Below are 42,372 nucleotides of genomic sequence, written 5' to 3'. Positions count from 1 at the left end.
GGCCCCCGCCCCCGGCTACGGGCGGTGTGCATGTCTCCCTCCGCCGGGGACGGTCGCCCCAGCCCTGACCTCGGTCCCGGTCGCGGGCCCCAGGCGGCGGGCCGCCCGCCGGTCGCGGGCCCCAGGCGGCGGGCCGCCCGCCGGTCGCGGACTCCATGCGGCAGGCCGTCCGCCGGTCGCGGGCCCCGGCGGCGGGCCGCCCGCCGGTCGCGGGGCTTAGTTGCGGGCCGCCCGCCGGTCGCGGGCCTTAGTTGCGGGCCGTCCGCCGGTCGCCCTCTTCCTTGGGTACGGGCGTCAGCCCTCGACCACCGACGTCCCGGGGAGGCCCATCCAGGTCGACCCACCCGAGCCACCCAGCCCCGGTAAGGCCCAGCCCAGGTCGACCCACCCCAGCCCGACGCGACCCGCCCGCCCGCGCCCGCCCAGGCCCCGCCCGACCCACCTCGCCACGGCCAGCGGAGCTACCGGCGCCCCTGCAGCGCGCCGCCGCGTTTCGCCCCCCTTGTCATGAATTGGCGCACCTCTGCTTCGTCAATGGGCTCGCCCTCTGCGTGATCCACTCGGGTTTCAGGAAGTCGGCCTGTCGGACGCCCTCGGATACCGCGACTTTAAGAAACGCGAGTGGATCACGCGGGCGTCGCTCTACAGATGCCCACACACCAGCGCAGCAAAGCGGGCAAGGTGGGCAAGGTGGGCAGATCGCCGTTCGGCGCGAGGGCACACGTTTCGAGTTCGACGCGAGGGCTCACGGTTCGAGTCGGCGCGAGGGCACACGGTTCGAGTTCGACGCGAGGGCTCACGGTTCGAGTCGGCGCGAGGGCACACGGTCCGACGGGCCAAGCGCGCGGACACGGGCCGCCCACAGGGCTGGGGGCGACCGTTCCCGGCGGAGGGATCAAGCCTGACCGCCCGGAGCCGGGGACGGTCGCCCCCAGCCCGCACCGCAACCACCGCCGAGCCAGACGAGCCAGACAAGCCAGACAGGCCGGACAAGTCAGCGGGACGAGCCCACGGGGACAGGGACGACAGGAGCGCGACCCGCGGTCGGTTCAAGTGCCCGAGCCCGGGTAGCAGTCATCCCAGACGGCAGTGAGAAGGGATGACGGACATGAAGGCGCTCACTTGGCAGGGCAAGCGGGACGTACGGGTCGAGGAGGTCCCGGATCCTCGGATCGAGGAGCCGACCGATGCGATCGTGAAGATCACCTCGACGGCGATCTGCGGGTCGGACCTGCACCTGTACGAGGTGCTCGGGCCGTACCTGAAGCCCGGTGACGTGCTGGGTCACGAGCCGATGGGCATCGTCGAGGAGGTCGGGTCGGAGGTGACCGGGCTCCAGCCGGGCGACCGGGTCGTGGTGCCGTTCAACATCGCCTGCGGCAGTTGCTGGATGTGCTCCCGGCAGCTCTACGCCCAGTGCGAGACCACCCAGGTCACCAGCGAGGGCAAGGGCGCGGCCCTGTTCGGCTACACGTCGCTCTACGGTTCGGTGCCGGGCGGGCAGGCCGAGTACCTGCGGGTTCCGCAGGCCCACTTCGGGCCGATCAAGATCCCGGAGACCGGCGCCGACGAGCGCTACCTCTACCTCTCCGACATTTTGCCGACGGCGTGGCAGGCGGTGAGGTACGCGGACACCCCGTCGGGCGGGACCCTGGCCGTCTTCGGCCTCGGCCCCGTGGGGCAGTTCTGCGCACGGATCGGACGTCACCTCGGCGCGGGCCGGGTGATCGGGCTGGACCTGGTGCCCGAGCGGTTGGAACTGGCCCGCCGGCACGGCATCGAGGTGCTCGACGTCAGCGAGTTGTCCGACGTGCCCGGGGCGCTGATCGACCTGGTCGACGGGCGCGGCCCGGACGCGGTGATCGACGCGGTCGGGATGGAGGCGCACGGCTCGCCGGTGGGGAAGCTCGCGCACGCCGCCGTGGGGTTGCTGCCGGACAAGCTGGCCCAGACGATGACCGACCGCGCCGGCATGGACCGGCTGTCCGTGCTGCACGCCGCGGTCAAGGGGGTCCGCCGTGGTGGCACCGTGTCGATCTCCGGGGTGTACGGCGGCGAGGCCGACCCGATGCCGCTGATGGAGATGTTCGACCGGGGCGTCCAGCTGCGGATGGGCCAGTGTCACGTGCGCCGGTGGACCGACGAGATCCTGCCGCTGCTCTCCGGCGACGACGACCCGTTGGGCGTGGAGGACCTGCGTACCCACCGGGTGCCGTTGGCTCGGGCGCCGCAGGCGTACGAGATGTTCCAGAAGAAGGAGGACGGCTGCATCAAGGTCGTGCTCGAACCATGAGTGCGAGGGGTGAGCCGTGAGCCGGGTGGTCGTGATCGTCGGCGCGAGCAGCGGGATCGGCCGGGCGACGGCCCGGGCGTTCGCCGAGCGTGGCGACCGCTTGGTCCTCGCCGCTCGCGCCACCACGACCCTGGCCGAGGTACGCGCGGAGTGCGCCGGGGTCGACGTGCTGACCGTGCCGACCGACGTCACCGAGCCGAACGCGCTGGAAGCGCTCGCGAGCGCGGCGGTCGACCGTTTCGGCGGCATCGACGTGTGGGTGCACACGGCGGCGGTGATGGCCTACGGGCGGTTCGACGAGTTACCGGAACAGGTCTTCGACCAGGTGGTACGCACCGATCTGCTCGGGACCGCCGGCTCGGTGCGGGTGGCGCTGCGGCATTTCCGGGTCGCCGGGGCCGGCACGGTCGTCCTCACCGGCTCGGTCCTCGGGCACATCACCGCGCCGTACATGAGCGCGTACGTGACCAGCAAGTGGGGGTTGCAGGGGCTGGTCCGCACGGTGCAGCAGGAGCTGCGCGACAGCCCGGAGATCCGACTGTGTCTGGTCAACCCGGGCAGCGTGGACACTCCGGTTTACCAGCAGGCGGCCAACTACCTGGGCCGGATCGGGCGACCCCCACCGCCGGTCACCAGCCCGCAGCGGGTGGCCCGGGCCATCGTGGACTGTGTGGATCGGCCGCGCCGGGAGGTCTCGGTGGGCCGGCTCAACGTGCTGCTGCGTGCCGGCTTCACCGTCGTGCCGACGGTCTACGACGGTCTGGTCGGGCCGTTGATGCGGGCGCTCGGCCTCAGTGGACGGTCGGTTGCCCCCCACGATGGCTCGGTGTTCGCGCCGAACCCGGCCGGTGAGGCGGTACGCGGCGGTCACCTTCCCGACCTGCGGCAACTCGTGACCGGACCGGTCGGCGCGGTGGGCGCCGCGCTGCGCCGACGGCTCGGCTGACCCTGTTCGGAACTGTTCGGGACACTTTTGGGGGCATCGTGCGTCGATCAACTCGCCTAGGGTGGTGGGCCAGCAAGCGCTCTGGCACACCACGATCGGGGAGACGATTGACCATCCGACTGAACCGCAGAACGGCACTGGGCCTGGGCACGATGGCCACCGCGGGCACGGTGCTGGGCGCCGCCGCCCCGGCGAGCGCCGCCGAGGCCACCGAGGAGTCGCCGACGACACCCGCCCGGGCCGCCCGTCGGGTCGCCGCCGTTTTCAGCAAGCACAGCGCCGAGGCCGGCGGCAACTGGCAGGCGTACGTCAGCGTCGCCGACCCGGCCGGTACGCCGGTGGTCGCGGTGGAGGCCGACGCGGACCGGCGGATCGAGGCGTACAGCGTCAACAAGATCGCCGTCGCCACGGCGGTTCTCGACAAGGTCGACCGGGGGCTGCTCACGCTGGACCAGCAGGTCGAAGTGAGCGCGGCGATCGTCGTGCCGGGCGGTGACGGGATCTTCAGCCTGGACGGCGCGTACCCGAGCATGGTGACCATCGGGCACGTGCTGGCCAACCTGCTGACCGTCTCGGACGACACGGCGGTGCGGTTGTGCGGGCTGGTCGCCCCGGCCGCCGAGATCAACTCGATCCTGGTCGCGAAGGGTTTCCCGAACACGCAGGTCCAGCCGGTGGCCAACCCGAACCGGTTCTTCCTCGGCACCAGCACCCCCCGGGAGACGCACGACCTGCTGCGCGCCCTGGTCGCCGGGACGCTGCTGTCGCCCGCCTCGACGACGTACCTGTTGGGCATCCTGCGCTCCCCGGTGGCGTTCACCGACGGAATCCGGCGCACGATGTCCTCCGACGAGCGGGCCCGGATCGCCACCAAGGCCGGCTGGTTCGCCGACGCCCGGCACGAGGCCGGCGTGATCTTCGACCGCTCCGGCGCGGCGGTGCTCACCTACGCGCTCTTCGCCGACGGGCAGGCCAACCCGGAGGACTTCGGCGCCACCCACCCGGCGGTGCAGGCGCGGGCCGCCATGGGCCCCAGGTTCCTGGCCGCGGTGGACCGGATCGCGGGCGTGGGCAAGACGTTCCGGATCACCGCCCGACGCCCCAGCAACGGCGGCTAGGGCACCCGCTGAGCTGTCCCGGGTCGGTCGCCGCTGCCGGCGACCGACCCGGCGTGGCGACCACCGAGGCACGGGTCGGTTTGGGTGACTACCGTGTAAGGCGGACACGTCGGAGGGACGGCAATGGCACGAGCGCAGAACACGGACGTCGAACGGTCGCTCGGGCGGCGGATGCGGGGCGCGGCTGGCCTGGCCGCGCTGGCCGGCCTCGCCTGGGTCGCGCGGGATGTGCCGGCGGCGCTGGGCGGTCGGCTCAGTGGGGCGCGGGCGGCACGGGCGGCCCGCTCGCCGCAGTTCCGGGAGGGCACCTTCCACAATCGGGCCGACACCCGCACGATGGTCGCCGAGCCGGGGCGCAACCTGGTCCGCGAGCTGATCTTCGGTAAGCAGAAGCGGCGTCCCACCGCTGCGGTGCCGCTGCTGCGCCCCAGCGCCGGGCCCGCCGGCGCACTGGAGGTCGCCGACGAGCTCAACATCGTCTGGTACGGCCACGCGTCCACGCTGATCGAGATCGAGGGCCGGCGGGTGCTGCTCGACCCGGTGTGGAGCGAGCGGTGTTCCCCCTCGGGGCTGGTCGGCCCCCGCCGGTTGCACGAGCCACCGGTGCGCATCGACGAGCTGCCGCAGCTGGACGCCATCCTGATCTCGCACGACCACTACGACCACCTCGACATGGCGACCGTGCGGGCGCTGCTCGCCGGGCAGTCCGCGCCGTTCCTGGTGCCGCTCGGAGTGGGCGCGCACCTGGACCGTTGGGGCGTACCCGCCGAGCGGATCATCGAGCTGGACTGGTCCGAGTCGTACCGGGTCGCCGGGCTGGAGATCACCGCGACCGCCGCCCAGCACTTCTCCGGTCGGGGGCTGCGCCGCGACGGCACGCTCTGGAGTTCGTGGGTGGTGGCCGGGTCGCGCCGCAAGGTCTTCTACACGGGCGACTCCGGCTACTTCGACGGGTACGCGGAGATCGGCGCCGAGCACGGGCCGTTCGACGTGACGTTGATGCAGATCGGCGCGTACGACCGGGCCTGGCCGACGATCCACATGTTCCCCGAGGAGGCGGTCACCGCCCACCTCGACCTGCGTGGCGGGCTGTTCGTGCCGGTGCACTGGGCCACGTTCAACCTGGCCCTGCACGACTGGTCCGAGCCGGTCGACCGGCTGTGGGCCGAGGCGAAGGCGCGCGACGTGCGGCTCGCCGTGCCCCGCCCCGGCGAGCGGGTGGTGGTCGACGAGCCGCCCGCCGTCGACGGCTGGTGGCAGGCCGTCGCCTGACGTCAGGCAGAAGCAGGCATCGCCTGAGCCAGGTCAGAGGACGAACGCGTCGGTCCAGAGCGCGCCGGACCGGCCGGAGAGCGCGTCCAGCATGGCCACCGCCTGACCGTCGGTGAGCTGCGCGACGAAATCCACGATGGCCCGCCCCCGGGCGCGACCGATCCGGTCCGGGGTACGCGGGTGCAGCTCCGCCTCGGCCAGCTCGACCAGGTCGTGCAGCCGGCGGGGCAGCCGGGACTCCTCCTCCGGGTCGAGCAGCCACTCCCAGAGCGCCTCGACCAGGGTGCCCAGCAGCCGGGCCTGACCACGCTGGTGCAGGGCCAGATCCGGCCGGGCCAGCACGAACCGGTGGTGGACGAACTTGAGCACCTGCACCTCGTGCCACTGCGCGCAGCCCAGCAGCACGTGCCCGGAACGCACCGACGGCTGGTCGGTGACCGTGATCGCCTCGACGAAGCGGGTGGACCAGCGCGCGGAGAACCGGGCCACGTACTGCTCGGCCTCGATCGAGCCGTCGAACGGCATCGCGAGCAGCCCGTCGACCAACTCCTCGCGGACGTGCTCGACGGCGGCGGCGAACGCGTCGTCGTCGGCGATCCAGGCGTCCTTGCGGTGCAACTGCCGACGCAGCCGCTCGATCGCCGCACCGGGTCGCCGGGCCGAGGTGGCCAGCGCCGCGTCGGTGATCGCCCGGAGGTGCCCGCTCTCACGCTGCCAGGCCATCAACTCCGCGGAGACCGAACCCTGCTGGAGCACGCCGACCCGGTAGAAGTCCTCCACGTCGTGGATGGCGTACGCGATGTCGTCGGCGGTGTCCATCACGGACGCCTCCACGGTCTGCTGCCACTCCGCGATGCGGCCGGCGAACGGCTCCCGGGCCTGCCGCAGGTCGTCCAACTCGGTCCGGTACGCGCCGAACTTCGACGAGCCGCTGTCCGGGTCGTCCGGCGGCGGGGTGGCTCCGCGCGGCGGCGGATCCATCGTGCGGGGGTGCGGGTCGGGGTGGTCCAGGCGGGTCCACGGGTACTTCAACATCGCCGCGCGGACCGCCGCGGTCAGGTCCAACCCGGTGGTGGCCGCGCCGCGGATCTCGGTGCTGGTGACGATCCGGTACGACTGCGCGTTGCCCTCGAAACCGTCGGAGAGGCCGAGGCGTTGACGGGCCAGCCGGTCCAGCACCCGCTCCCCCAGATGCCCGAACGGCGGGTGCCCGAGGTCGTGGGCGAGCGCCGCCGCCTCCACCACGTCGGGGTCGCAGCCGCCGAGCTTGTCCAGCAGGTCACGCCACTGCTCGTCGGCGCCCAACCGCTCGGCGACCGCCCGCGCCACCTGGGCGACCTTGAGGCTGTGGGTGAGCCGGTTGTGCACCAGCAGCCCGGAGCCGACCGGGCTGATCACCTGGGTGACACCGCCGAGGCGGGCGAAGAACGGCGAGCCGACGATCCGGTCCCGGTCGGCGCGGAACGGGTTGGCCGTGAGGTCGCCGAGGGCTCGGGCGCTGCCGCCGAAGAGCCGCCGGGCGCGCGGCTCCGCAGCAGATTCCATGATCGCCACGCTAGCGCAGGCCCGGCGGGATCGCCGCCGGTCACCCCGGCCGGGCACGGCGGTTCGGTCCCCGTCCCGGCCGGGCGCGGCGACAGCGCCCGGGCCGGCCCGGCAGAATGCAGGCGTACCCGCTCTTGAAGGCGGATCGAGTCGAAGGCGGATCGAGATCGTGACCCAGTCTGTTCATCAGCGGATCGCCGACGAGCTCGGCGTGGCCGAGCGTCAGGTGCGGGCGGCCGTGGAGCTGCTCGACGGCGGCGCCACCGTGCCGTTCATCGCCCGCTACCGCAAGGAGGCCACCGGCCTGCTCGACGACACGCAGCTGCGCACCCTGGAGGAGCGGCTGCGCTACCTGCGCGAGTTGGACGAGCGGCGGGCCGCGGTGCTGGAGTCGATCCGCGGCCAGGGCAAGCTGGACGAGGCGCTGGAAGCGCAGATCATGGCCGCCGACTCGAAGTCCCGGCTGGAGGACATCTACCTCCCGTACAAGCCGAAGCGGCGGACCCGGGCGCAGATCGCCCGCGAGGCCGGGTTGGCGCCACTGGCCGAGACGCTGCTCGCCGACCCGAATCAGGATCCGCGCGCCACCGCCGCCGCGTTCGTCGATGAGGAGAAGGGGGTCGCCGACGCCGCCGCCGCGCTGGAGGGCGCGCGGGCGATCCTCATCGAGACCTTCGCCGAGGACGCCGACCTGATCGGCACGTTGCGCGAGCAGATGTGGTCGCGGGGTCGGCTGGTTTCCCGGGTACGCGACGGTCAGGAGGCGGCCGGCGCCAAGTTCGCCGACTACTTCGACTTCTCCGAGCCGTACCCGAAGCTGCCCTCGCACCGGATCCTGGCGATGTTCCGGGGCGAGAAGGAGGGCGTGCTCGACCTGACGATGGAGTCGGAGGAGGCGGGCGAGGCGGACGCCGTACCGACCGGCCCCACCCGGTACGAGGCGGCCATCGCCGGCCGGTTCGGGGTGTCCGACGCGGGGCGTCCGGCCGACCGCTGGCTGACCGACACGGTCCGTTGGGCGTGGCGCACCCGGATCCTCATCCACCTCGGTGCCGACCTGCGGATGCGGTTGTGGCAGGCGGCCGAGGAGGAGGCCGTACGGGTCTTCGCCACCAATTTGCGGGACCTGCTGCTCGCCGCGCCGGCCGGCACCCGGCCCACCATGGGCCTGGACCCGGGCCTGCGGACCGGCGTGAAGGTGGCCGTGGTGGACGCCACCGGCAAGGTGGTCGCCACCGACACCATCTACCCGCACGAGCCGCGCCGGCAGTGGGACGCCTCGGTGGAGACCCTGGCCCGGCTTGCCGGCGCGCACGGGGTGGAGCTGATCGCGATCGGCAACGGCACCGCCTCCCGGGAGACCGACAAGCTCGCCGGTGAGCTGATCGCCCGGCACCCGCAGCTCAACCTGACCAAGGTGATGGTCTCCGAGGCCGGCGCGTCGGTCTACTCCGCCTCCGCGTACGCCTCGCAGGAGCTGCCCGGGATGGACGTGTCGCTGCGTGGCGCGGTCTCCATCGCCCGCCGCCTCCAGGACCCGCTCGCGGAGCTGGTCAAGATCGATCCGCGTTCCATCGGGGTTGGCCAGTACCAGCACGACCTGTCCGAGGTGAAGCTGTCCCGGTCGCTGGACGCGGTCGTGGAGGACTGCGTCAACGCGGTCGGGGTGGACGTCAACACCGCCTCCGCGCCGCTGCTGACCCGGGTCTCCGGGATCGGCGCCGGCCTGGCCGAGAACATCGTGCTGCACCGCGACGCCAACGGCCCGTTCCGCTCGCGTACGGAGCTGAAGAAGGTGGCCCGGCTCGGGCCGAAGGCGTTCGAGCAGTGCGCCGGCTTCCTGCGCATCCCGGACGGGGACGACCCGTTGGACTCCTCCAGCGTGCACCCCGAGGCGTACCCGGTGGTGCGTCGCATCCTCTCCAGCACCGGGCAGGACCTGCGCTCGGTGATCGGTAAGAGCGGCATCCTGCGCGGGCTGCGGGCCACCGACTTCGTCGACGACCGGTTCGGCCTGCCCACCGTCACCGACATCCTCGCCGAGTTGGAGAAGCCGGGCCGCGACCCGCGCCCCGAATTCCGCACCGCCACCTTCGTCGAGGGGGTGGAGAAGATCAGCGACCTGACGCCGGGAATGGTGCTGGAGGGCGTGGTCACCAACGTGGCCGCGTTCGGCGCGTTCGTCGACGTCGGGGTGCACCAGGACGGTCTCGTGCACGTCTCGGCGATGTCCCGGACCTTCGTGAAGGACCCCCGCGAGGTGGTGAAGTCCGGCGACGTGGTCAAGGTCCGGGTGCTCGACGTGGACGTACCCCGCAAGCGCATCTCGCTGACCCTGCGCCTCGACGACGAGCCCGCCGCCGGTGGTGGTGGTCGGACGAGCCAGGAGGGGCGGGGTGGCCCGGCGCAGCGCGCGCCGCAGGGCGGTCGTGGCAGCGGCCAGGGCGGCCGCGAAGGCCAAACCGGTCGCGGCGGGCAGGACAGTCGCGGCGGTCGCGGCGGCGGGCAGGGTGGTCGCGGCGGGCAGCGGCAGGGCGCACCGGCGCCGGCCAACGACGCGATGGCGGAAGCCCTGCGCCGCGCCGGCCTGGCCTGACCCCGCTCAGCACGTCAAGCCCGCGTGACCCCGTCGATCATGGAGTTGTGGTGGGTGACAAATCACCCGCATAACGCCAAGCCAGGCACCACAACCCCTTGATCGACGAGGCCGAGCTGCCCCCGCGGTGGATCTGATGCCGGCGTGGACCTGCTCGACGCGGGTTCCCGCCCGGCACACACTGCGGCGGGGCGTCCTCGGCTGAGCGGACTCGCGTACCGTCGGCGTCGTGGGTGAGCGGGATGGCCGGGAGTGGCGGGATCAGCAGCGGCACGCGGTACGGGCGCACGCCGACGCGGAGGCGCGGCGGAAGGCCGCGGAGCAGGCGGAGGCGGCGGAGCTGGTGGCCTGGTTCGTGGCCGAGGCGACCCGGCGAGGGCTGCCCACGACTCGCCTGGTCGCCCGGGGCTACGACGGCCGTCGACACTACCGGACCGGGCTGACCGGCTGGTACGTCGACCGGGCCGAGACCCGGGCGGTGGACGTGGCCGGCCGGTTTCACCTGCTGACCGTGCGCGGTGGCCTGCGGGCCTGGCTGTTCGGCGTCGACCCGGAACCCAGCCCGGCACCGCTGGTCGTGGGGGCGGGTGGCCGCGACGGCGAGTCGATCCCGTTGCGGACGCTGCTCAGCCGGTTGCTGAACGGGACCGGCGAGCCAGACCCCACCACCAGACCTGCTGCACCACGAGGGTGAGCAGTCCGGCCAGGACGATCGCACCCAGGTTGATCACCAGTTGGAGTGCCGAGCCGCCCGCTTCGTCCCACACTCCGTAGGCGGTGGCCACCGCCACGTTCGCCGCGGCCGGGACCGTGGTCACCGAGATCAGCACCCCGACCAGGCTGCCGGACTTCTTCGACGTCAACGAGAGCATCCCGGCCACGCCGGCGAGTAGACCGACCACCCAGGACAGCGCGTCCGGCCGCCAGATGAAGTCGGTGAGCGGGCGTTCGGCGAGCAGCATCTCCCGACTGACCAGGCCGGCTGCGGTCAGCGCCCAGGTGCTCAGCACTGTCGCCACCACGGCCGCCAGGAAGCCGACCACCAGGGCCTGCACCGAGCGGCCGATCACCCCGAGCCGGCGGCGCAGCAACGCCACGCACAGCGCGGCGAGGGGGCCGAACTCCGGACCGACGACCATCGCCCCGACGATGAGAATCGGCTGGTCCAGCAGCACCCCGATGCCGGCGATCATGGTGGCCACCACGATCAGTACGAGGTACGTGCCGGACAGTTCCGTCTGCTCGCCGGTCTTCGCGGCGATCTCGTCCCAGACCACCGCGTCCGCGCCACTGCCCGGCGCCCGGTCCGCCGCCCGGTCGGCCGCCGCGGAGATGGTCAGCTCGATGTCTTCGGCTGCGATGCCGCCGCTGGTGTCCACGCCCATCCGCCGCAACTCCCGCAGCACGCGGTCGGCGCTCTCCCGCACCACGTCGCAGAGGATGAGGTCACCCTGCGGTTGCCGGGCGGCACCAGGCAGCACGGCGAGGTGAGTCACCCCGGCCTCTGCGGAGAGCAGGTCGACGACCTCCGTCGACCTGCTCTCCGGGGCGATCACCCTCAAGTGCAGCACGCGCCATCCCCCTCGCAGGTCCGGCCGTTTCTTCCCTCGCCCGACCGGCCGCCGCGACTCTACAGCTCGCCCTGTCGGGGCCAGGAGCAGCACCAGGCCGAGGCCACAACGTGCGCCTCGGCCTGGTCGGAGACCGCCATCGACTCACCCCGCGGGCGCTGGCCGCGCGCCACCAGTCTGGACGAGCTGCCCACGCTCGGGAACGTGCTGCATCGGGCTCACCGCCGTCGGTGACTCTCCACCGCCTCGCGCAGCGCCCGCTCGACCCGCTCGGCGCCGGCCGCGACGGAGAAGACCCGGTCGTAGTGCACCCGCCCGGCCTGACCGAGCAGTTCCAGCTTCTCCCGGCCCAGGTCGCAGAGTTCCCGCAGGGCATCGGCGATCGAGTCCGGGTCGCCCGGCCGAGCAGTGATACCCGCGCCGCTGTCCCGGGCGACAGCTGCGGCGTCGCCTTCCGCAGCGACCAGGAGGGCCCGCCCGGCGGCGAGGGTGGCCTGCACCTTGCTCGGCATCGTGTACGCCGACATGCCGCCGGGTCGCAGGCTGACGTAGTGCGCGTCGCCGGTGGCCATCAACGCGGGCATCCGCTCCCGGGGCAGCCGCCCGAGGAAGCGCACGTGTGTCGCGTTCGCCTCCTCGGCCCGGCGGCGCAGCCGGTCCTCGGTGGTACCGGAGCCGGCGATCAGGCAGACCAGCCGTGGGTCGCGGATCCGCGCGCAGGCGTCGATGAGCGAGTCGAGCCCCTGCGCCTCCCCGAGCGTGCCGGCGTACACCAGCACCACCTGGTCGGCGCGGAGCCCGAGCTCCGCGCGCAGGTCCGTGCCGCCGATACGCGGCGTCTCGTCCGCCCACACCGGAATGTGGACGAGCTTCTCCCGGGGCACGCCCCGGCTGGCGAGCAGGTCGGCGGCGCCCGGCGAGACGTACGCGACCCGGCCGGCGCTGCGGTACATCCCACCGCACCAGCCGGCCATGCCCCGCTCGATCATCCGCGACAGCCGATCGGTGCCGAGGAAACCGCTGGCCAGCGCGCTGTCCGGCCACAGGTCCAGCACGTGCAGCAGCACCGGCACCCGCTGGACGTACCGGGTGAACCACATGGGCAGGGCGACGCTGATCGGTGAGTTCCCGACCCAGAGGGCGTCCAGGCCGCGCAGCGCCGACGTGCCGGAAACCAGCGCCGAGGTGGCGAAGGACCCGTAGTTCGCCATCCGGCGCAGCGCGGAGCGGTCGTGGCTGGGGTAGAGGGCCACCCGCCGGATCCGGGTCGTCCCGTCGACCTCGTCGAGCCGACGGGTTACCCGGTAGCCGGGCGCCAACTCGCCGGTCGGGTAGTTCGGGAAGCCGGTGAGGACCTGGACCTCGTGCCCTCGGACCGCGAGGGCCCTGGCGAGCATTCCGGGGAGCGCGGCGGCGCCCGGCTCGGGGTCGAACCACTGGGTGAGCAGGCCGATCCGCATGGGCCTCACCTCGCCGCCGAGCCGGCGACGGGGCGGACGGACCGTTCGCCGTCGGCCTGCCAGAGCGTGGTCAGCGACTCCCCGAGGTCGTACCCGGGAGCCCAGCCGAGCACCCGGTTGGCGCGTTCGATGTCGGCGCACATCCAGGGCACCGCTGCGGAGCGGCTGGCATCCGGCGCGAAACTGCCGTCCCGGATCCGACCGGTGAAGCCGGACACCTCGGACAGCAGCTGTACGGCGTCCCGCGTCGCCACCGCCTTTCCGCTGCCCACGTTGAAGACCCGCTCGGGCCCCGGTCGGCAGCGCGCCGCCGCGAGGACGGCCGTGGCGACGTCCCGCACGTCGACGAAGTCCCGGTACGTGTCGTGCAGGCCCACGGCGATCTCCCTCGATCCGGCGGCGACCGCCGAGCGCACCATCGCGGTCACCCGGGCGAGCACGTTGCCCGGTGGCATGCCCGGCCCGACCGGGTTGAAGATCCGCAACACCATCGTGTCGAGCCGACCGGCCGCGGCCGCCAGCTCCGCCAACCGGGTGGCCGCCAGGTGGCTGAGCCCGTACTCGCCCACGGGTGCGCCCGGGTACTCCTCGCTGACCGCGAGGCCGTGCGGCACGGCACCGTACTCGGCGGCCGAGCCGATCCGGATCAGGCGGGCGCCGGGAGCGGCGGCGGCCACCGCCTCGATCAGTTTCGCGGTCGCCACGACGTGCGCCTGCACGAAGTCGTACCCGGACCCGACGATCCGCCCCGCGGCCGTCACCACCACGTCCGGTCGCTCCCGGGCGACCAGCGCGGTGAGGTCACGCAGCTCGACCCGGACCAGGTCACACTCGGTGCGGCTGACCGACCGGACGGTGGTGTGGGCGGCCAGCGCCGTGCGGATGTGTCGGCCGAGGAACCCGCCGGCGCCCAGGAGCAGGACCCGGTTCATCGCCGGTGGGCGGAGTCGTGGTCGGCGGTCGCCTGCGCGGGCGGGTTGCCGGTGAACTCGTGCCAGGTGGCCGCGCCCGGCGCGGAGATGCCCTGGCGGCTGAGCACCACCCAGATGGTGGCCAGGACGATCCGCAGGTCCAACAGGAAGGACCGCCGGTCGACGTACTCGACGTCGTAGGCGAACTTCGCGTCCCAGCCCAGCGCGTTGCGGCCACGCACCTGAGCCAGCCCGGTGATGCCCGGTCGTACGTCGTGCCGGCGGGCCTGTTCGGAGTTGTAGAGGCTGAGGTAGCGGACGAGGTGCGGGCGGGGACCGACCACGCTCATCTCGCCACGCAGCACGTTCCAGAACTCCGGCAACTCGTCGAGGCTGCTGGCCCGCAGCCAGCTGCCCACCCGGGTCAGCCGATCCGCGTCGCTCACCAACCCCCGGGCCGGGTCGGGGTGGCGCATGGTCCGGAACTTGACCACCTCGAACAGCTTGCCGTGCAGCCCGGGGCGGGTGTGCCGGAACAGCACCGGCCGGCCGTGCGCCACCAGCACGACCAGAGCCACCACGGCCATCAGGGGAGCGCCGAGCAGGAGGACGAGAAGAGCGCCGAGCACATCGAGGAGCCGCTTCCAGCGATCGTACGGTCGCCGGGTCGTAGTGCCGTCCCGAGGTGTTTCCGGACCGGTCGCCAGGCCGGAAGCACCGGCGCGCGCGTGCGCCGCGTGGAGAGCAACTTTTGGCATGGAGTACGCATACCACCTTTCTCAAGCGCCAACTCCCACTTTCGCGCTAACGCGTTTCCGCGCGTCGACAATGGAGCCGAACGGCCACTTCGAGGGCGCCGAGAGAGGTTCGCATATTTGTCGGCGGGGCGGCGGCGAACAGCGAACGCGATCCGAATTCCTTTTAGCGGAAGCGGGCACGGCGTCTCTTGTGCAACTGTAGGGTCGCTTCGACGAGAATCCGATTCCCGAGGACAGCGCCCCGGGAAACAGGCAGGAGAAGATGTGGTTTCCTCGCTTTCGGACCGGCGATTTCTGATCACCGGTGGCACCGGATCCTTCGGTCAGACGATGGTCTCCCGACTGCTCGACGCCGGCGCCGCCGAGGTGCGCGTACTCAGCCGCGACGAGTCGAAGCAGGACGCGATGCGGCACCGTCTCGGTGACGACCGGGTGCGCTACTACGTCGGTGACGTCCGGGACTACGACAGCGTGCTCAAGGCCGCCCGGGGAATGGAATTCGTCTTTCACGCCGCCGCCCTCAAGCAGGTTCCCTCCTGTGAGTTCTTCCCCCTCGAGGCCGTCCGCACCAATGTGCTCGGCAGCGCGAACGTGGTGGACGCCTGCGAGCGTGTCGGCGTCGAGGCGCTGGTGTTGCTCAGCACCGACAAGGCCGTCTATCCGGTCAACGCGATGGGCATGACCAAGGCCCTCATGGAGAAGGTCGCCCAGGCGCACTCCCGCAACAACCCCGAAGCCCGGACCCGGGTCTGCTGCGTGCGCTACGGCAACGTCATGTACTCGCGTGGATCGGTGATCCCGCTGTTCATCGACCAGATCCTCCGGGGTGGGCTGCCGACGGTCACCGAGCCGTCGATGACCCGCTTCCTGATGTCCCTGCCGCAGTCGGTCGACCTGGTCGAGCACGCCTTCCGGTACGGCCAGCCGGGTGACGTCTTCATCCGCAAGGCCGACGCCTGCACCATCGGCGATCTGGCCACCGCGCTGTGCAACCTGTTCGGGGTGCCGGCGAAGTTCAACGTGCTGGGCATCCGGCACGGGGAGAAGCTGTACGAGACCCTGGCCAGCCGCGAGGAACTCGCCCACGTCGAGGACCTCGGTGAGTTCCTCCGGGTGCCGGTGGACAGCCGTGACCTCAACTACTCCCTCTACTTCGAGGAGGGCGACGTCGAGAGCGGCAACATGGCCGACTTCCACTCGCACAACGCCCGGCGGCTCTCCGTACCCGAGATCGAGTCGCTGCTGATGACGCTGCCCGAGGTACGCGCGCAGGTCGAGGCCGCGGCGGCGGCGGTCGTAACGGCATGAGCACCGGTACCGGCGACCGGCGACCGGAGCTGGTCCCCCGTCGACGCAGCGGCCCCGGCGAGGACGAGCCGCGCTCGGCGCGACGGGTCCTCGTCGTCGGCGTCACCGGCATGCTCGGCCACGCGGTCGTGCGCGAACTCAGCGACGACCCGGACCTCGACGTGTACGGCGTGGCCCGCAGCATCGAGGACCGCGCGGGGTGGTACCCGCAGCGCCTGCTCAGCCGGATCACCCCGGCCGTCGACGCGACCCGGTTCGGCCAGGTCCGGCAACTCGTCGACGAGCTGCGGCCGGACGTCGTGGTCAACTGCGTGGGCGTGATCAAGCAACGGCCGGACGTGCAGGACGCGGTGCAGACCGTCACGCTCAACGCGCTCTTTCCCCATCTGCTCGCGGACGCCTGCGGGCACCTGGGCAGCCGCCTGATCCACGTCAGCACCGACTGTGTCTTCTCCGGCCGGCGCGGCGGCTATGTCGAGGACGACCTGCCCGATCCGCCCGACCTCTACGGACGGTCCAAGCTGCTGGGCGAGGCGACCGGGGTCCGCGCGCTCACCCTCCGTACGTCCATCATCGGACACGAGCTGGTCACGAACCGTTCGCTGGTGGACTGGTTCCTCTCCCAGCGGGGGCAGGTGCGCGGCTTCACCCGGGCCATCTACAGCGGCGTGACGACGGTCGAGTTCGCCCGACTGCTCCGTACGGTGATCCTGCCCCGGGAGGATCTGACCGGGCTCTACCACGTGGCCGCCGACCCGATCTCGAAGTACGACCTGCTCCGCCTGATCGCCGAGGTGTACGGGTGGCCCGGTGACATCGTGCCGGACGACGTGTTCGCCTGCGACCGGTCGATGAACGCGGACGCCCTCGCCGAGGCTACCGGCTACCGGCCGCCGGACTGGCCGGACATGATCCGGGCGATGCACGCCGCCAGGGCCCGCTGGGCTGTCGACCGGGCCGAGGCGGGCCTACAGGACGTGCCTCGCTGAAGGCGGACCACCCGACGACCGCCAGCAACGCCTGCGGCCGGATTTCAAAGGACATCACGTGGGAAACCGGATGGGCCAACTGGGCCTGCTCGTCGGCGCGACGTGTCTCGTGGTGGTCACCACCATCGCCGCCATCAACGTGCCGTTGGTAGCGACCGGGGTGGTGGCGCTGGTGCTCCTGCTCGCCCTCAGCCGGCGGGTGGACGGCTGGCGGTGGATGTTGGCCCTGACCATGGGGCTTCTGGTCTGCGCCTCGTCCAACGTGCCGGCCCTGGTCGAGGCCAGCTTCTACCCCCGGTACGCGGCGGTCGCCGGCCTGGTCCTCTGGGGGCTCTGCCTACCGGGGCGGACACCAACGCACACCGACCCGTGGAGCCGGGTGTTCGTCGCCGCGCTGTGGGTGATGGCCGGTCTCGCCACGCTGAGCTTCGCCTGGTCGGTGGTTCCGATGGAGACCCTCCAGCGGGGCGTCGCGCTGCTGTTGCTGGCTGCCCTGGTGCACGTACTCATTCGGCGTCGCTGGCCCGATCGCAGTGTCATGATGGCCGACCTGCGCGTGGTGTACCTGGTCCTCAGCGCGTCCATCGTGATCAGCCTCGGCATCGGGTTCGCCGACGGCACGCTCGTCGCCGCGACCTCCAGCGTCACGCGCTTCCAGGGCCTCTACAACAACCCGAACATGCTGGGCATCGTCTGCGCCCTGACCATCCCGTTGGGCTGGGCGGTCTACCGGCAGTCCCGGCGGCACGCCGCACTGCTCGGCATGGTGCCGGCCGCCGCCAGCCTCCTGCTGTCCCAGTCCCGCACCGCGCTGATCGCCGTGCTCGTCGGCGCGCTCTGGCTCGTGCTGCGCTACGGGCTCGGCCGGATGGTCCGGCTGGCCGCGGGGGTGGCCGCCCTGCTGCTGGTGGCGCAGCTGCTCAACCTGCTGCCCGCCATCTTCGCGGCGCCCTGGATGCGACAGTTCGTCCTGCGCTTCACCGACCCCACCGGCGGCGACCTGTCCAACGGCCGGACCCAGATGTGGCAGGCGACCATCGACCTGTGGTGGCAGAACCGCCCGACGCTGGGCTTCGGGTACGCGTCGCGTAACCACCTGTTCGAGTTGGCCAGCGCCGACGACTTCTTCGGCACCACCGGTGTCAGCGTGGTGCACAACAGCTACCTGCAGTTGCTGCTGGAGTTGGGCCTCGCCGCCGTCCTGCCGTTGCTCGTGCTGCTGATGGCCGCCGGGCGGGTCGCGCTGCGGGCCCCGGTGCGCCGGGCCGACGCGGGTCTCGTCTGGCTCGTCGTCACCGGCCTGCTGATCCAGGTCACCGAGTCGGCGATGTTCGGCACCGGCCAGACCTACCCGTACGTGTTCTGGACGGTGGTCGCCGCCGCGCTGCTGCACCTGCCGAGGAAGCGGGACCGCGCCGGTCGGGACGCCGCCCGCGCCGACCGGCCGCACGCGGAGCCGCGTCAGCAGCGGGCCGGCGTGGTCGAGAACGGCGCGCCGCGCCGGCCCGCCACGCTGTCGCGCTGAACGGCTCAGTCGCCCCGGCCCGCCGTCACGAAGGCGCTCACCCGCTCCCGCCAGGCGCGGTGGTCGAAGGATTCCCGGGCCCGCGACCGGGCCGCCCGGCTCATCGCCGTCCACTCCTCGTCCCGTAGCCGCAACGCCCGCTCGATCGCCAACCGGACGTCGTCCGGCCTGTTTCCGTCGAGCACCAACCCCTCGACCCCGTCGTGTACGTAGGCGGCCAGGTCGCTGGTGTGGTTGAGCAGCACCGGGCAGCCGGCGGCGAGGCTCTCCGGCACCTTGGACGGAAAGCCGTTGGCCGCGTACCCGCCGGTGGGGCGGACCAGCATCGAGAAGTGCGACTGCGCCAGCAGGGCCAGCACGGCCTCGCGCGGAACGCGGCCGAGGAACCGCACGTCGGCCGAGACCGCGTCGAGCACCGCGACGTCCAGGTCCGAGTGGGCGGTGGCGGCCTCCCGGCTGACGCCGGCGATGGTGAGGCTGACCCGCCGCTGGTGCTCCGGGGCGAGCTGGCTGATCCCGCGCAGGATCACGTCGAGCATGTCCTTGCGCCCGGGGGTGCCCGCGTAGAGCAGCCGCAGGCCGTCGCTGATCGGGGGCGGTTGCGGCGCCCGGAACTCGTCGCAGTCCACCTGCGGCGGCACCACCAGCACCTCCATGCCGTGTCCGGCCAGGTACTCGGCAAGCGTGGTGGAGACCGCCGTGGCCCGGTCGACGAGTCGGGTCGCCAGGAACGTGGACCAACGATGCCGGACGAAGTACGGGGTGAGCCAGCCCCGCCGGAACTGCCGCCGGTCGTGGCGCTCGCTGGCGTCCACCACCACCGGGCACCGCAGGGTGAGGCGCAGGGTCGCCCAGTTGCCGAGGGTCATCAGCGCCATCGGCAGCAGCACGACGCTCACCTGACCGCGCTGCACGCCGGCGCGACGGACGGCCCGCAGCACCCGCAGCGGTCGGGCCAGCCGGGCCGACATGCGGGTGAGGTGGTGCCGACCCCGGATCCGCATGGTGATCAGGTCGATGCCGGCCGGGCCGGGCTGCCCGGCCGGGAAGGCCACCTCGCAGGGCCAGTCGTTGACGACGAGCGTGCGCCCGCCGTCGGGCGCGGCGCTGCGGGCGAGTTGCAGCAGGCGGTTGGAGGTGGCGTCCCCGTGCGGGAAGGCGTACGCGCCCACGAGCAGCGGACGCGGCTGGTCAGCCCGCCCGGTCGACTCCGCGTCCGGCCGTGGTCGCCGGGTGAGCACCGTTGTCTGGTCGTCCATCTCTCTCCCCGTTTCGAGCAGCCTCGCGGCCAGCTCCGGATCCTGGTGGCCCCGGGTGGTACGGGTGGGCCGACGCCCGCCGGTAGATCGTCAGGTGGGTGGTGGCCGCCGTGTCGATCGCGAAGACGCTGCGCGCGAACCGCTCGGCCGCCGTCGAGGCCGAGGTCTGCCCGGTGTACGACGCCGCCGCGCACACCGCGCTGGCCCACGCCTGCGGCGCGGCATCGGTGTCGACGATGGACACCCCGGGCAGGTGCTCGGCGATGAACCGCACTCCCGGCAGGTCGGCGGCCACCGTGCCGACACCCAACGCGACCGGCTCCAGCACGCCCCCGGGCAGCCCTTCCAGGCAGGAGGGGTGGACCACCACGTCGGCCTGGCTCAGCAGCCCACCCACGTCGTCGCGCGGACCCAACAGGTGCACCCGCTCGGCGAGACCCGCGGCGGCAGCCGCCACCCGGACACGTTCGTCGTCCGTGTCGTCGCCCGGTCCGATGAGGACGGCGTGGGCCTGCACTCCCCGGGCGCGCAGGGCGGCGAGGATCGGCGGCAGGAGCCACCGCCGCTTCTCCGGCGACGCCCGACCGACGCTCACGCAGACCAGCTCACCCGGGCGGGCGCCGATCAACTCCCGCAGGTCGTCCTGGGCGGGGCGGCGCAGCCGGTCCAGGTCGAGCCCGTTGAGGACCACCTGGCAGCGGGGGTCGTCGCGCCAGCGCGGGTCGTAGGCGAAGGTGAGCGAGCTGGGCGAGACGCCGAGGATGTCGGTGGCGGTGGCCCGCAGCAGCCGCTTGCAGATCCACCGGTAGACCCGTCGGCGCAGGTTGCGGTGCTGGTTGTCGTCCCCCCGGAAGTGCGCGACCCGCCCGCGTACGCCGCACAGGGCGGCGAGGGCGAGCAGTACCCCGGAGAAGTTGGCGCAGTCGACGTGCACCACGTCCGGCCGCAGCCGCCGCAGCAGCCGCAGGAAGCGGGTGACGAAGCGCAGGTCGAGCGGTATCGGGTGGATCGAACCGCCGTGTCGGGCGACCACGCCGGCCAGCGGGCCGGGACCGACCCGGTCGTCGAGCGTCACCAGATGCACCCGTACGCCGGCGGCGGACAACCGGGGCAGCAACTCGGCCGTGCGCATCTCGGTGCCGCCGAAGTTCAACTCACCGACCACCCGCAGCACCCGGCACTCGCCGCTCACGTCGGCTCTGCCCGGGTGATCGCCCGCCGGTAGCCGACCAGCACGGCCGGCCACATGGTGAGCAGGTACGCGACGCAGGCCGCCGCCGGTAGGCCGGCGAGCCCGAACCGCCGCAGCGCCCAGACCTTGAGCGCGGTCGCCAGCAGCAGGAACGTGGCCCAGCCGACGAACTGCGGGCGGAGCAGCCCGATGCTGTTCTGCACCAGGATCAGCGGGGAGGCGACCGCGATCAGCAGGGACCAGATCGCCAACCCGATCAGGACCGTGACCGGGATCTCCGTCCGGTCGATGCCACCGACCCAGAGGTCGATCAGCCGGTGGCCGTAGCCGACCAGGACGGCCCCGACCGTCCCCACGATCAACCCGTAGAGCAGCACCATGCGCCGGGTGTTGCGACGCACCCAGGCCACCTCGCCCCGGGCCAGGGCGGCCCCGTTGATCGGCCAGACCGTCATGCCGACCAGCCCGACGAAGATCGAGAGGACGCCGAACAACTTCCCCACGACCGCGTAGTGCGCCGCCGTGGTGGCCCCGAGGACGTTCGCGACCAGCGGGCTGTCCACGTTCAGCGCGACCGCCGACATCGCGGTGAGCACGAAGAACCGCAGGCCCAGCCGGAGCAGACCGACGGCGGTGGCCCGGTGCACGAGTTTCGGGCCCGGCCGCCGCCCGCGGTCCTGCAACCAGAAGTAGGTGACGCAGTTGAGCAGGTTGGTCGCCGGCACGGCCAGCACCGCGCAGGCGACGACCGTCAGTGGTCTCCACCCGGCGGCGATGGCGCCCAGCACGGCCGCCATCGCCGCCAGCGCCCCGGCCGACTGCCAGATGTTGCTCTGCACCACCTGGCCACGGGCGTACTGGATCCGTTGGATCAACGAGAGTGGAATGTTGACCAGGAAGGCACCGAAGCAGAGCAGGACCAGCGCGGACGCCTCCGCGGCGACACCCGGGTCGGTGACGTTGAACAACGCGGCCCAGGGCAGCACGGGGACGACCAGCACGAGACCCACCAGCAGCGCCGCCGCGACCACCCCGAGGGTGGCGAACGCGCTGGACACCTCCCGGGCCTGTTGCCGGGCGTCGTCGGTCAGGTGACTCAGTCGGGTGAGCAAACCGTTGCCCAGCCCCAGATCCGCGAACCACGCCATCCCGGTGAGGGCGGTGACCGCCATCCACAGGCCGTACCGTTGGTCGCCGAGGTACCGGAAGCAGGCCGGGGTGATGACCAGGGGCGCGGCCAGGCCGATCCCCTTCGCCACCATCGCGGCGGCGATGCCCACCGTGACGGTGCGGTCCCGATCCTTCGACGCCGCCGGGACAGGCGGGGCGGGCGCGACCGTGGTGCCGGCGGGCGGCCCGGCGGCCGGCACCGCCGCCACCGAGGCCGCCGGCTCGGGTACGGCCCGACTCGCTGCCCGGGTCACCGCAGCGCGGCGGCTACGGCAGGCTCGGCGTCCAACCGCCCGGCCATCCACTCGACGGTCGCGCGCAGCCCCTCCGCGCGGGGCACCGGTGCGACGTCCGGGAACAGGTGCCGCAGGGTGGCGTTGTCGGCCAGGGAGTGCGCGACGTCGCCGGTGCGTGGCGGCGCGTACGCACGGGCGATCGGCCGCCCGCACAACCACTCCAGCTCGTCGAGGACCCGCAACAGGCTGGCCCGGGCCCCGAAGGCGAGGTTGACCGGCTGGGGATGGTGGACCCGGCGACGTAGCGCGTCGAGGATGACATCGCAGACCGTGCCGACGTAGGTGAAGTCGCGCGACTGCGTCCCGTCGCCGTGCACCACGACGGGTTCGTCGCGCAGCGCGGCGTGCACGAAACGGGGAATGACGGCGGCGTACGCGTGGTCGTGCCGCTGCCCCGGGCCGAACACGTTGAAGAAACGGAAGGCCAACGTCGGCAGCCCGAACGACGCCTGGTGGGCCAGGGCGTACGCCTCGGTGGCGAGCTTGCTGGCCGCGTACGGGCTCATCGGGCGGGTCCAGGTCAGTTCGGTCTTGGGCAGCGCCGGGTTCATGCCGTACACCGACGAGGAGGACGCGACCAGGACGTGCCCGACGTCGTGGCGGCGGGCCGCCTCCAGCACCATGAGCGTGCCGGTCGCGTTGGCGTGGTGGGAGGCCACCGGGTCACTCAGCGAGCGGGGGACGCTGGGCAACGCGGCCAGGTGGACCACCGCCTCGCGGCCCGCCATCGCCGCGTCCAGTGCGGCCGGTTCCAGGATCGAGCCCTCGATCAGCTCGACGTCCAGACCGTCGAGGTTGGCCCGCAGCCCGACCGAGAGGTCGTCGAGGACGGTGACCTCCCCGACGGTGGGCTCGGCCACCGCGGCGCGGGCCAGGTTGGACCCGATGAAACCGGCTCCGCCGGTGATCAGAACGCGCATGAAACCCCCCGTTTACGCCAGAACACCTGTTCATCGACTGAGCGCGGGCGGCGTGACGGCGACGACGGCAAATTCACCCTGTCCGGGTGGTGACCGAGAGCGGCCAGCCTCGCCCCGACGGGGGACAGTGGGGTCGTCGTGCGTGCGCTCGCGGTGGGAGGTGCGACCGTGCCCGAGCTGATCGTCTACCGGTCCAACGCCCTGATGTCCGTCAGGTCGCGCTTCGACGGCACCCGTGACCTGGTCATGCCCGCCAACCTCGCGTACGCCGAGGCGATGGTCGGCATGTGGCACTCGGGTCTTCCCCAGGTCACCCTGGTGCCCTCGACCGCGACCGACGCCCAGGTGTGGCCGGTCATGTCCGCCGTCGGCACGAAGATCCACGACACCTCCGACGACAACTGCCCGATCAACACCGGCTGGTCGTACGTCGGCGGCAACCACGGCTACAACGTCGGCAACCAGATCGTCGTCACCAACCACGGCAAGACGACGGCCGACGTGGGCTCGCAGTGGACCGACGGAACGCGCACCTTCACCCTGCTGGCCATCACCAACGCGGACAGCCTGCTGTTCGGCAACCCGTACACGATCGTGGACGGCATCGCGCAGGGCGACCGGGTGAAGCCGGCCGCGCCGCTCACCCACCTCTCGGGGGCCATCCACACGGCCACCGTGCCGATCACCGGTCTGACGCCCGACGTGCAGATCCGCCCGGCCACCCACTCCCACACGGTGACGGTCGAGCTGGACGGACGACCGGTGCCGGACGGCCGGTCCACCGGCCAGGAACTGACGATCCGGGAGTCCTACCTGATCCCGTCCTACCAGGGGATGATCGACACCGCCCGCGCCAACGTCGGCACGCCCATCGCCACGATCATGTCGCGGATCCCGTCCCTGTGCCGCGTCTCGAACGTGTACCGCTGGTCGCAGGGCGGCCTGCTGGTCGGGCAGACGGTGGCCGCGCTGGAGCGCTTCACCCTGAACGCCGGGGTCACCCAGTGCCATCCGCTGACCCCGGTGGCCGGCGGCACCCGCCGGCAGTTCATGCCGAACGTGGGTACGGCCGGCGGCCTGAACTGGTCGGTGTGGGCGAACATCGACACGCTGGCGGCCCTCACCGACATCACCCCGGCGACGCTCACGAACCCGCTGTTGCCGGCGAGCAGCATGACGCAGTGGGTGGTCGACAGCGGCCAGGTCCAGCAGTGGGGCATCGCCGTCGGATTGCTGCCGGTCGCCGACGGTATGCCCGAGATCCGGGCTCGGCGCACCACGGCCAAGGGGTGGTTCATCAGCGCCAGCCTGAAGAAGAACTACCCGCAGCTGGTGTGGGGCCGCACCCTCGAGGCCGGCGAATCGGTGACCGGCACCGCCTACCGGCGCTACCTCGCCCCGCCCTCGGCCGCCACCGAGATCGTCGTGTCGGACTCCACCCACGACTTCGTGCTGATCGAGCGGGTCGACGCGGTCGCCCAGACCCAGATGGCCGCGCCGCAGCTGTTCCACCGGCTGCTGGTCCCGGCGGGCCCGACGAACCTCACCGTGCCGGACCGGGTCGCCGTCGCGGGGATCTCGTACGGCATGACGGTCCCCACCGGGTACGGGATGTGGCGCGCGGTGCCCGGTCCGTCCCGGGTGGGGCCGCTGCCCGGGGCGACCAGCCCTCGTGGCAGTTACTTCCTCCCGCTCGCCGGCCGGACGCAGAGCGTCAGCTACGCCGGCACCTACCAGTCACTCCTGTTGCACCCGGTGTACCTGGCGGAGCCCACCCCGGTCGACCGGGTGTGCGTCGAGGTCACCGAGGCGGGTACCGGGCTGCTGCGGCACGGCGTGTACGCCCACGATCCAGCGACCGGCCGTCCGGCCGTGCTCGGCCCGATCGCCGACTTCGGCGGCGTCACCGTCACGTCCGTCGGGGTCCAGGAGTCGGTGCTCGCCGTTCCCGTGGTGCTGCCCGCCGGCTGGCACTGGTACGGGCACGTGTGGCAGACGAGCGACGGCACCGCGCCCGCGTTGCGGGCCAGCGACGCCGGCGCCGCCACCACCCTGAACCTCGGCACCAGCTCGGCGGCGATGACCGGGGACCGGTTCGGTTACGAGGTGACCGGGACGACCGGGGCGTTGGGGGCGATCACCATCTCCGGCGTCCACCAACTGCCGCCACCACGGGTCGCGTACCGACGGGCCTGAGCCGGCGCACGGCTCAGACGGTGGTCACCCCGTAGATCCTCTTCATCGCGGCGTGCTTCTCTGGGACGGGAAGGTGCCCGATGCCCAGCGACTTGGCCTGCAACCGTGCGAGGTACTCGTCGGTGGTCCGCAGCGGTCGCGCCGGGACACCGGCCGCCACCGTGTTGTCCGGGATGTCGCGCGTGACGATCGAGCCCGCCCCGATGACGCACCGGTTCCCGATGGTGACGCCGGCCAGGATCATCGACCGCATCCCGATGTAGACGTCGTCGCCGATCGTGATCGGCGCGGTCCAGTCCAGGTCGGGGTGGTCCTTGCGCAGGATCAGGGTGCCGCCGTCGTGGGTGACGAACTGCACCTCGGAGGTGATGTAGACGTTGTTGCCGATGGTGATCAGCCACGGCTCCGAGCCGAACATCGCCCGGCTGATCCCGTAGAACCTGACCCGTCCGGTCAGGTTCACCCCGAGGGACCGCGCGAACGCCTCGGGGTCGCGGGTGGCGGCCAGGTGGTCCCGGACTCGTCGGACCATCGTACGAACGCGTCTGGGCACGTGCTGTCCTCGCTGGTCGGGCCGGTCGGGGTGGCGGACCCGCCCACGCGGGCCCAGCCATTGCAACGACGCAGTTCCAGCCCGAGTGACGCGATCACGGCCAGCCGGCTCAGGGTCCGACCGGTTCGGGCCGCCGGTTCAGGCGCAGAACCGCCGGGCGTGGTCCAGCACGTTGAGTTCCCGGACCTGCTGTCGCCAGAGTCGGTAGCGCCGGCCGGCGATCTCCTTCGCCTCGGCGCGCTCCCCGGCCGACCGGTCGGCCAGCCGGTCGAGGGTCTCGCTCAGCGCGGCAGCCGTCGCGGGTCGGACCACCGCTCCCCCGCCGGCGGCGATCAGGTCGCTGAACGGCGTCGCGTCGGAGCAGACCACCGGGCAACCGGACGCCAGGCTTTCCAGGATGACGTGCCCGTAGTTCTCGCCGAGCGTCGGAAAGAGGAAGGCGTCGTAGCGACTGAAGGTGGCCATCACCTCGTGCGCCCCGAGCTCGCCCCGGTAGCGGACCCGCACATGGTCGGGCATCGCGTCGATGAGGCGTCGGCAGCACGCCCAGTACTGGGCGTCCTCCCGCGGGCCGTAGATGTCGAACTCCAGCGGTCGGGTGGCGCCGCCGACCGCCTCCAACGCCCTGGTGAGGTTCTTCATCGGGGAGATCCGACCGACGAACACCAACCGCAGCGGCCCGTCGTGCACGACGACCGGAGGGGCCGGACGCTCCGGGATCGGGCACTCGTTGCCGTTCACCATGATCTGCGCCCAGGGCACGTTCGCGCGGATCTGCTCCTCCTCCAGTCGGCTGCACGCCTGCCAGCGCACGTCGAGCCGACGCAGCAGCGGGGCCCAGACCGCCAGGAACAGACGCTTCTTGCGCGCCTTGATGGCGAGTGCGCCCGGCGACAGCTCGCCGCGCGGGGCCAGCATGATCGCGCGGACCCGCACCAGCCGCAGCGCCACGGCCAGGATCGGCAGCACCGAGAAGAGCGACCAGAGGCTGTTGACGTAGATCAGATCCACCGGGCGGGAGCGGATGTGCCGCGCCAGCCGGACCCAGTGCCGCAGGGCGAACGGTCCGAGGTAGAAGACGGCGCACCGGTCGTCGCGGCGCACCAGCTGCCCGGACAACCCCGGGTAGGGTGTGGGCGAGGAAAGGTCCCGGTCTCCGGTGACCAGCGTGACGTCGAGGTCGTCCGGCAGGGTGTCCAGGATGAACCGCAGGGAGCGGATCGGCCCGCCGCCCCGGAAGCCCGGTTCGAACACACGAGCGGTGGCGAGCACCCGGTAGCCCGACGTGGTCGCGGATCGCGCCGTCCCCCTCGGTGTCCCGGCGCTGCCGGGGAGACGCGTGCTTGCCAGCTCGTTCACCTTCGGCTCACCTTCCAGACTGCTGTCCCGGCGTCGGCACGGGCACACCGGCACCGGGGTCGCGCGAGGGTTGACGAGAGCACCCGGGAGGAGGCGCCGGGAGCGGCTCGCAGGTGACGACCGGCACTGGGGGAGCCCGCGCGTTCGCGGCCACGGGTGTCCGACCGTCACCATCGCCGGCACCCACCCGTCACCACCGGCACCGGTAACCGGTTCAGATGACGGAGAGCGGCCAGCGTTCTCCGTAGCCGAGGGGAGCCGCGGTTGACGACCGACGTAGTGATCGTAGGCACGGGTGGGATGGGCCGTGAGGTATATCAGGTTATTCGGCTGTTGAACACCACTGCGGAGGGTGAGCCGCCCTGGCGGGTTCTCGGTTTCGTCGACGACTACCCGACCGAGCCCCACGTCGAGCTGGTACACCGCCTCGGCGCCGCCTTCCTCGGCCCGACCCGGTGGATGGCCGCCCAACCGCCGAGCACCCACGTGGTGCTCGGCGTCGGGCATCCGAGGTTGCGCCGGGAGACCGACCAGACCATCGCCCGGTACGGCCTACCGGCGGCCACAGTGGTGCATCCGGCTGCGGAGATCGGCCCCGACTGTGTCTACCAGCAGGGGTTGTTCGCCGCCGGTGGTGCCCGAGTGACGACGAACGTGCTGTTGGGACGGCACGTGCACCTCAACCAGAACTGCACGGTGGGGCACGACAGCGTGCTCGGCGACTACGTCTCGATCAACCCGCTCGCCGCGGTCTCCGGCTACTGCCGACTGGAGGAAGGCGTCCTGGTGGGCACCACGGCGGCGGTCCTGCCGAAGCTGACCGTCGGCCGGGACGCCACCGTGGGCGCCGGTGCCTGCGTGACCCGTGATGTCGCCCCGGGCGTCGTGGTCACGGGTGTGCCGGCGCGGCCGGCCGGCCGGTCACCGGCGGATGCCCGCCCAGTCGTGATGGCGGCGCACGGTCGACAGGATGAAGTCGACCACCCGGCGTGACGTGTCGGGGACCTGGTAGTCGAGCGGGCAGGCGACGGAGCCGTCGGCCACCTGCGCCACCACCACCCGGATGGCCTCCACGACCCCGTCGGGCTCCAGGCCGGTCATCACGATCGCTCCGCTGTCCAGTGCCTCGGGACGCTCGATGGACTCGCGCAGGGTCACCGCCGGGAAGCCGAGAATCGCCGCCTCCTCGCTGACGGTCCCGCTGTCGGAGAGGGTGCACCGGGCGTGCCGTTGCAGGGTCACGTAGTCGAAGAAGCCGAACGGCTCGTGGAAGGTCACGCCGTCGAGGTGCAGGCCGTCGCCCGCGAGCGCCTCCAGCCTCTTGCGGGTACGTGGATGCGTGGAGACCAGCAACGGCAGCCGCCACTCGTCGCGTACGGCCCGCAGGCACTCCAACAGTCGACGGAGCCGGTCCGGGTGGTCGACGTTCTCCTGCCGGTGCGCGCTGACGACGAAGTAGCCGCCCGGTTCGAGGGCGAGTTGGGCCAACACGGTGGATCGCTCGATCTGCGACCGGTAGTGGTCGAGCACCTCGCGCATCGGCGAGCCGGTGTGCAGGATCCGGCGCGGGTGCAACCCCTCGGCGAGCAGGTTGCGCCGGGCGTGCTCGGAGTAGACCAGGTTGAAGTCGGCGACGTGGTCGACCATGCACCGGTTGGTCTCCTCCGGCACGTTCAGGTCGAAGCATCGGTTGCCGGCCTCCATGTGGTACACCGGCACGTTCATCCGCCGGGCCATCAGGGCCGAGATCGCGCTGTTGGTGTCACCGAGGACCAGCAGCGCGTCCGGGCGCAGCTCGGCGATCGCCCTCTCGGTACCGACCAGGACCGCGCTGAGGAGGCTACCGAGTGACTGGGTGTCGGCCCGCAGGAAGAGGTCCGGCGCGCGGACACCCAGCTCGCTGAAGAAGACATCGGACAGCGAGGGATCCCAGTTCTGCCCGGTGTGCACCAACGTGTGGTCCACGGTCCGGTCGAGGGCGTCGATCACCCGGGCCAGCCGGATGATCTCCGGTCTGGTTCCGACGACGGTCATCACGCGGGTCACTTGACGCCTCCTGGTGGCAGATGTGCGGATTCGGCCCGGCGGGCGGGACGTGGTGGACGGGTTTGACCACGGGTCACGGCGTCCGCCCCTGCGGAGGCACCCGGTATCCCGGGTCGCGGATCACCCGCCACGCCTGGTCGAGCACGCTGATCGGCGCTCGACTGGCGCGCCAACGGCGGTAGGCGGCCCCTGCCTCGACGCGGGCCGCGTGCCGCTGCTCGGGGGTGGCGGTCGCCACCTGCGTGACCAGCACGCCCAGTGCCGTCGCGGTCAGCTCGGGAAGGACCAGCCCGCCACCGTCGCGCAGTACGGCCGTCCAGGGTGTCCGGTCGGAGCAGAGCACCGGACAGCAGGCCGACAGGCTCTCGGCGATCGCGTTGCCGTAGTTCTCCCCCCGGGTCGGTAGCACGAACGCGTCGTACCGGGAGAAGGTCGGGCGGACCTGCTCGGGGGCCAGCTCACCCCGGTAGCTGACGGTGACCCGGTCGGGCAGCTCGGCCAGGTGTTCCCGGCAGCGCCGCCAGTACGACTGGTCCTCCACCGGGCCGTAGATGTCCAGTCGTACCGGCACCGGCACGAAGGCGAGCGCGGCCAACACGAGGTCGAGGTTCTTCATGGGGGAGATCCGCCCGATGAAGACCAGCCGTGCGTGGTGGGTCGCGGGCAGCTCGACCGGCGCTCCCTCCGGCTCGGGCCCGCGGCTGACCGCGACGACACCGATCCGCGCCCGGGGCAGCACCCGCTGGATGTCGGTGGCCTCGACCGGTGTGGTGGCGTGCCACAGCACCCGACGGTCGAGCAGCATCCACCGCCAGGCGGTCAGGAAGATCCGCTTACGGAGTCGGTGCACCCGGAGGGCGGCGGCGCCGAACTCGCCCCGGGGGGCGACCAGGATGCGACTCACCCGCAGCAGACCGAGCCGGGCCGCGGCCATCGGCAGGATCGAGAACGTCGACCAGACGCTGTTGACGTACAGAAGGTCGAAGCGGCCGGCGCGCAGTGAGCGCCAGAGCGCGCGCCAGTGCCCCGGCCGACGCACTCCGAGGTAGAAGACATTCGTCCGGCCGACCCGGGACCAGCGACCGGAGAGCCCCGGATAGGGGTCGCGGCAACCGAGGTCGCGGTCTCGGGTGAGCAGGGACGTCTCAATGTCGTCACTGGCCAGGGCGAGCACTTCGGAAATGGACCGGACCGGCCCTCCGGCACGCCAACCGGGAGCGAAATAGCCGGCGGTGACAAGGACGCGGAATTTGTTCTCGTCGACCGTCGCGGGTCGTTCTCGGGTGTCCGCCGCGGGGGTGGGATCGCCGGCCATCCTCGCTCCTCGCTCGTGCCACAGGATCGATTCACCCAACGATCGGAGACGCGATCCGTGACTGAAGCTCTTTTCTCGATCGGCCGCGCGGAATAAATTCCGCCGGATACATGAAACCTCAGGAGCGGCGGGCCCGAGAGCGATATAAGGAACCCGCGGGGAAAATTGGCCCAGCAGGAGAGGGACTTCATGTCACGAGTGGCACTCATATCCGGCATCACCGGTCAGGACGGCAGTTACCTGTCGGAGTTCCTGCTCGACAAGGGATACACGGTGCACGGCATCAAACGGCGGGCGTCCACTTTCAACACCGAACGGATCGACCACGTCGACGTCCATCCGCGCAGCGGCGACGCCCGCCTCTTCCTGCACTACAGCGACCTTTCCGACCCGGCCTCGCTGACCGCGCTGATTCGGGACATCCGCCCACACGAGATCTACAACCTGGGCGCGCAGAGTCATGTCCGGGTGTCCTTCGACATTCCCGGTTACACCGCCGACGTCACCGGGCTCGGCGCGCTGCGCATGATGGAGGCGGCCCGGTCCGCCGACGTCGGTTGCCGGTTCTACCAGGCGTCCTCGTCGGAGATGTTCGGCTCGACCCCGCCCCCGCAGCGCGAGGAGACCCCGTTCCACCCGCGCAGCCCGTACGCGTGCGCCAAGGTGTACGCCTACTGGTCGGCGGTGAACTACCGCGAGTCCTGGAACATGTTCTGCGCCAACGGCATCCTGTTCAACCACGAGAGCCCGCGCCGGGGCGAGAACTTCGTGACCCGCAAGATCACCCGTGCGGTGGCCAGGATCGAGGCCGGTATCCAGGACAAGCTCTACCTGGGCAACCTGGACGCCGTTCGAGACTGGGGCTACGCGCCGGAGTACGTCGAGGCGATGTGGCTGGCCCTGCAACAGGACTCCCCGGACGACTACGTGGTCGCCACCGGCGAGGGTCACACCGTGCGCGAGTTCGTCGAGGCCGCCTTCGACCGGGTCGGGCTGGACTGGCAGCGCTACGTGGAGCTGGACCCCGCCTACTTCCGTCCCGCGGAGGTCGATGCCCTCATCGGCGACTACTCGAAGGCTCGACGCACCCTGGGTTGGGCACCGAAGACGCTCTTCAGCGACCTCGTCCGGATCATGGTCGACGCCGACCGGCAGCTGCTCGAGGACGAGCGGATGGGGCGACTGGTCCGGGTGGACCGGTGAGGGTCGCGGTCGACGCCGCACCCATCCGTCCCGGTCACGCCGCGGGGCTCGAAGCCTTCACCTACGGCTTGCTGACCGGCATGGCCGCCGACGACACCTGCGACCTGCGGGTGAACGTCCTGCGTGGCACGCTGGCCCAGTGGCGGGACCAGGTGCCCGACGCACGGATCGACTGGACCGAGGTGGCGCAGCCGCTGCGCTCCGACAACCCCACCGGCCAACTGCTGCGACGTTGGACGCCACGGGTGATGCGCAACTCCCGCACCGTCCGCACCGCCGTCAACGCGGTCCGGCAACGCTCCGTCGTGCGGCACAGCGACACCGACGTCACCCTGTCTCCGGTGCACGGCGCCCCGATCGGGTCCGGCACCTCGGTCGTCGTCCTGCACGACACGCGTCACCTGCGGGCCGACTTCCACGCCCCCGGCTATGCGGCGGTGATCCGGGAGAACGTGGCCCGCGCGGCGGCGATCGTGGTCACCTGGCCCCACCCGTACCGGGAGACGCTGCGCCTCTTCCCGGAGGCTGCGGAGCGGACCGTACTCATCCCGACCCCGGCGTTCCAACCGGCACCGGATCGCGCGCAGCCGCGGCCGGAGCCGGGGTTGCTGGTCTACCCGTCGTCCACCGCCGAGCACAAGAACCACGCGACCCTGCTGGAGGCGATGGCGCTACTGCCCCACTGCCGCCTGATCTGCCCGGGGCCGTTGGTCGAGCCCGAGGCGAGCCGGCTACTCGCCCGCGCGGCACTACCCGACCTGCGCGGACGGGTGTCGTTCCCTGGTTTCGTCAGCCTGGACGAGTTGAACGCCATCTACGCCCGGGCGGACGCGGTGGTCGTACCCTCGCTCTGGGAGGCGGCCAGCGGCGCGATGCTGGAGGCGTTCACCTGGGGTCTCCCGGTCGCCTGCGCCGACGTCGAGCCGCTGCGCGACCAGCTGGAGTTCAACCGCGCCGAGGCGGCGGTCTTCCGGGCCCGGGATCCGCGATCCCTCGCCGACGCGGTACGGCAACTGTTGGACGACCGGGAGCGTTACGCCGCCGCCTCCCGGCGGGCGAACGCACGACTGGCCGGCCGCACCTGGGCGGCCACCGGCCGTGACTACCTGGACGTCCTGCGCTGGGCGGCGAAGGGTGGATCGGGTCCGGTGCCGCGGTCCCCGTTCGTCACCGAGGCGAACGACGCGGTCGCCGCCGGAGGGGATGGATCATGAATATCGCCGACGACACCTATCCGGTGGCCCGGCCGAGCCTCTCCAGCCTGGAGGAGCGGTACGTGGTCGACGCCCTGCGCAGCGGGTGGATCTCGTCGCAGGGCCCGTACCTGCGGGACTTCGAGGAGCGTTTCGCCGAACGCTGCGCCGCCGACACCGCGCTGACGACCAGCAACGGCACGGTCGCGCTGCACCTGGTCCTCGCGGCGGCCGGCGTCGGGCCGGGGGACGAGGTGATCGTACCGGCGTTGACCTACGTGGCCACGGCCAACGCCGTCGCGTACTGCGGGGCGCGTGCCGTCTGCGTGGACGTCCTGCCGGAGAGCTGGTGCGTCGACCCGGCCGCGGTACGCGCCGCGATCGGTCCACGTACCCGGGCGGTCATCGCCGTCGACCTGTACGGGCACCCGGCCGACTACACCGCCCTGCGCGATCTCTGCGACCGGCACGGCCTGCTCCTGGTCGCCGACGCGGCCGAGTCGTTCGGCGCCACCCTCGACGGGCGGCCCACCGGCTCGCTGGCCGACGTCACGACCTTCTCGTTCTTCGGCAACAAGGTGCTCACCTCCGGCGAGGGCGGTTGCGTGACCACCTCGGACGCGGCCCTGGCCGACCGGATGCGCCTGCTCCGCAACCAGGGCATGGATCCGCAACGGCGCTACTACTTCCCGGTGCTGGGCTACAACTACCGGATGACGAACCTGTGCGCCGCGGTGCTCTGCGCCCAACTGGACCGGGCGGACGAGATCATCGCCCTCCGGGACCGGGTGATCGCCGGGTACGAGGAGCAGTTGGCCGACGAGCCGGCACTGTCGGCGCAGCCGGTGGCCGCCGGAGTCCGCCGCGCGCCCTGGATGGCGGCCTTCCTCGTCGGGGCCGAGGGGGACGCCACGTCCCGGGACGCACTGGCCCGCGCGCTCGCCCGGCTCGGCGTGGAGACCCGTCCGTTCTTCGTGCCGATCCCGGACCTGCCCGCGCACCATGATCCGGGCGCGGACTGTCCGGTGACCGACGATCTGAGTCGGCGTGGCATCAACCTGCCCACGTACGCCGACCTGGGCGAACCGGCGGTCAAGGCCGTGGTGGAGCGCGTCCGCGCCGCCCTGGCGTCCATCGGCTGACTCCCCCGGGGCCCGCGCCGGCGTGACCGGCGCGGGCCAACGGTCAGACCGGTTGGACCGGTCAGACCGGTTGGACCGGTTGGACCGCCGGCGGACGGTCCGCCGCTCGGTCGCGCAGCAGCAGGAGGTAACTGCCACCCCACGCGAGGGCGCTGAGCAGCGCCAACACGACCAGCGCGCCGGCCGCTCCAGGCGCGCCGAACAGGACCGCCCCGGCGACGACCGTCGGCACGCGGAGCCCGCCGAGCAGCGCACCGAGTACGATCGCCCGGCGACTCGCCTGCTCGAGCCGCAGCCCGGCGAAACCGATGGTGGCCGGCACGGCGAGCAGGCTCTCCAGTGCGAGCAGCACCAGCAAACTCCGCGCGTGGCTCCAGTTGGCGCCGAGCAGTTCCGCACCGACCGCGTTCGGCAGCAGGGCGACCGCCACGGTCAGCGGCAGGACGGCGGCGGCCACCAGCAGCGCGAGCCGGACGGCGGTCCGCGTCCGCACCGCACGGGACTCGGCGCGGGTGCGGGCCAGCTGCGGCAGGATCAGCGTGGCGGCGGTCGACAGCACCAGGTTGACCGGCCCCAGCAGCGTGCGTCCGGCGCTCAACGCCCCGACCACCGCCGTGCCGGCGACCAGCGCCACCGCGGTCAGCGCGAGCTGCGCCGAGCCGGTGGTCAGCAGGAACTGCGCGCCGAATCCGGCCGCGACGCGGGTCTCGGCTCGCCCCACGCGCCAGCCGGGCACCAGGGCGTACCCGCGCCGGGCCGCGGCGACCAGGCCGATCAGCGCGCCGCCGCCGGCCCACAGCGCGAAGACGTACGGCACGTCGATCACCCGGAGCAGGCCGGCCAGCGCGGCACACGCGGAGAGCACCGCCCAGGCGATCTCCTGGACCATCGCCGCCGAGGGAGCGCCGATGCCGACGGCGACCGCCTTGGTGTAGTCGTAGAGCACCAACCCGGGCAGGGCGAGGCCCACGAACAGCAGGTAGGGCGAGCCGTACGCCACGCCCGCCGCGCAGATCAGCGTGCCGACGACCGCGCCGAGCAGGATCGCCCGCCGGGCGGCCGACGCGACGGCCCCGACCCCGGTGGCCAGCACGCTGTCGGTCACCGTGCTGCGCACCAGACCGGAGCCGACGATGTAGAACGAGAACGCCAGCGCGAACTGGCCCAGCCCGGTGACCGACTCCAGTCGGGTCACGGTGATCGCCAGCAACAGGTTGCCACCGCTGGAGAGCCCGCCGACGATCAGCGCGAGCAGGGCACGCCGGCCGGTCCGTGGCCCGGCCGGGGCAGCGGCCCGGCGTAGCGTGTGCCGGCCGGTCCGTACGGTCACCGGCGCGCGCCCGGGACCGTGGGCGACCGACCAGGGTCCGGGCGTTTGCGGGCCCCGTGCAGGGGGCGGCGGGTGAGCGCCAAGAGGACGAAGACCGGCATCGCCGCCACCACATGTTGCAGAAAGCTGATGGTCGAGTCCGGGTACGTGTTGGACCAGAGCAGCGGGTCGAAGAGGACCAGGCAGAAGAGGCTCAGCCGGACCGGACCGGGCGGGCCGCGCCAGCGCAGCAGCACCGCCGCCACCGCGGCCCAGAAGGCGTTCACGGCGACCACTCCGGTCGGGCCGTCGAAGAACCAGATGTTGCCCAGCAGCAGGAAGGTGAAGGCCGACGTCGGACCACCACCGATGTACTGGTTGATCTGCTGCCCGGTGGAGAGCGCCGGCCGGTCCGGATCCAGCACCCGGGGCACCAGCCCGTATCGCAGGTAGTCGGTGAGCCCGGGCTGGCCCAGGTCGACGGGGACGTCGATGCCCGCCACGACGGTGAGCTGGTTGTCCAGCCGCAACCGGTCGGCGGCGGTGAGCTGGGTGTCCACCGCGATGCCGCGGTCCTGCCGCAGGCTGTTGCGGTGCTCGAACACCGCCGGCCACGCGACGAAGAGCACCACCGCACAGAGCGCCAGATACCGCAGCCGGAAGACGCCGCAGAGTGCCCCGGTGGCAGCCATGAAGAACACCAGCGCGACCAGCGGCGCGGTGACAGCGGTCAGCACGGCGACGCAGACCTCCGCGCCGACGAGGACGGCCAGCCAGCCGTACAACCGCACCCGCGACAGCCGACCGCTGAGGTGGCTGGCCACCAGCAACGCGAACCCCAGCGCCCGCCACCCCGAGAAGAGCGTGCTCACCACCGCGAGCGGCCCGTCGGAGAGGTCACCGGAGACCTGGTTGACGATGCTGCCCCGACCGAGGTACGCCCCGAGCACGCTCGCGGTGATGCTGGTCAGCGTGACCACGATGGCGATCGGGTAGAGCCAGGGATACCGGGCGTAGGCCCGCCGGAACCCCTCGCGCCACCGCGGGTCGGGGCGACCGAACAACCGGCCGACCGTCTCCACGGCGACGCTGCCCAGCAACGCGAGCCCGACCAGGGAGACGATGAAACCCGTCTCCGGGTTCCGGTAGAAGATCGCCATCGGCAGGATGAGCAGCGCGTACGGGGCGAGCACGACGACGGTCACCGGGTAGCAGCGCAACAGCCGACCGACGAGATCCCGGTGGGTGCCCGACGCCCCGTCCCCGGTTGGCCGATCCGGCCGCGCCCCGGGTCCACGGGTCGCCCCGCCGGGGTCGAGGGCAGCCCCGGGCCAGGTCATCGCGCACGCCCCTTTGGGAGTTGGTTGGTCGCTCCTGGCCCAACGAACCAATCGACCGGGCGAAACGCCCTTGCGTACGTGGTCGTTGCGCGTAGGGCCGTGCCGAGCACTCAACCTGCGTCCCCTGTCGCGACACTAAATCAGACAACCGGCCATAGAAACGTGAAAACCGGATTCGGAGGACGATATTCCGCTAAGCAGTTAGGGGACGTGCGTGGCCCCCTGACCTGCCCTGGGTCAACGCCGGCCACGGACAGGACAGGGAGTCGTAGATGCCGCCGGAAATACCACGGGTTGAGCCAACGACATCAACAGTCACGGGACGTGCCCGGGTGAGTCGTCGTCGGACCGCCATCTTTCTGGCCGCCGACGCCCTCGGCTGGGTGGGCGGGTTCACGGTCGCCGGCTGGGCGAGGTACGAGCTGGCGCTCACCATCGACCAGGCGGTCAACGCGGTGCTGCTCGGCGGCGGGGCCGCCGTGCTGCACGTCGGCGTCAGCGCGCTGCGCCGGATTCGTTCCGGTCGCCAACCCCTCGGCACCGTCGAGGAGGTCCGTGGTCTCGCCGGGACCACCGCCACCACGGCGGCGGTGGTCCTCGTCGCCCTCCTCGCGCTGGGCGAGCGCCCGGTGCCGGCGAGCACGCCCGTGATCGGTGCCGCGTTGGCGTTGCTGCTGATGCTCAGCTCCCGTCTGCTGCACCGGCACCGGCGGGACCGGGCGATGCGACCGGACGCCCGTTCGGCGACCCCGGTGCTGCTCTTCGGTCTCGGCGAGGCCGGGCAGGGGCTGGTACGCGCGATGCTCAGCGACCCGAAGGGCCGTTACCTGCCGGTCGGCGCGCTCGACGACGACCCGGGCAAACACGACCTGCGTATCGCCGGCGTGCCGGTGCTGGGCGGTCGGCAGCACCTCGTCGACGTGATCCGCCGCACCGGCGCCACGACGGTGATCTTCGCGGTGGCCAACGCCGACGCCACGCTGATCCGTGAGGTTCGGGAGGCGACCCTGCGCACCGGCGCGGCGTTCAAGGTCCTGCCACCGGTCCGCGAGTTGGTGGACCACCGGATCACGGTCAGCGACGTGCGGGACGTCCAGATCAGTGACCTGCTCGGCCGACGCCAGGTGGTCGGCGACCTGACCCTTGACGACAACGGCCTCACCGGTCGACGCATTCTGGTCACCGGCGCCGGGGGCTCGATCGGCTCGGAGCTGTGCCGGCAGATCATGCGCGCCAACCCCGGTGAGCTGATGATGCTGGACCGGGACGAGTCGGCCCTGCACAGCCTCCAGATGTCGCTCACCGGGCGGGCACTGTTGGACGGTCCGGAACTCATCCTCGCCGACCTGCGTGACGACGAGGGTGTCCGGCGCATCATGCGGGAGCGCCGTCCCGAGATCGTCTTCCACGCCGCAGCGCTGAAGCATCTGACCCTGCTGGAACGTCACCCGGGCGAGGCGGTCAAGACCAACGTCTGGGGAACGCTCACCGTCCTGGACGCCTGCCGGGACGTCGCCCGCTTCGTCAACATCTCCACCGACAAGGCCGCCGACCCGATCAGCGTGCTCGGCTACTCGAAGCGCATCACCGAGATGCTGACCGCGCACGCGGCGGCGACCTACCCGGGCACCTTCCTGAGCGTCCGCTTCGGCAACGTCCTGAGCAGCCGGGGCTCGGTGGTGACCGCCTTCCAGCGGCAGATCGAGGCGCGGCAGCCGCTGACCGTCACCGACCCGCACGTGACGCGGTACCTGATGACCGTGCAGGAGGCGGTGCACCTGGTCCTGCAGGCCGCCGCGATCGGCCGCGACGGGGAGGCCCTGGTGCTGGACATGGGCGAGCCGGTCCGGATCGACGATCTCGCCCGCCGGATGGTGGAGCAGGCGGCCAGCCCGGTCCCGATCGTCTACACCGGGCTGCGCCCCGGCGAGAAGCTGCACGAGGACCTGCTCGGTCAGGGAGAGGCCGACCACCGGCCGCTGCACCCGCTGATCTCGCACGTGACGGTCCCCGTCCTGGACCCTCTCGAGGTCAGTGGACTGGACCCGTTCGACGAGCCAGCCAAGGTCGTCGACCAGCTCGCCCGGCTGTGCGGCATACGGCCCGATCCGCTCTTCGACCGGCGCACCGGGATTCCGCTGGCACGCTGACGCCGTCGCAACCGGGGTCGACGCACTGCCCGCGTCGGCCCCGGCGCGAGCTGACGGGGCCTCCCCCCACGACCCGCCACCTGTCACAGCTGGCTCCGGCATCGACACGGGCAGCAACGACCCGCCCATCGACCGATTGACAGCGATCAGTCCACACCGAAAGCTCGCGCCTACAGGTCCTTCACCCCCAAGGAGGCGCGATGAGACCGAGACGACTGGCGATCGCCAGCGTGGTCACCCTGCTCGGCGCACTGGCGTTAACCCCGCCGGCGGGCGCGAAGCCACCGTCCGAACCGGGCGCCCGCGACGGTCTGGAGGTGTACGTCGGCACGGTCGACGCGAAGCAGCGGGACCAGCTACGCGCGGCAGGGGTCGACCTCGGCCACGATGCGAAGACGGACTCGACCGGCGAGACGACAGTCGAGACGGTGCTCAGCCGTCGGCAGGCGAAGCGGCTGACCGACCAGGGCGTCCCGTTGTCGGTGAAGAAGGTGCGCGGCAAGGACGCGTCGCAGGCGCTGCGGGAGCAGGCGGCGGCGGGCTGGACGGCGTTCCGGCCCTATGGGGAGCCGGGCGGTCTGCGCGACGAGCTGAACGCCACCGCGGCCCGTTATCCCAAGCTGACCAAGGTGGAGACGATCGGTCGTACCCAGCAGGGTCAGCCGATCCTGGCCGTGAAGGTCACCAAGAACGCGCGGACCGTCGCGGACGGCAAGCGGCCCGCCGTGCTCTACGCCGGCGCGCAGCACGCCCGCGAGTGGATCACGCCGGAGATGACCCGCCGGTTGATGCACCACGTGCTGGACAGCTACGGCACCAACCCGGAGATCACCCGTCTGTTGGACACCACCGAGCTGTGGTTCCTGCCGGTGGCGAACCCGGACGGCTACGACTTCACCTTCACCCCGGGTAACCGGCTGTGGCGCAAGAACCTGCGGGACAACAACGGGGACGGACAGATCACCTCCGGCGACGGCGTGGACCTCAACCGCAACTTCAGCTACAAGTGGGGCTACGACAACGAGGGCTCGTCGCCCGAGCCGAGCAGCGAGACCTACCGCGGCCCCACCCCCAACTCCGAGCCGGAGACCACGGCACTGGACCGGCTCTTCAAGCGGGTCGGGTTCGAGTTCTTCGTCAACTACCACTCGGCGGCCGAACTGCTGCTGTACGGCCTCGGCTGGCAGGTGAGCACACCCACCCCCGACGACGAGATCTACAAGGCGATGGCCGGTGACGACGCGCACCCGGCGGTGCCCGGCTACGACCCGGACATCTCGGCCGAGCTGTACACCACCAACGGCGACACCGACAGCCACGCCACGGTCAAGTACGGCACGCTGGGCTTCACCCCGGAGATGTCCACCTGCGAGGCCGCCTCCGCCGTCGATCCCGACGACGAGTGGCGCCCGGAGGACTGCGTCAGTGGCTTCATCTTCCCCGACGACGAGGCGCTCATCGCCGCCGAGGTGGGCAAGAACCTGCCGTTCGCGCTGGCGGTGGCGAAGTCGGCGGCGGACCCGGACGAGCCGGTCTCGGTGGTCGGACGGAGCACTCCGGACTTCGTGGTGGACTCCTTCGACACCTCGTACGGCCGCACCCAGCAGGTCGCCGCGATCACCCGGCGGGCGCTGAAGAACGTGAAGATGCACTACACGGTCAACGGTGGGCGGCCGAAGACCGTGGCGGTCCGCGAGTGGCGCGGCGGTGAGCGGTACGGCGGCACCCACGACGACTACTACGCCGAGCTACGCGGCACGGTCCAGGGCACGAAGCCGGGCGACCGGGTGGAGGTCTGGTTCACCGGGAACAAACCGCGTGCCGGGGTGGTGGCCAGCGAACACTTCACCTATCGGGTGCACAACGACGTCGGCGGCGATGTGCTGGTCCTCGCGGTGGAGGACGTCACCGGCCTCAGCCCGGCGCAGACCGGCACCACCGCGAAGTACGCCGACGAGGTCGCGGCGTCGCTGAGCGCCACCGGGCGCAGCAGCGACGTGTACGACTTCGACGCGATGGGCCGCAAGGCGCCGCACCCGCTCGGGGTGCTGTCGCACTACAAGGCCGTGGTGTGGGAGACCGGCGACGACGTGATCATGCGCTCCCCCGGCCAGGTCGCCGGCACGGCGGCCAAGGCCGCGCTGGACACCGAGTTGGCCGTCCGGGACTACCTGAACGAGGGCGGCAAGCTCCTGGTCAGCGGGCAGTACGCGTTGTTCGCCCAGGGCGCCAACGGCTCGTACGTCTACCACCCGGACGCGCCGCCGGAGTGCACGAACGCCGACGACCCCACGTGTCTGCCGCTGCTGAACGACTTTCAGCAGTACTGGTTGGGGGCGCACACCTACGTCAGTGACGGCGGCACCGCGCCGGAGGGAGAGCCGTTCCCGGTCGCCGGAGACGACGGCGCGTTCACCGGTTTCGAAGGGCAGCTCAACGCGGCCGGTTCGGCGCAGAACCAGGGGCACACCGCGTCGTTCCTGACCACGTCGAGTTTCCTGCCGCCGGACGAGTTCCCGCAGTTCGCCAGCTCCGCGCCGGTGGGCTGGACCCGACCGGGCGGCGCGCCGTTCGACCCCCGTACGGGTGAGTGGTACCTGCACAGCGGGCAGGCCGACGAGTCGTACAAGCGGCTCACCCGCACCGTCGATCTCATCGGGGCGACAAGCGGTGAGCTGCGCTTCTTCACCTCGTACGAGATCGAGCAGAACTGGGACTTCCTCTTCGTCGAGGCGCACCAGGTGGGCAGCGACGACTGGACGACCCTGCCGGACGTCAACGGCAAGACCAGCACGGTCACCGGGGAGAGCTGCGCGTCGGGTTGGGACGAGTTGCACCCGTTCATCGCCCACTACCAGGGCGCCGGCTGCTCCCCCGCCGGAAGCACCGGAAGCTGGAACGCGGCGACCGGGACGTCGAGCGGCTGGAAGGAGTTCGTCGTCGACCTGACCCCGTACGCCGGCAAGCAGGTCGAGGTGTCGATCACGTACGCCTCGGACTGGAGCACCCAGGGCCTCGGCGTCTTCCTGGACGACGCCCGGGTCGTGGTCGACGGGTCGACGGTTGCGGAGACCTCGTTCGAGTCCGCCGACCTGGGCGGCTGGACGGTGGCCGGGCCTCCGGCCGGCTCCGGCGGCAACGCCAACGACTGGTCGCGCAGCCAGCAGGCGTTCGAGGAGGGCTCGGTGGTGGTCACCGGGGACACGGTGTATCTGGGCTTCGGGTTGGAAGGGCTGCCTCCAGCGGCCCGCGACGACCTGGTCGCCCGCTCGCTGACCCACCTCACCGGGCAGCCCCGCCCCTGACGGCGGCGAGGTGGGGCCGGGGGGGCCGGCCCCCCCCCGCCCCCCCCCGGGGGGGGGGGGGGGGGGGGGCCCCCCGCGGGGGGGGGGGGGGGGGGGGGGGGGGGGGGTGTTTGGGGGACCCCCCCCCGCAGT

31 protein-coding genes are annotated in these 42,372 nt (G+C 71.9%); 16 read left to right on the top strand and 15 right to left on the bottom strand.

Annotated features, from left to right (window positions below):
• Positions 1–1,108: 1,108 nt before the first annotated feature.
• From AB0J33_RS29605 to AB0J33_RS29590, 4 genes are all read left to right on the top strand, one after another.
• Positions 1,109–2,293, top strand: a complete 1,185-nt coding sequence (locus AB0J33_RS29605) for a zinc-dependent alcohol dehydrogenase (RefSeq protein WP_363618151.1) — start codon at positions 1,109–1,111, stop codon at positions 2,291–2,293.
• 16 nt (positions 2,294–2,309) lie between these two features.
• The gene (locus tag AB0J33_RS29600; protein ID WP_363618149.1) at positions 2,310–3,239 is read left to right on the top strand and encodes an SDR family NAD(P)-dependent oxidoreductase; all 930 of its coding nucleotides are present in this window, start codon (positions 2,310–2,312) and stop codon (positions 3,237–3,239) included.
• A gap of 107 nt (positions 3,240–3,346) precedes the next feature.
• A complete protein-coding gene (locus tag AB0J33_RS29595) occupies positions 3,347–4,357 on the top strand; it encodes a serine hydrolase (RefSeq protein WP_363618147.1) in 1,011 nt (336 codons plus the stop codon).
• A 123-nt stretch (positions 4,358–4,480) separates the two neighbouring features.
• Positions 4,481–5,629, top strand: a complete 1,149-nt coding sequence (locus AB0J33_RS29590) for an MBL fold metallo-hydrolase (protein WP_363618145.1) — start codon at positions 4,481–4,483, stop codon at positions 5,627–5,629.
• A gap of 33 nt (positions 5,630–5,662) precedes the next feature.
• Here AB0J33_RS29590 and dgt read toward each other — a convergent pair whose 3' ends face one another.
• Entirely contained in the window at positions 5,663–7,174 is a 1,512-nt protein-coding gene (gene dgt, locus AB0J33_RS29585; RefSeq protein ID WP_363618143.1) for a dGTP triphosphohydrolase, read from the bottom strand.
• A gap of 166 nt (positions 7,175–7,340) precedes the next feature.
• Between dgt and AB0J33_RS29580 the strand changes: the two genes are divergently transcribed.
• Together AB0J33_RS29580 and AB0J33_RS29575 are read left to right on the top strand one after the other, a co-directional pair.
• Positions 7,341–9,770 (top strand): Tex family protein, encoded by a 2,430-nt coding sequence (locus AB0J33_RS29580; RefSeq protein WP_363618158.1) that lies wholly within the window; start codon positions 7,341–7,343, stop codon positions 9,768–9,770.
• Positions 9,771–9,999: 229 nt separating this feature from the next.
• Positions 10,000–10,464: a hypothetical protein gene (locus tag AB0J33_RS29575; RefSeq protein WP_363618141.1), complete on the top strand. Its 465-nt coding sequence runs from the start codon at positions 10,000–10,002 to the stop codon at positions 10,462–10,464.
• Here AB0J33_RS29575 and AB0J33_RS29570 read toward each other — a convergent pair.
• From AB0J33_RS29570 to AB0J33_RS29555, 4 genes are all read right to left on the bottom strand, one after another.
• Entirely contained in the window at positions 10,397–11,341 is a 945-nt protein-coding gene (locus AB0J33_RS29570) for a DUF389 domain-containing protein (RefSeq protein WP_363618139.1), read from the bottom strand. The two genes, AB0J33_RS29575 and AB0J33_RS29570, sit on opposite strands and share 68 nt — an antisense overlap.
• Positions 11,342–11,559: 218 nt before the next feature.
• Positions 11,560–12,801 carry a glycosyltransferase family 4 protein gene (locus AB0J33_RS29565; RefSeq protein ID WP_363618137.1) on the bottom strand — a complete coding sequence of 414 codons (1,242 nt, stop codon included), beginning with the start codon at positions 12,799–12,801 and terminating at the stop codon, positions 11,560–11,562.
• 5 nt (positions 12,802–12,806) lie between these two features.
• Positions 12,807–13,733 carry an NAD(P)-dependent oxidoreductase gene (locus AB0J33_RS29560; protein ID WP_363618135.1) on the bottom strand — a complete coding sequence of 309 codons (927 nt, stop codon included), beginning with the start codon at positions 13,731–13,733 and terminating at the stop codon, positions 12,807–12,809.
• Positions 13,730–14,419 carry a sugar transferase gene (locus AB0J33_RS29555; RefSeq protein WP_363618156.1) on the bottom strand — a complete coding sequence of 230 codons (690 nt, stop codon included), beginning with the start codon at positions 14,417–14,419 and terminating at the stop codon, positions 13,730–13,732. Before AB0J33_RS29555 ends, AB0J33_RS29560 begins: the two co-directional genes overlap by 4 nt.
• Positions 14,420–14,734: 315 nt before the next feature.
• Between AB0J33_RS29555 and AB0J33_RS29550 the strand changes: the two genes are divergently transcribed.
• The 3 genes from AB0J33_RS29550 to AB0J33_RS29540 are packed head-to-tail and all read left to right on the top strand — an operon-like array spanning position 14,735 to position 18,292.
• Positions 14,735–15,778: a polysaccharide biosynthesis protein gene (locus AB0J33_RS29550; protein WP_363618133.1), complete on the top strand. Its 1,044-nt coding sequence runs from the start codon at positions 14,735–14,737 to the stop codon at positions 15,776–15,778.
• Positions 15,775–16,767, top strand: coding sequence for an SDR family oxidoreductase (locus AB0J33_RS29545; protein ID WP_363618131.1), 993 nt, complete (start codon positions 15,775–15,777; stop codon positions 16,765–16,767). The genes AB0J33_RS29550 and AB0J33_RS29545 overlap by 4 nt, the downstream gene beginning before the upstream one ends.
• Positions 16,768–16,825: 58 nt before the next feature.
• The gene (locus AB0J33_RS29540; RefSeq protein WP_363618129.1) at positions 16,826–18,292 is read left to right on the top strand and encodes an O-antigen ligase family protein; all 1,467 of its coding nucleotides are present in this window, start codon (positions 16,826–16,828) and stop codon (positions 18,290–18,292) included.
• Positions 18,293–18,297: 5 nt separating this feature from the next.
• Here the strand turns inward: AB0J33_RS29540 and AB0J33_RS29535 are convergent, their stop codons facing one another.
• Genes AB0J33_RS29535 through AB0J33_RS29520 form a run of 4 tightly spaced genes read right to left on the bottom strand, consistent with a single transcriptional unit; the run spans position 18,298 to position 23,129 of the window.
• Positions 18,298–19,551: a glycosyltransferase gene (locus tag AB0J33_RS29535; RefSeq protein ID WP_363618127.1), complete on the bottom strand. Its 1,254-nt coding sequence runs from the start codon at positions 19,549–19,551 to the stop codon at positions 18,298–18,300.
• Entirely contained in the window at positions 19,484–20,743 is a 1,260-nt protein-coding gene (locus tag AB0J33_RS29530; RefSeq protein WP_363618125.1) for a glycosyltransferase, read from the bottom strand. Before AB0J33_RS29530 ends, AB0J33_RS29535 begins: the two co-directional genes overlap by 68 nt.
• Positions 20,740–22,167: an oligosaccharide flippase family protein gene (locus AB0J33_RS29525; protein ID WP_363618123.1), complete on the bottom strand. Its 1,428-nt coding sequence runs from the start codon at positions 22,165–22,167 to the stop codon at positions 20,740–20,742. Before AB0J33_RS29525 ends, AB0J33_RS29530 begins: the two co-directional genes overlap by 4 nt.
• On the bottom strand, positions 22,164–23,129 hold the full coding sequence (locus tag AB0J33_RS29520; RefSeq protein ID WP_363618121.1) for an NAD-dependent epimerase/dehydratase family protein: 966 nt from the start codon (positions 23,127–23,129) through the stop codon (positions 22,164–22,166). The genes AB0J33_RS29525 and AB0J33_RS29520 overlap by 4 nt, the downstream gene beginning before the upstream one ends.
• Positions 23,130–23,297: 168 nt before the next feature.
• On the opposite strand from AB0J33_RS29520, the gene AB0J33_RS29515 reads away from it, so the two are divergent.
• On the top strand, positions 23,298–25,325 hold the full coding sequence (locus AB0J33_RS29515) for a hypothetical protein (protein ID WP_363618119.1): 2,028 nt from the start codon (positions 23,298–23,300) through the stop codon (positions 25,323–25,325).
• A gap of 13 nt (positions 25,326–25,338) precedes the next feature.
• On the opposite strand, the gene AB0J33_RS29510 is transcribed toward AB0J33_RS29515, so the two are convergent.
• The gene (locus AB0J33_RS29510) at positions 25,339–25,857 is read right to left on the bottom strand and encodes an acyltransferase (RefSeq protein ID WP_363618117.1); all 519 of its coding nucleotides are present in this window, start codon (positions 25,855–25,857) and stop codon (positions 25,339–25,341) included.
• Positions 25,858–26,016: 159 nt separating this feature from the next.
• Positions 26,017–27,237, bottom strand: coding sequence for a glycosyltransferase family 4 protein (locus AB0J33_RS29505; RefSeq protein ID WP_363618115.1), 1,221 nt, complete (start codon positions 27,235–27,237; stop codon positions 26,017–26,019).
• 279 nt (positions 27,238–27,516) lie between these two features.
• Between AB0J33_RS29505 and AB0J33_RS29500 the strand changes: the two genes are divergently transcribed.
• Positions 27,517–28,230, top strand: coding sequence for an acetyltransferase (locus AB0J33_RS29500; protein WP_363618153.1), 714 nt, complete (start codon positions 27,517–27,519; stop codon positions 28,228–28,230).
• Here AB0J33_RS29500 and wecB read toward each other — a convergent pair.
• Both wecB and AB0J33_RS29490 read right to left on the bottom strand, forming a co-directional pair.
• Positions 28,159–29,283 (bottom strand): UDP-N-acetylglucosamine 2-epimerase (non-hydrolyzing), encoded by a 1,125-nt coding sequence (wecB, locus tag AB0J33_RS29495; protein WP_363618113.1) that lies wholly within the window; start codon positions 29,281–29,283, stop codon positions 28,159–28,161. The two genes, AB0J33_RS29500 and wecB, sit on opposite strands and share 72 nt — an antisense overlap.
• 73 nt (positions 29,284–29,356) lie before the next feature.
• Entirely contained in the window at positions 29,357–30,598 is a 1,242-nt protein-coding gene (locus tag AB0J33_RS29490; RefSeq protein WP_363618111.1) for a glycosyltransferase, read from the bottom strand.
• 189 nt (positions 30,599–30,787) lie between these two features.
• On the opposite strand from AB0J33_RS29490, the gene gmd reads away from it, so the two are divergent.
• From gmd to AB0J33_RS29475, 3 genes are read left to right on the top strand one after another with little or no spacing between them, the layout of a single operon-like run.
• Positions 30,788–31,801, top strand: coding sequence for a GDP-mannose 4,6-dehydratase (gmd, locus tag AB0J33_RS29485; RefSeq protein WP_363618109.1), 1,014 nt, complete (start codon positions 30,788–30,790; stop codon positions 31,799–31,801).
• On the top strand, positions 31,798–33,015 hold the full coding sequence (locus tag AB0J33_RS29480) for a glycosyltransferase (protein ID WP_363618107.1): 1,218 nt from the start codon (positions 31,798–31,800) through the stop codon (positions 33,013–33,015). Before gmd ends, AB0J33_RS29480 begins: the two co-directional genes overlap by 4 nt.
• Positions 33,012–34,136, top strand: a complete 1,125-nt coding sequence (locus tag AB0J33_RS29475; protein ID WP_363618105.1) for a DegT/DnrJ/EryC1/StrS family aminotransferase — start codon at positions 33,012–33,014, stop codon at positions 34,134–34,136. Before AB0J33_RS29480 ends, AB0J33_RS29475 begins: the two co-directional genes overlap by 4 nt.
• 61 nt (positions 34,137–34,197) lie before the next feature.
• On the opposite strand, the gene AB0J33_RS29470 is transcribed toward AB0J33_RS29475, so the two are convergent.
• Complete coding sequence (locus AB0J33_RS29470; RefSeq protein WP_363618103.1) at positions 34,198–35,466, bottom strand: hypothetical protein; 1,269 nt, start codon at positions 35,464–35,466, stop codon at positions 34,198–34,200.
• The gene (locus tag AB0J33_RS29465) at positions 35,463–36,785 is read right to left on the bottom strand and encodes a hypothetical protein (protein ID WP_363618101.1); all 1,323 of its coding nucleotides are present in this window, start codon (positions 36,783–36,785) and stop codon (positions 35,463–35,465) included. The genes AB0J33_RS29470 and AB0J33_RS29465 overlap by 4 nt, the downstream gene beginning before the upstream one ends.
• A 272-nt stretch (positions 36,786–37,057) precedes the next feature.
• On the opposite strand from AB0J33_RS29465, the gene AB0J33_RS29460 reads away from it, so the two are divergent.
• Entirely contained in the window at positions 37,058–38,935 is a 1,878-nt protein-coding gene (locus tag AB0J33_RS29460) for a nucleoside-diphosphate sugar epimerase/dehydratase (protein WP_363618099.1), read from the top strand.
• 200 nt (positions 38,936–39,135) lie between these two features.
• Positions 39,136–42,240: a M14 family zinc carboxypeptidase gene (locus AB0J33_RS29455; protein ID WP_363618097.1), complete on the top strand. Its 3,105-nt coding sequence runs from the start codon at positions 39,136–39,138 to the stop codon at positions 42,238–42,240.
• Positions 42,241–42,372 lie beyond the last annotated feature (132 nt).

The sequence above is a fragment of the Micromonospora sp. NPDC049645 genome, from assembly GCF_040675155.1.
Taxonomy (GTDB): domain Bacteria; phylum Actinomycetota; class Actinomycetes; order Mycobacteriales; family Micromonosporaceae; genus Micromonospora.
The sequence above is the reverse complement of the archived record's forward strand: the minus strand, read 5'-3'. Positions and strand labels throughout refer to the sequence as shown.

Bases quoted from the DNA above. Each gene is read 5' to 3' on its own strand.
- AB0J33_RS29560 (WP_363618135.1), bottom strand. From the start codon at position 13,733: ATGAACCGGGTCCTGCTCCTGGGCGCCGGCGGGTTCCTCGGCCGACAC.
- AB0J33_RS29490 (WP_363618111.1), bottom strand. From the start codon at position 30,598: ATGGCCGGCGATCCCACCCCCGCGGCGGACACCCGAGAACGACCCGCG.
- dgt (WP_363618143.1), bottom strand. From the start codon at position 7,174: ATGGAATCTGCTGCGGAGCCGCGCGCCCGGCGGCTCTTCGGCGGCAGC.
- AB0J33_RS29475 (WP_363618105.1), top strand. From the start codon at position 33,012: ATGAATATCGCCGACGACACCTATCCGGTGGCCCGGCCGAGCCTCTCC.
- AB0J33_RS29590 (WP_363618145.1), top strand. From the start codon at position 4,481: ATGGCACGAGCGCAGAACACGGACGTCGAACGGTCGCTCGGGCGGCGG.
- AB0J33_RS29465 (WP_363618101.1), bottom strand. From the start codon at position 36,785: ATGACCTGGCCCGGGGCTGCCCTCGACCCCGGCGGGGCGACCCGTGGA.
- AB0J33_RS29565 (WP_363618137.1), bottom strand. From the start codon at position 12,801: ATGCGGATCGGCCTGCTCACCCAGTGGTTCGACCCCGAGCCGGGCGCC.
- AB0J33_RS29545 (WP_363618131.1), top strand. From the start codon at position 15,775: ATGAGCACCGGTACCGGCGACCGGCGACCGGAGCTGGTCCCCCGTCGA.
- AB0J33_RS29460 (WP_363618099.1), top strand. From the start codon at position 37,058: ATGCCGCCGGAAATACCACGGGTTGAGCCAACGACATCAACAGTCACG.
- AB0J33_RS29520 (WP_363618121.1), bottom strand. From the start codon at position 23,129: ATGCGCGTTCTGATCACCGGCGGAGCCGGTTTCATCGGGTCCAACCTG.
- AB0J33_RS29605 (WP_363618151.1), top strand. From the start codon at position 1,109: ATGAAGGCGCTCACTTGGCAGGGCAAGCGGGACGTACGGGTCGAGGAG.
- AB0J33_RS29455 (WP_363618097.1), top strand. From the start codon at position 39,136: ATGAGACCGAGACGACTGGCGATCGCCAGCGTGGTCACCCTGCTCGGC.
- gmd (WP_363618109.1), top strand. From the start codon at position 30,788: ATGTCACGAGTGGCACTCATATCCGGCATCACCGGTCAGGACGGCAGT.
- AB0J33_RS29510 (WP_363618117.1), bottom strand. From the start codon at position 25,857: ATGGTCCGACGAGTCCGGGACCACCTGGCCGCCACCCGCGACCCCGAG.
- AB0J33_RS29535 (WP_363618127.1), bottom strand. From the start codon at position 19,551: ATGGACGACCAGACAACGGTGCTCACCCGGCGACCACGGCCGGACGCG.